The sequence below is a fragment of the Saccharothrix sp. ST-888 genome (assembly GCF_000955975.1).
Lineage (GTDB): Bacteria > Actinomycetota > Actinomycetes > Streptomycetales > Streptomycetaceae > Kitasatospora.
The window spans coordinates 1-57,671 of sequence record NZ_JYJF01000029.1; the positions used below are offsets into that span (position 1 = coordinate 1).

The 57,671-nt window shown below is 72.4% G+C and carries 32 protein-coding genes and 2 pseudogenes (1 of these 34 running past the window's edge); 21 read left to right on the forward strand and 13 right to left on the reverse strand.

Translation table 11 applies throughout. The features are described 5' to 3' along the window. From UK12_RS12515 to UK12_RS12525, 3 genes are all read left to right on the forward strand, one after another. On the forward strand, positions 1-919 hold a 919-nt coding region (locus UK12_RS12515), incomplete at its 5' end, for a thioesterase domain-containing protein (protein ID WP_045302971.1). Continuing rightward, positions 916-2,604, forward strand: coding sequence for an FAD-dependent monooxygenase (locus UK12_RS12520; protein WP_045302972.1), 1,689 nt, complete (start codon positions 916-918; stop codon positions 2,602-2,604). The genes UK12_RS12515 and UK12_RS12520, both read left to right, overlap by 4 nt. A 24-nt stretch (positions 2,605-2,628) precedes the next feature. Next, a complete protein-coding gene (locus UK12_RS12525) occupies positions 2,629-2,835 on the forward strand; it encodes an MbtH family protein (protein ID WP_045302973.1) in 207 nt (68 codons plus the stop codon). Positions 2,836-3,023: 188 nt separating this feature from the next. Here UK12_RS12525 and UK12_RS12530 read toward each other — a convergent pair whose 3' ends face one another. From UK12_RS12530 to UK12_RS12550, 5 genes are all read right to left on the reverse strand, one after another. Continuing rightward, positions 3,024-6,242: a non-ribosomal peptide synthetase gene (locus UK12_RS12530; protein WP_045302974.1), complete on the reverse strand. Its 3,219-nt coding sequence runs from the start codon at positions 6,240-6,242 to the stop codon at positions 3,024-3,026. 70 nt (positions 6,243-6,312) lie between these two features. After that, entirely contained in the window at positions 6,313-15,060 is an 8,748-nt protein-coding gene (locus UK12_RS12535; RefSeq protein WP_197084798.1) for a non-ribosomal peptide synthetase, read from the reverse strand. 26 nt (positions 15,061-15,086) lie between these two features. Further along, a complete protein-coding gene (locus tag UK12_RS36545) occupies positions 15,087-23,057 on the reverse strand; it encodes a type I polyketide synthase (protein WP_052681832.1) in 7,971 nt (2,656 codons plus the stop codon). Further along, positions 23,054-27,508: a MupA/Atu3671 family FMN-dependent luciferase-like monooxygenase gene (locus tag UK12_RS12545; protein ID WP_045302975.1), complete on the reverse strand. Its 4,455-nt coding sequence runs from the start codon at positions 27,506-27,508 to the stop codon at positions 23,054-23,056. The genes UK12_RS36545 and UK12_RS12545 overlap by 4 nt, the downstream gene beginning before the upstream one ends. Before the next feature lie 29 nt (positions 27,509-27,537). Next, positions 27,538-29,592, reverse strand: a complete 2,055-nt coding sequence (locus UK12_RS12550) for an AMP-binding protein (RefSeq protein WP_045302976.1) — start codon at positions 29,590-29,592, stop codon at positions 27,538-27,540. A gap of 279 nt (positions 29,593-29,871) precedes the next feature. On the opposite strand from UK12_RS12550, the pseudogene UK12_RS43205 reads away from it, so the two are divergent. Continuing rightward, positions 29,872-30,045: pseudogene (locus UK12_RS43205) on the forward strand (LLM class F420-dependent oxidoreductase); the annotation flags it as partial. Positions 30,046-30,111: 66 nt separating this feature from the next. On the opposite strand, the pseudogene UK12_RS43210 reads toward UK12_RS43205, so the two are convergent. Both UK12_RS43210 and fabG read right to left on the reverse strand, forming a co-directional pair. Beyond that, positions 30,112-30,645, reverse strand: a pseudogene (locus tag UK12_RS43210) (transposase); the annotation flags it as partial. Between the two features lie 378 nt (positions 30,646-31,023). After that, the gene (gene fabG / locus UK12_RS12555) at positions 31,024-31,806 is read right to left on the reverse strand and encodes a 3-oxoacyl-ACP reductase FabG (protein ID WP_045302977.1); all 783 of its coding nucleotides are present in this window, start codon (positions 31,804-31,806) and stop codon (positions 31,024-31,026) included. Positions 31,807-32,607: 801 nt separating this feature from the next. Between fabG and UK12_RS12560 the strand changes: the two genes are divergently transcribed. Then, complete coding sequence (locus tag UK12_RS12560; protein ID WP_045302997.1) at positions 32,608-32,901, forward strand: hypothetical protein; 294 nt, start codon at positions 32,608-32,610, stop codon at positions 32,899-32,901. Positions 32,902-33,240: 339 nt separating this feature from the next. Here UK12_RS12560 and UK12_RS12565 read toward each other — a convergent pair whose 3' ends face one another. Continuing rightward, positions 33,241-34,176 (reverse strand): NADP-dependent oxidoreductase, encoded by a 936-nt coding sequence (locus UK12_RS12565; protein WP_045302978.1) that lies wholly within the window; start codon positions 34,174-34,176, stop codon positions 33,241-33,243. Positions 34,177-34,278: 102 nt separating this feature from the next. After that, positions 34,279-34,812 (reverse strand): MDR family NADP-dependent oxidoreductase, encoded by a 534-nt coding sequence (locus tag UK12_RS12570; RefSeq protein WP_052681834.1) that lies wholly within the window; start codon positions 34,810-34,812, stop codon positions 34,279-34,281. Positions 34,813-34,959: 147 nt separating this feature from the next. Between UK12_RS12570 and UK12_RS12575 the strand changes: the two genes are divergently transcribed. The 7 genes from UK12_RS12575 (at position 34,960) to UK12_RS12600 (ending at position 41,401) form a co-directional block, all read left to right on the forward strand. After that, positions 34,960-35,628 (forward strand): TetR/AcrR family transcriptional regulator, encoded by a 669-nt coding sequence (locus UK12_RS12575; RefSeq protein WP_082119551.1) that lies wholly within the window; start codon positions 34,960-34,962, stop codon positions 35,626-35,628. A 152-nt stretch (positions 35,629-35,780) separates the two neighbouring features. Then, complete coding sequence (gene moaA / locus UK12_RS12580) at positions 35,781-36,806, forward strand: GTP 3',8-cyclase MoaA (RefSeq protein WP_197084800.1); 1,026 nt, start codon at positions 35,781-35,783, stop codon at positions 36,804-36,806. Positions 36,807-36,890: 84 nt separating this feature from the next. Then, a complete protein-coding gene (locus UK12_RS39625) occupies positions 36,891-37,031 on the forward strand; it encodes a hypothetical protein (RefSeq protein ID WP_156178686.1) in 141 nt (46 codons plus the stop codon). Between the two features lie 70 nt (positions 37,032-37,101). Then, on the forward strand, positions 37,102-39,468 hold the full coding sequence (locus UK12_RS12585; protein ID WP_082119552.1) for an FdhF/YdeP family oxidoreductase: 2,367 nt from the start codon (positions 37,102-37,104) through the stop codon (positions 39,466-39,468). Between the two features lie 141 nt (positions 39,469-39,609). Next, the gene (locus UK12_RS12590) at positions 39,610-40,272 is read left to right on the forward strand and encodes a TetR/AcrR family transcriptional regulator (protein WP_045302979.1); all 663 of its coding nucleotides are present in this window, start codon (positions 39,610-39,612) and stop codon (positions 40,270-40,272) included. Positions 40,273-40,425: 153 nt separating this feature from the next. Beyond that, on the forward strand, positions 40,426-40,620 hold the full coding sequence (locus tag UK12_RS12595; RefSeq protein ID WP_045302980.1) for a DUF1918 domain-containing protein: 195 nt from the start codon (positions 40,426-40,428) through the stop codon (positions 40,618-40,620). A gap of 34 nt (positions 40,621-40,654) precedes the next feature. Continuing rightward, positions 40,655-41,401, forward strand: a complete 747-nt coding sequence (locus UK12_RS12600; RefSeq protein WP_063838248.1) for a DedA family protein — start codon at positions 40,655-40,657, stop codon at positions 41,399-41,401. On the opposite strand, the gene UK12_RS12605 is transcribed toward UK12_RS12600, so the two are convergent. The 4 genes from UK12_RS12605 to UK12_RS12620 all read right to left on the reverse strand — a co-directional run bounded on the left by UK12_RS12605 (position 41,362) and on the right by UK12_RS12620 (position 45,061). Then, positions 41,362-42,105: a PIG-L deacetylase family protein gene (locus UK12_RS12605; RefSeq protein ID WP_045302981.1), complete on the reverse strand. Its 744-nt coding sequence runs from the start codon at positions 42,103-42,105 to the stop codon at positions 41,362-41,364. The two genes, UK12_RS12600 and UK12_RS12605, sit on opposite strands and share 40 nt — an antisense overlap. Before the next feature lie 13 nt (positions 42,106-42,118). Further along, a complete protein-coding gene (locus tag UK12_RS12610; protein ID WP_045302982.1) occupies positions 42,119-42,775 on the reverse strand; it encodes an NADPH-dependent F420 reductase in 657 nt (218 codons plus the stop codon). A gap of 129 nt (positions 42,776-42,904) precedes the next feature. Further along, the gene (gene glmS / locus UK12_RS12615) at positions 42,905-44,749 is read right to left on the reverse strand and encodes a glutamine--fructose-6-phosphate transaminase (isomerizing) (RefSeq protein ID WP_045302983.1); all 1,845 of its coding nucleotides are present in this window, start codon (positions 44,747-44,749) and stop codon (positions 42,905-42,907) included. A 36-nt stretch (positions 44,750-44,785) separates the two neighbouring features. Further along, entirely contained in the window at positions 44,786-45,061 is a 276-nt protein-coding gene (locus tag UK12_RS12620; protein WP_231591170.1) for a hypothetical protein, read from the reverse strand. 157 nt (positions 45,062-45,218) lie between these two features. On the opposite strand from UK12_RS12620, the gene asnB reads away from it, so the two are divergent. The 9 genes from asnB to UK12_RS12665 form a co-directional block, all read left to right on the forward strand. Next, positions 45,219-47,069, forward strand: a complete 1,851-nt coding sequence (asnB, locus tag UK12_RS12625) for an asparagine synthase (glutamine-hydrolyzing) (protein ID WP_045302985.1) — start codon at positions 45,219-45,221, stop codon at positions 47,067-47,069. Positions 47,070-47,259: 190 nt separating this feature from the next. Further along, positions 47,260-48,339 carry a hypothetical protein gene (locus tag UK12_RS12630; RefSeq protein WP_045302986.1) on the forward strand — a complete coding sequence of 360 codons (1,080 nt, stop codon included), beginning with the start codon at positions 47,260-47,262 and terminating at the stop codon, positions 48,337-48,339. Positions 48,340-48,430: 91 nt separating this feature from the next. Continuing rightward, positions 48,431-49,915, forward strand: coding sequence for a pyridoxal phosphate-dependent decarboxylase family protein (locus UK12_RS12635; protein ID WP_045302987.1), 1,485 nt, complete (start codon positions 48,431-48,433; stop codon positions 49,913-49,915). 106 nt (positions 49,916-50,021) lie between these two features. Further along, positions 50,022-51,413, forward strand: coding sequence for a GNAT family N-acetyltransferase (locus UK12_RS12640; RefSeq protein ID WP_045302988.1), 1,392 nt, complete (start codon positions 50,022-50,024; stop codon positions 51,411-51,413). 449 nt (positions 51,414-51,862) lie between these two features. Next, positions 51,863-53,125, forward strand: a complete 1,263-nt coding sequence (locus UK12_RS12645; RefSeq protein ID WP_045302989.1) for a MurT ligase domain-containing protein — start codon at positions 51,863-51,865, stop codon at positions 53,123-53,125. After that, complete coding sequence (locus tag UK12_RS12650) at positions 53,125-54,081, forward strand: type 1 glutamine amidotransferase (RefSeq protein ID WP_231591171.1); 957 nt, start codon at positions 53,125-53,127, stop codon at positions 54,079-54,081. Before UK12_RS12645 ends, UK12_RS12650 begins: the two co-directional genes overlap by 1 nt. Before the next feature lie 347 nt (positions 54,082-54,428). Then, the gene (locus UK12_RS12655) at positions 54,429-55,454 is read left to right on the forward strand and encodes a 6-phosphofructokinase (protein WP_045302990.1); all 1,026 of its coding nucleotides are present in this window, start codon (positions 54,429-54,431) and stop codon (positions 55,452-55,454) included. A gap of 477 nt (positions 55,455-55,931) precedes the next feature. Next, the gene (locus UK12_RS12660) at positions 55,932-56,684 is read left to right on the forward strand and encodes an ABC transporter ATP-binding protein (RefSeq protein ID WP_045302991.1); all 753 of its coding nucleotides are present in this window, start codon (positions 55,932-55,934) and stop codon (positions 56,682-56,684) included. Next, positions 56,681-57,671: the 5' portion of a hypothetical protein gene (locus UK12_RS12665; protein WP_045302992.1), read on the forward strand. It continues 773 nt past the right edge of the window; the window shows 991 of its 1,764 coding nt (coding positions 1-991); the start codon lies at positions 56,681-56,683; its stop codon lies off the right edge, out of view. Before UK12_RS12660 ends, UK12_RS12665 begins: the two co-directional genes overlap by 4 nt.

Here is a 57,671-nt window from a genome sequence, read left to right on the forward strand (position 1 = left end):
CGGACCCGACGACGACTTCTTCGACCTCGGCGGCGACTCCCTCATGGCCCTCCACCTCATCGCCAAGGCCAACACCACCTTCGACATCGAACTCCCCCATCACACACTCCTCGAAGCACCCACCGCCGCCCGAATGGCCACGTACATCGACGACGTGTTGCGGTCGCAGGAGGCGTCGGCGTCGCTGATCACGCTGCGGGAGGGGGCGCCGGGCCGCAGGCCGCTGTTCCTGTTCCACCCTGTGGGCGGCAGCGTGTACGTCTACCGCGAGTTCGCCCGCCGGCTCCCGGCCGGGCAGCCGGTGCACGCCTTCCAGGCGGCAGGACTGCACGACGGGGCGGTGCCGCGGCGAAGTGTCGAGGAGCTCGCGGACCGCTACCTCGCGGAACTGCGAACCGCCCAACCGGTCGGCCCCTACGCGCTCGGCGGAGCCGCCTTCGGCGGCCTGGTCGCTCTGGAGGTCGCCCAGCGTCTGCGCGCCGCCGGCGAGACCGTGGAGTTGCTGGCCCTGTTCGACACCCCCGGCCCCGGCCAGATGCCGCTGAACCGCCATGCGGAGCTGTCCCCGGCGGAGACGGACCAACTGCTGGCCGAGCGCCTGGCAGCCAGGGGCGTGGAACCGGGCCAGGCGGTCGATGCGTCCGCCCGGCAGGTCCTCGCGGTGTACCGGGCCAATCTGGAGGCGTTGTACGCCTACCGGCCGGCTCCCTACCCCGGCCGCGCCCTGTACTTCCTCGCCGAGCGGCGCAGGGAGGGGCTCGACCCGGCCCGCCCGGACAGCGCCTGGAGGCGGCTGGCCCTTGGCGGACTGACCACGCACATCCTGCCCGGTGACTACCACGCCATGTTCGCGTCTGCGAACGCCGAGACGAGCGCGCGGATCGTCGCCACGGAACTTCGAACGGACGGTGGACGATGAGCGACGAGGCGGACATCCGGTGTGACGTCCTGATCATCGGCGCCGGGCTGGCCGGCGGCTCGCTGGCGCGCCAGCTGAGCCTGGAACAGCCCGACCTGGACGTCGTCGTGGTGGATCGGGTCACCGAGTTCCCGCCCGGCCTGGACGAGGCATCGGGCGAGGAGTTCTCGAACTACGCCAACCGCGTCCTGCGGATCGGCCCCTACCTGCGCAAACACCACCACGTAAGCTCGGGGACGCGCTTCTTCTTCGACTCACGGGAGCGGGATCTCCCGATCGACCGGATGTCCGAGATCGGCGGCCTCAGCCCGCACCCCATCCCCACCTACCTCATCGACCGACCGGCGGTCGAGCAGGCGCTGTGCGAGATGAACCGCAGGAACGGAGTCCGGGTCCTGCTCGGCACGACGGTGCTGGACTGCGGCCCGGACGAGTCCCCGGCCGAGGCGATCTCCCTCGACGCCGAGAACGGCCACCGGGTGCGCACGTCCGCCGGCGTCATCACCTGCCGATGGCTGGTCGACGCCGCGGGCGAGGAGTCTCCGCTCACCCGGATGCTCGATCTGGTCGCCGAGGACGACCGCAATCCCATCGCCGCCGCCTGGGGCCGCTTCGAGGGCTGCGTGTCCCTTGACGACCTGGGCGGCAAGGCATGGCGGCAGCGGGTCCCGCACTGGGGACGCGCGTCGTCGATGGCGTACTTCATGTATCGCGGGTACTGGATCTGGCTGTTCCCGATCTCCGAGACGACCTACAGCATCGGGGTCGTCTTCGACCGCCGCCATGTGCAGCCGGAGTTCGGATCGAACGAGGAGCTGCTCGCCTTCCTGCGCGAGCACCGGGCACTCGGAGACATCCTCGGCCCCTCGCCGCGACCGCTCTCCTACGGATCCCGGGCACGGTTCGCCCGCTTCGCCCGGCAGCAGGTCTCGGAACAGCGCTGGTTCCTGACCGGGAACGCCGGGACCGTGCTGGACCCCATGTTCGCCACCTCGTCATGGCTCTTCACCGAGAACAACAAGCTCATCGCCGAGTTCATCAAGTCCGATCGCACCGGCCGCGGGCACCAGCTGCCCGGCATGGTCCACCACTACGGCATCCGGATGCGCAGCCGCTACGAAAAGCTGCTCAACAGCCCCGGGCACTACCTCGCGAAGGGGTCCTTCGACACGTGGAGCGCGTGGTTGGCCCTGCGCAACCGGGTCTACTACAACCGCATCGTGCCGGACGCGTTCGAGGACCACCGGATCCTGCTGCACTTCGCCCGGACGCACGGCACCGACTGCCAGTGCGACGATCAGGTGATGGGCGGCAAGCTGTCCCGCCTGCTCAAGTCCGCCGACCGGCTGACCGAGGAGTTCGCCCGCCTGCTCGACAGCCGGGGGATGTTCTACAGCTGCAACGACGGGATGTTCCTGGACTCGCGCTCGTTCGACCAGGACGAGGTCCTCATGGCCAAGGTCCACCGGAGGCGCGACTGGGCGCTGGAACTCCCGGCGGACGAGCGGACCTACGAGATCTTCTGCCGCACCCTGGTCCGCCGACTGGTCGAGATCTCCGGGGCCGCCTGGGACGAGGCCCGGTTCAAGGCCGTGTTCGACCCGGACTGGGACGGCCATCAGCCGCTGGAAGAGCTGTACCGAGGCACCGTCGGGCAGCAGCGCCTGACGCAACACCAGTCCTGACGACAACGAGGAGGGAAAGAACCGATGACGGATGACGACGAGTTCGGCACGCGGTACAAGGTCGTGGTGAACGACGAGGAACAGTACTCGATCTGGTTCGCCGACCGGCAGAGCCCGGCCGGTTGGAGGGACACCGGAGTCGCCGGTTCCCGCACGGACTGCCTGAGTTGGGTCGAGGCGAACTGGACGGACATGAGGCCGTTGTCCCTGCGCTCCGCCGCAGGACACTGAGCCGACACTGAGCCCCGCAGCCGCACGGCTGCGGGGCACGCACCCGGGGCCGAGCGCCCCGGGTGCTTTCGTCTGCCTGCGGATCGCGATGCGCGACCGGAACGCCAACGACGCGGGGGCGAGACCGACATGGCGTCCGGTCTCGCCCCCGCGTCGTGCGATTCCTCAGTGCGGGCCAGCGGCGCCGCTCAGCTCACCGTGGAGCCTGCCCGAGCGTCTGTGTCAGCGCTCCGGGCGGCCTGGCGGCGCTCCAGCCGGCCCCGCACGCCGGCGAAGGCGGGCCGCTCCTCGACGCCCTCGAGGTGTCGGGCGAGCTCGGCGATGGTCGGATGACGGAACAGGTCGGTCATCTGCACCCCACCCGGGTAGCGGGACTTCAGCTCGCCGAACACGCGGGCCAGCAGCAGTGAATCGCCGCCGAGCTCGAAGAAGCCGTCGTCGATCCCCGGCCCCGGCACCCCCAGCACCGATGTCCAGACGGCGGCGACGGTCCGCTCCGTCTCGCTCTCGGGCGCCCGGTACGTCCGCCGCGACCGCACCGGCTCGGGAGCCGGCAGCGCCTCGCGATCGACCTTCCCGTTCGGGGTGAGCGGGACCTCGGCCAGTTCGACGAAGGCCGACGGCACCAGGTGTTCGGGGAGCGTGGCGCGCAGCGCCCGCACCGTCTCCGGCCGGTCGAAGGCGTGCCCCCGCTCGGTGACCACGTAGGCCACCAGCCTCCCCCCGCCTCCGGGCGGGTCGGTGCGCACCGCGGCCACCGCCTCCCGCACGCCCGACAGGGCCCGCAGGGCCGCCTCGATCTCGCCGAGCTCGATCCGGAAGCCACGCAGCTTGACCTGGTGGTCGGTCCTGCCGAGGTAGTCGAGCCCGCCGTCGGGCAGACGGCGCACCACGTCCCCGGTGCGGTAGAGCCGGGCGCCGGGGCGCTCGCCGAACGGGTCCGGCAGGTAGCGGCTCGCGGTGAGCGCGGGGCGGTCGTGGTAGCCGCGCGAGACGCCCTCGCCGCCGAGGAACAGCTCGCCGGGGACGCCGACCGGCACCGGCCGCAGCCGGGAGTCGAGGACGTACGCCTGCGCGTTGGCGATGGGCCGTCCGATCAGCGGTTTGCCGCCGTCCGCCGGGATCAGGGCGAACGTCGAGTAGACGGTGTCCTCCGAAGGCCCGTACAGGTTGTACACCTTGCGGATCCCCGCCTGGCGGTACAGCCGGTCCACCAGGTCCCGCGGGAGCGGCTCCCCGGCGAGGTTGACCACGGCGACGCGGGGCGGCAGTGCGCCCAGCCGCAGGAGCGTGTCGAGCGCCGACGGGACGGTGTTGACCAGCGTCACCTCGTGGCGCGCCGGCAACGAGGGCAGCAGCAGTGCGTTCTCCGCGAGGATGACGGTGGCCCCGGTGGTGAGCGGCACGAAGAGTTCGAAGACGGAGAGGTCGAAACAGATCGACGTCGAGGCGAGCGTTCCCGAGAGCTCCTCGGCCGAGTAGACCCCGGCCGCCCAGGCGAGCAGCGCGCGGATGTTGCGATGGGTGATCAGCACCCCCTTCGGCGTGCCGGTCGAGCCTGAGGTGTAGATCGTCACGGCCACCGCGTCGTCGCCCGCGTCCACGGGGACGAACGGGGCGACGGGGCCGTCGTCGGGGCCGTCGAGCAACAGGACCGGACAGGCGGCACCGGCCGGCAGCGCGCGGGTCGACGCCTGGGCCAGGACCACGGCAGGTGCCGCGTCGTCCAGGATGTGCCGGACGCGCGCTGCGGGGTACGCCGGGTCCAGCGGCACGTACGCCGCCCCGACCTTCCAGGCCGCCAGCAGCGCGGCGGGCAGGTCGGCCGTACGCTCCAGGCACACGCCCACGAAGTCGCCCGCGACCACACCGGCCGCGTGCAGCCGTCCCGCGATCCGGTCGGCGCGCGCGTCCAGCTCCGCGTACGAGCGACGCACCTCCCCCGCGACGAGCGCCGTCGCGTCGGGGGTTGCCGCCGCCCGCGCCTCGAACAACCGGTGCACGCCGCCCGAACCGGCCGTCGGCAGAGCCCGGCGAGGGCCTGCGGCCTGCGCCGCCAGCGCCGCCCGCTCGGCCGGGCCGACCGCGGTCAGGTCCCCGACCCGGGCCGGCGGGGACGCCAGCGCGGTGAGCAGCGTCACGTAGTGCCCGAGCATGCGCTCGACCACGTCCGCGTCGAACCGGCTCTCGTCGTAACCGAGTTGCAGCGACAAGCGGTCGCCCGGGGCGACCGTGAGGGTGAGCGGGAAGCTGGTCCGCTCCGACATGCGGATCGACTCGACGCGGATCGGCCCGTCCTGCGCCGCCAACGCCGGCCCCAGGGGGAAGTTCTCGAAGACCACCAGGGTGTCCGCCAACGGGAGATCACCCGGCAGACCCGCCCAGCGCCGGATCTGCGCGAGGGAGGCGTGGCCGTGCTCCTCGCGCTCCACCTGGGCGGCCTGCAACCCGCGCAGCCAGTCGGCGACCGGGGCCTCGTCGTCGACCTCGACGCGCACGGGCAGCGTGTTCAGGAAGCACCCGACCGCGGACTCCATGCCGGGAAGGGACGGCGGGCGTCCCGACGCGATCGCTGCGAGCAGGACGTCGCGCTCACCGCTGTAGCAGCGGAGCAGCAAGGCCCACGCGCCCTGGACGTAGGTGTTGAGCGTGATCCGCTCCCGGCGGGCGGCGGCGAGCAGCGCGGCCGTGGTCCGCGGGCTCAGCAGCACCCGCTGCTGCCCGCCCGGTCCCTGGTCGGACGTGCCGTGGGCGCGCGGCCGGTCGATGCCGAGCTGCGTGGGTCCGGTCACCCCGGCGAGCGAACCTCGCCAGTACTCCTCCGTCGCGGCCGCGTCCCGCGCCCGGAGCCAGGCGATGTAGTCGCGGTACTGGGTCACCGGACCGAGCCTCGGTGCCTCGCCCTCCCGGTCGGCCTGGTAGCACCGCACGACCTCGGAGAGCACGGTGGGCATGGACCACCCGTCGGAGACGGCATGGTGACGGGTCCACAGGAAGCGGTGCCGGTCGCCGGCCAGACGCACCAGCAGGCAGCGCATCAGCGGGGCCCGCTCGGGAGCGAAGCCCTCCGCGCGGTCCCGCTCCAGCAGCGCGGCGAACCGGTCCTCCTGCTCGTCGCCCGGGAGCGCGGTCCAGTCCTCCTCCTGCCAGGGCAGGTCCACCGTCCGGCGCACGATCTGCAGGGGTTGTTCCTGGTCCAGTCGCAGGAAGCAGGTCCGGTGCACGGCGTGCCGGGCGGTGACCTGCTCCCAGGCCCGTCGGAACGCTCCCGCGTCGAACGCCCCGCGGATGTCGAAGGACAGTTGCAGGACGTACACCCCGCTCTCGGGCGCCAGCCGGGACCGGAGCAGCATCGCGTGCTGGAGCGGCGAGAGCGGGTAGATCGCCTCTACGTCGTCGTGGCTCATGCGCCCGCCTCGCAGAGCTCGGCGAAGGCATTCGCCCACGCGCACCTTTCAATGAGTTCGCTTCGCTCCCTCATGCCAGTTCTCCTTCGTGGTCGCGCAGTTCGCCGAGCAGCTCGTCCAACGACTCCTGCGTCAGATCGATGTCGGGGAAGTCGGAGGGGGTGAGCCGCACGCGTCCGGTGCGGCAGTCCTCGACCCGTCGGCGCAGCGAGGCGCCGAACCGGTCGGCGAGGGCCTGGACCGTCTCCGGACGGTGCACAGCCTCGCTGAAGGTGAAGTCGACGCGGAGCCGGCCGTTCGCCACCAGCCCGTTGACGTTGAGCAGGTGCCGGCGCTGCTGCGCGCCTCCGTGCGGCGTGCCCACGGTTCCGGGGGCGAGGGTCAGCAGGGCGTCCTCGCTCCTGGAGGTGTCCGCCTGGCCGAGGTAGTTGAAGATGATCTCGGGCTGCCGTCCGGTGCCCAGGCGGGCCCGGACCGATGCGTCGTGGTGCAGGTGGCGCAGCAGGCCGTACCCGATCCCGCGGCGCGGGATGCGGTGCACCTGTTCGCGGACGGCCGCCGGCCGGTCGTCGGGGGCCTCCGGGAGTTCGATGCGCAGCGGGTAGAGCGCCGTGAACCACCCGACGGTCCGTGAGACGTCCACGTCCTCGAAGAGGTCCTCGCGTCCGTGCCCTTCCACGTCGAGCAGCAACGACCGGGAGCCGGTCCACGGCTCGCACGCCTCCGCCACGGCGCAGAGCAGCACCGCGTGCAGGTCGGCCCCGTGGGCCGCGGGCACCTCGTGCAGCAGGGCGTCGGTCTCCTCGGCTGACAGCTCCGCGGTGACGGTCCGGGCACTCGCCTCGGTGTTGCGGCCGTTGCGGTCGCGCGGCAGCGCCGGCGCCGGGCCCTCGATCTGGTCGGCCCAGTAGTCGAGTTCGGCGAGCGTCCGCTCGGAGTCGGCCTCCTGCGCCAGCCTGCCGGTCCACTCCCGGTACGACGTGGTCTTGGCGGGAAGCTCCACCGGCCGGCCGGCCTTCAGCAGGCGGTAGGCGCGCTGCAGGTCCTCCAGCAGGACGCGCCAGGAGACGCCGTCGACCACCGTGTGGTGGATCACCGTGAAGACCTGATCGGCCCGCCGGCCGCCGTAGCCGAGGGAGACCATCCGCAGCAGCGGACCGTGCTCCAGGTCGAGCGCGCGGTGGACGCGGTCCTGGACGGCCGCGACCTCCTGCGGCCAGGCCTGCTCGGGCAGCCCGCTCAGGTCGACGTGCTCGATCGGCGCCGTGCCCTCCTGGGGTGCGCCCGTCCACTGGTCCCACCCGGCCTCGCCCTCGCGGAACCGGTTGCGCAGCGCGTCGTGGTGGCGCAGCAGGGCGTCACGGGCGAGGGCCAGCACCCCGAGATCGAGCGGATCGCCGACGACGTCGGCCAGGACGGCCTGGTTGTAGTGGTGGGCGTCGGCCAACTGCTGCTCGAAGAACCAGTGCTGGATGGGGGCGAGTGGTGACTCGCCCAGGACCGGGCCCTGTTCGGCCGAGGTGCGCACGCCCTGGCGTGCCACCGCGGCGAGTTCACCGAGCGTCTGGTGCTGGAACAGGTCCCGGGCCGCGAGGGTGAGCCCGGCCTGGCGGGCGCGCGAGACCATCTGGATGGCGACGATCGAGTCCCCGCCGAGTTCGAAGAAGTTGTCCTCGGCCCCGACCTCCTCGCGGTGCAGCAGGTCGCTCCAGACCCCGGCGAGGATGCGTTCGGCCGCCGTCGCCGGCGCGGTGGACAGCCGCGCGGAGGGCTGCTCCGCTAGCGGCTTCGGCAGCGCCCGGCGGTCGGTCTTGCCACTCGGCAGCAGCGGCATCGCCCCCAGCCCGACGAACCCGGCCGGGATCATGTACCGCGGCAGCCGCGTCTCCAGGTGCCCGCGCAGCGCCTCGACGTCCAGGGGTCCCGACGTGACGACATAGGCGATCAACCGCCGTCCGCCTCGTTCGTCGTCGGCCGCGACGACCGCGGCGGCCCTGACCTCCGGCGCCGCAGCCAGCGCCGCCTCGACCTCCCCCGGTTCCACCCGGAAGCCGTGGATCTTGACCTGGTCGTCCCGGCGGCCGATGAACTCCAGCTCGCCGCCGGCCCGGTAGCGCACGACGTCCCCGGTGCGGTACATCCGCGCCGCCGGGTCGGGGGCGAAGGGGTCCGCGACGAAGCGCTCCGCGGTGAGCTCGGGTTGGTGCAGATAGCCGAGCGCGACGCCGTCGCCGGCGAGGTGGAGCTCGCCGGGCACGCCGATCGGCACGGGGGCCCGGCGGTCGTCCAGCACGTACGCCCGGGTGTTGGAGAGCGGCCGGCCGATCAGACCGCTCGCGTCGCGTACCAGGTGGCTGGTGGACCAGATGGTCGCCTCGGTCGGGCCGTAGACGTTGAGCAGTTGCCCGCCGACCGTCTGCGCCAGGTCCGCCGCGAGGGCCGGGGTCAGCGCCTCGCCGCCGACCAGCATCCACTCCAGGGACCCGAGCGCGGCCCTGACCCGCTCGTCGGTGACCAGCAGGGACGCCAGTGAGGGGGTGCACTGGAGGTGGGTGACGCCGTGTCGCTCGATCAGTCCCGCGATGTCCTCGGGGGCGTCCTCGTCGGAGCCGGGCGACATCAGCCGGCGCAGCTCGTCCAGGTGGTCGAGGCTCGCGAGCACGTCGTCGGCGGGGACGCCGAAGTCCACCAGGCAGGCGATCTCGTCGACGCCGACCGCGCTCAGGCGGTCGACCATCGCCACGCACCGTTCCGGGGTGCCGAAGAGCCCGCTGGTGTCGTAGTAGCGGTCGAAGGCGTGGTCGAGGAGCGCATCGAGGTCGGCCTCGTCGAAGTCCTCCACGTCCAGCCCGCGCGACTTGGCGATCGGCCGGACCAGGTCCACGGACTCACGCAGGTAGTCCTTGAAGGGCTCGCGGACGGTCCGGCGGACGAAGTCCTCGTCCTCGGACACGAAGGTGTGCAGCATCAGGGTGACGTGGCCCGGCCCGGAATGACCGGCCTCGCTCCGGGCGTCCCGGTACACCCGCAGAGCCTCGGCCAGTTCCTCGACCGACTGTCCGAGCAGGTGGGTCAGCACGTTGGCCCCGATCGCGCCGGCCCGCCGGAAGGTCTCCGGGTTTCCGGCGGCGGTGACCCAGACCGGCAGCTCCGGCTGGATCGGACGGGGCAGCGTGCGCACCTCGATCTCCTCACCGGTGCCCGAGGCCGTGCGCACCGACTCGCCCCGCCACAGTCCGCGGACCACTTCGAGGTCCCGGAACATGGTCTCCTTGCGGTCCGCGAAGTTGTGCGGCGCCAGCGCGAAGTCGTGCGGCTGCCAGCCCGAGGCCACGGAGAGCCCGACCCGGCCGCCGGAGAGGTTGTCGATCATGGACCAGTCCTCCGCCACCCGGATCGGGTTGTGCAGCGGGAGGACCAGGCTTCCGGTGCGGATGCCGATGCGGCTGGTCGCGGTGGCCAGCGCGGCCGCGGTGACGACGGGGTTCGGGTACAGGCCGCCGAAGGTGCCGAAGTGGCGCTCCGGTGTCCACACTGCGGCGAAGCCGTGCCGGTCGGCCCAGCGTGCGCCCTCCAGCAGCAGGCGGTACTTGTCCGTGCCGCGCTCGCCGGCGTCGCTGGCGAAGTAGAACAGGCTGAAGTCCGTCGCCCGGCGCCGCGGCCGGACTCCGTCGCTGAGCACGAGCTCGTCACCGACGAGGACGACCTTGAAGCCGCGGGTCAGGGTCCACAGCAGCTCCAGCACCGAGATGTCGAAGGTGTACCGGGTGACGGCGAGCCAGGTGCCCGGCCGGTCCGTGCCGAGCCGCTGGTCCATGGCGTCGAAGAAGCCGGCGAGGTTCTGCTGCCCGATCATCACGCCCTTGGGGCGGCCCGTCGATCCCGAGGTGTGGATGACGTACGCGAGATCCTCGGGACCGGTCCGGCGGGACGGCGCCGAGTCGTCGGTGCCGGGCTCCTGCCCGGGGTCGATCAGCACGACCCCGGGGGGCAGGTCCGCGCCCCGGGCCCCGGTCGTGATCACGAAACCGAGTCGCGCGTCCGCGATCAGGTCCGCGTTGCGCGCCGCCGGGGCGGCCGGGTCGAGCGGGAGGTAGGCGGCACCGGCCTTGAGCACGCCGAGCATGGCGACGACCATCTCCACCGAGCGGTCCAGCCACAGACCCACCAGGTCGTTCTCGGCCACTCCCCTGGCCCGGAGGACGTGCGCCAGCCGGTTCGCCGCGCGGTCGAGCTCGTCGTAGCTCAGGGAGCGGCCACCGTGGACGAGCGCGGTGGCCTGCGGCCGGCTCCGGGCCTGGTCCTCGAAGGCGTCGGCGGCGAGTCGGGCGGCCGGACGGCCGCGGTACGCGGCGTTCCACTGCCGCAGCACCACCTCGCGCTCCTGCTCCGGCAGCAGCCGCAGGTCACCGACCCTCGCCTGCGGGGCCTGGACGATCGAGCCGAGCAGCTCCTGGAAGTGTCCGGCCAGCCGCTGGACGGTGTCGGCGTCGAACAGGTCGGTCCGGTACTCGATCCGGCCACTCACGCCGTGCGCGTGTTCCACCAGATCGAGCGTGAGGTCGTACTTGGCGACCTCACCGCCCAGCGGTACCGGCTCCAGCCGCAGTCCGTCCATGGCCAGTCCCTCGTCCGGGGCCGGCTGGTAGACGAACAGCGTCTGGAACAGCGGCGAGTGCCCGGCGTCACGCGGCGGGTTGAGCGCCTCCACCAGCCGCTCGAACGGCAGGTCCTGGTGGGCCTGGGCGGCCAGGACGACCTCGCGGACCCGGCGGAGCAGTTCGGTGAACTCCGGGTCGCCGGTGAGGTCGGTGCGGATCACGAGCGTGTTGAAGAAGCAGCCGATCAGCTGCTCCACCTCGGCCCGGGTGCGGTTGGCCACCGGCGTGCCGACGGCGATGTCCTGCTGTCCGCTGTGGCGGGCCAGCAGCACGTTGAAGGCGGCCAGCAGCACCATGAACATGGTCGACTGCTGCCGGTGCGCGAGTGCGCGCAGCCCGGCGACGGTCGCCGGGTCGAGCTCGATCGCCACGGTCGCGCCGGCGTGGCCCTGGACCGCGGGCCGCGGTCGGTCGGTGGGCAGCTCCAGCAGCGCCGGCAGATCGCGCAACTGCTCCTTCCAGTAGTCCAGTTGCGGCGCCACCCCGGATCCCTCCAGCCACGCGTTCTGCCAGCGGGCGTAGTCGGCGTACTGGATCGGCAGCGGTGCGAGCGACGCGGAGAGGCCGGCGCGGCAGGCGTTGTAGAGGGTCACCGTCTCCTGCCACAGCAGTGCGGTCGACCAGCCGTCGGAGACGATGTGGTGCAGGCAGAGCAGCAGCACGTGCTCCTGCGGCGCCACCCGCAGCACCGCGGCGCGGAACAGCTCGTCGCGCGCGAGGTCGAACGGCCGCGCCGCGAAGGTGAGCGCCTGCCGGACCACGTCCGCCTCGGCGGCCTCGGTCAGCGGCACCTCGAACGGCGCGGGCTCGCGGACCACCTGCCGAGGCGTCTCCCCGACGAGCACGATGTTGGTGCGCAGCGCCTCGTGCCGACGGACCACCTCGTGCAGGGCGCGGACCAGGGCCTCGACGTCCAACTCGCCGCGGATGCGGACGGCCGCCGGGATGTTGTAGGCCGCGTCGGCGCCGTCCACCTCGGAGAGGACCCAGAGCCGGCGCTGGGCGTAGGACAGCGGCATGGGACCGGTGCGCTCGGCCGCAGGGATCGCCGCGGCGTCCGCGTCGGACTGGGCGCCGTCGACCAGCTCGGCCAGCCGCGCCACCGTGGGGGCTTCGAACAGGGCGCTGACGTGCAGGCCGACGCCGGTGGTGGCCCGGATCCGGGCCACCACCCGGGTCGCGTCGAGGGAATTGCCGCCGAGTGTCTGGAAGAAGGAGTCGTCCCGGCCGACCCGCTCGCATCCGAGGATGTCCGCCCACAGGTCGGCCAGCAGGGCCTCGGTGTCCGTCTCGGGCGCGACGTACGAGGAGCGGGAGGCGGTCGGGTCCGGTACGGGGAGGGCTCGCCGGTCCACCTTCCCGTTCGGCATCAGCGGCAGGGCGGGCAGCGAGACGATCGCGGCCGGGACCATGTGGTCCGGTAGCCGCAGCCGCAGCCGCCGGTCGAGTTCGTCGGCGTCGATCCGGCCGCCGCGACGCGGCACGACGTACGCCGCCAGCCGCGCCTCGGCCCCCTCGCCGGCGGCGACCACCACCGCGTCGGCGACTCGTTCGTCGCGGCGGAGCTCGGCTTCGATCTCCCCCGGCTCGACCCGGTGGCCGCGGATCTTCACCTGCTGGTCGGTGCGGCCGAGGAAGACCACGGCGCCGTCCGGCCGCTGCCGGACCAGGTCCCCGGTCCGGTACATCCGCGCGCCGGGCTCGGCGGTGAACGGGTCGGGAAGGAAGTGCTCCGCCGTGGTCCCCGGCCGGTCCCAGTAGCCCAGGGCAAGCCCGGGACCGCCGATGTACAGCTCCCCGGGCGCCCCTTGGAGTACCGGGCGGAGCTTCGCGTCGAGCAGGTAGGCGCGGTAGCCGGCGAGCGGCCGGCCGATCGGCACCGGGCCCGGTCCGTCCTCGGCGACCTGGTGGACCAGCGCGCCCACGGCGGTCTCGGTCGGACCGTAGTGGTTCACGACCCGCAGCCCCGGGCGCAGTGCGCGGATCCGCTCCAGCAGCGCTCCGGAAGCCTGCTCGCCGCCCAGCACGAGGCAGCGGGTGGGCAGCAGGGCGGCGGCGTCGGGCGCGTCGAGCAGCGCGGCCAGGTGCGAGGGCACGATCTTCAGCAGGCCGAGCGGACGCACCCGGAAACGTGCGGCGAGCGCGTCGGCCGCGAGGACCTCGTCGGCCACTGCCAGGAACAGCGGGCGTCCCGTGCACAGGGCGCCGAAGACCGCGGTGTGCCCGAGGTCTGCGGCGGGCGTCGCCAGGGTTCCCAGCATCTCGTCCTGCGGCGGGGTCAGGGCCGCCAGCACGCCGTCCAGATAGGCACAGATGGCGCGGTGCGGGACGGCCACGGCCTTGGCCTGTCCGGTCGAGCCGGACGTGAAGATCAGGTAGGCGGGGTGCTCCGGCCGGACCGGCACGTCCACCGGGGTCTCGGGCAGGCCGGCCAGTTCTGCGGCGTCGCGGTCCAGGTCGAGCACCGGCGTCGTCCCGGCCGCCTCGACGTCGAGCCGGCCGCGGTGGGTGATCAGCACCGCCGGACGGACCTCTTCCAGCATCCACCGCACCCGCGCGGCCGGCAGCGCCTGGTCGACGGGCACGAAGGCCCCACCCGCCTTGAGGACCGCGAGCAGACCGACGGCGTAGTCGACGGAGCGGTCCAGCACCAGGGCAACCGGAACACCCGGACCGACCCCGCGCAGCCGCAGCGCGTGCGCCAGCCGGTTGGCCCGGCACTCCACCTGACGGTAGGTCAGCTCCTCGTCGCCGCAGACCACCGCGAGGGCCTCGGGCCGCTCGGCGGCCGCACCCGCGAACCGCACGTGGGCGAGCGCGGAGCCGGACACCGACTCGGGCGCGGCGTCGCCGTGCCCGGGAACGCCCGCGTGCGGCCCGTCGGCCAGACCGAGATCCTCCAGCGGTGCCTGCGGGCGCGTGCTGACCTCGCGCAGGACCGAGACCAACTGCTCGGCGATCCGCACCGCGTGCCGGTACGACACGCGTCGCTCGTCGCGGACGAGCGACGCCGTGAGACCGCCGTCGGCGGCCCGGACCACGTCGAGGTGCAGCGCCGCACCGTCGGGGCCGCCGCCCACGCCGGTCACGGTCAGCCGCGCGCTCCCCGCGCGCACCGGAGCGGGCAGCTCGGTGAAGGCGAAGCCGAACGGGAGCGGCTCGGCGGCGCGCGTGCTGTCGAAGGCGAACTGTTCGGCGGGAGCGGCGGCCAGGACCCGGTCGAGGTCGCGGACCAGGGAGGCGAACGGCAGCGCGCCGACCAGGGCGGCCGGCACCGGCACCGGGCTCTCGAACAGCCCGACCACGTCCTCCAGTTCGTCCAGGCCGCGGGAGCCGGGCAGCACCGCGGTGAGGATCTCCTCCTGGCCGGTCAGCCGGAGCAGCAGGATCTGCCAGGCCCCGAGCAGCACCGCGGCGGCGCTGCCGCCGGTCTCGGCACTCGTCCGGTCCAGCGCCGCCGACAGCGCGGTGTCCAGCTCGACACCCACCCGGGTCGGCTCACCGGACGGGCCGGTCTCCGAGGGCAGGGTGGATTCCCGTGCGACGGCGAGCTCCCGGGCGAGCCAGCGGTCCATCCGGGCCCTCGCCTCGTCCGTCCCGACCTGCTCGTGCAACCACTCCGCCGCGTCCAGGTACTGGAACGGCTCCTCCTGCGGCGTCGTGCCGCCGAGCAGCTGGGCGAGCTCCTCCAGGACCACGAGCAGTGACCGGCGGTCCGCGAACAACCCGCAGGCCGTCAGCACCAGGACCGCGCGGTCGACGCCGACCAGCAGGCGCGCCCGCAGCGTTCCGGTCCACGGCTGGACGAGGTCCGCCGCAGCCGCGGCCTCGACCGCGGCCTGCTCGGCGTCGGCCGGCAGGCGATCCTCGTACCATTCGGGCCCGGCCGGCGACTGCACCGACTGCAACGGCGCCGCCAGTCCCGGGACCTCGATCAGGCTTGCGCGAAGCAGCTCGTGACGCTCGGTCACCAGATCCAGCGCCTGCCGGAACCTGTCGCTCAGGACCGGTCCCTCCACCAGGGCGCGGACCTGCACGCGCTGCCCGGCGGCGTGCGACCAGGTCCGAAGCTGCGGCGGTGACAGGCGGAATCCGGCCTGCGCCATGCTGTCGAGCTCGGCGTCGTTCATGGTGTGCGACTCTCCATATTCAGCCATCGGGCCGTGCGTGCTCGGGATCCGGATCAACGGTCGGCAGGGGCGGGCAGGTCGGCGCGCATCATGTCGCCGAGCGCCACGACGATCTTCCGCGGCCCGACGAAGGGACGGCGGGCGTGCGCCACCAGCATGTTGTCGGTGACGAGGACGTCGCCCTCCTGCCAGGTGAAGACCAGCGCCTCCCGGTCCATCACCTCGCGGACCTCGGCGACCACCTCGTCGGGGATGACCGAGCCGTCACCCCAGTAGACGTTCCTGGGCAGACCGGCTTCCCCGTACAGCGCCTCCAGCGACTGCCTGGTGTCCGCGTCGAGGCACGAGGGGTGGTGCAGGGCGAGCTGGTTGAAGAAGACCGCCTCGCCGGTGCGGGGGTGCGGCAGCACCGCGTCGGCCCGCCGCCAGGTGCGCAGGGTGCCGTCGGGCAGCCAGCTGAAGCCCTCACCGGCCTCGGCGCACTTGCGCTCCACCTCGGCCCGGTCCTCGGTGCCGTAGAACCTGGACCAGCTCACGTCCACGGCGTCGATGAAGTTGCGGACGTAGCGCAGCCCGCGACGGGTGAACTCCTCGGCCAGCTCGGGGCGCAGGCTCGCGAGCACGCGCCGGCAGTCCACGATCGGCGTCTCGCCGCCCTCGCGGGCCGCCACGACGCAGGAGAAGAACTGCCGCATCGGCCAGGTGTGCAGGTGCGAGCTCTCGTTGTGGAAGAGGATCGACCGGTCGTCCGGATAGGGCGTGGACTTGTAGACGCGGGTCGACTCGCCCTCGCGCGGCAGGTCCCCGTACTCGGGGAAGAGCGTCGGGCAGATCGCCGAGGCCGCCTCCTCGAACCGGTCGACCGAGCCCTTGTGGAAGCCCCGCAGCAACACCGCCCCGTGCTTGTGCAGATGGGCGTCGACGGCATCCCGGTTGCCCCGCAGCCACCCCGCGAGGTCGACGCCGGCCTCGGCGGGCTCCAGCACGAGCGGAGCCTGCGGCAGACCGGGGAGGAAGCCGGTGCGTACCGGACTGATCCGGCCGACGTCCACTGAGCGGCGCTTGGCGCTGCGCAGCGACTGGAGCCTGGTGCTGTGGGAGTCCCGCTCGGTCATGTCTCGCGTCCCGTTCTCGTCGTTGTTCTCCATGCGCAGCTCGCCGATCCGGGTGTCCGGCGCCTCGGCGGCGTCGTGCAGCACGCGCACGAGACGCGTCGCCATCCGGTCGATCGTGGCGGCGTCGAAGAGTTCCGCGTTGTAGATGAAGGTGCCGACGATCCCCTGGGCCTGCTCCTCCATGAACAGGGTCAGGTCGAACTTCGTGTGCAGCGCGTCGACTTCGACGGTGCGCGCGGTGATCCCGGGAAGTTCGAGGGTGATGTTCAGCTTCTGCAGCAGGAACAGCACCTGGAACAGCGGCGTGTGCGCCGCGCTGCGCTCCTGACGGAGCTCGTCGACGAGCGTCAGGAACGGCAGGTCCTGGTGCGCATAGGCGTCGACCGACGTCGCGCGGACGCGGGCGAGCAGCTCCCGGAACGTGGGGTCGCCGCCGAGGTCCGTGCGCAGCACCAGGTTGTTGACGAACATCCCGATCATCTGCTCGAACACCGCCCGGGTCCGGTTGGCGTTCGTCGTGCCGACCGAGACGTCCGTGGTTCGGGCCAGGCGCGACAGCAGCACCTTGAAGCCGGCGAGCAGCACCATGAAGAGGGTGGCGCCCTCGTCCCGGCCGAGTCCGCCGAGCCGGTCGGCGAGCTCCGGCGGGACCACGAACCGGTGCACCGCGTTGCGGATCCGCTGCGTCTGTGGCCGCGGCCGGTCCGTCGGCAGTCCGAGCAGCTTCGGCGCTCCGGCCAGCTGGCGCCGCCAGTAGGCGAGTTGCTGGTCGAACAGCTCGCCGTCGAGCCAACGCCGCTGCCAGTCGGCGAAGTCCGCGTACTGGTGGTCGAGCGGAGCCAGCGGTGATCCCTCGCCGCGCACGAACGCGGAGTACAGCCTCACCAGTTCCTCGACCAGGACGCCGAGCGACCAGCCGTCGGAGACGATGTGGTGGATGTTGACCAGCAGGACGTGGTCCGCTTCCGCGACCCGCAGCAGGGCCACCCGGATCAGCGGACCCCGCTCCAGGTCGAAGACGGTGCGCGCGTGCTCCTGGGCGAGCTCCTCGATCTCCTCCTCGGCCACCTCGCGGACCGGCAGGTCGACCGTGACGTCCTCGTGGATCCGCTGCACCGGCGAGCCGTCCACGGCATGGACGGTGGTGCGGAGCACCTCGTGCCGTCCGACGACCTCCCGCAGTGCGCGCCGCAGCGGCTCGATCTCCAGCCGGCCCAGCAGACGCACCGCTCCGGGGATGTTGTAGGTCGCGCTCGGGCCGTGGAACTGCTCCGCCAGCCACAGGGACTGCTGACCGAAGGAGAGCGGCACGGCGTCGGTCCTGGGCACCCGCAGGAGCGGGATGTCCGCGTGGGCGTCCTCCGATTGCGCCGCCCGCACCTTCTCGGCCAGGCCGGCGACCGTCGGGGCGTCGAACAGGGCCTTGACCGCCAGATCGACGCGGAAGCGACGTCGGATCCGGGCGATCACCTGCGTGGCCAGCAGCGAGTCGCCGCCCAGCCGGTAGAAGTCGTCGTGTGCGCCGAGATCCTCGGTGCCGAACAGCTGCCGGAAGATGACGAGGATCTCCTCCTCGACGTCCGCCGCGGCGGCCTCCGTCGCCCCCGAAGCCCCGCGCGGAGACCTGCTGCGCCGGTCGGCGACCGGGCCGAGGTCCGGAGCCTCCCCGGCCAGGACCACCGCGCCGGGCCGGCCGATGGCCTGCTCCAGCAGGGCCGGGTCCCCGTCCGCGTCCCAGCGGACCGCGGTGACCCGGTCGTCGTCGGCGAAGACGTCGAAGACGCTGCCGGCGATCGCGGGGCGCAGGGCGCCCGTGCCGCCGGTGACGGCCCGCGCGGGCGAGACGAACGCGAGCGTCGGGACCCCTGCCTCGGCCGCGGCGCGCACCAGGGTCCGCGCGGCGGCGACGTGCGGAGCCGCCAGGGCCGGCAGGTCGGCCGCCGACCACGGCGGCGGTGTGTCGTCGAGCGGCAGCTCCGGTGCGTGGACGATCCCGTCCACGCACCCGAACCGCGCGGCGGCGTGGGAGAGGACCCGCGCGATCTGCTCCTGCGAGGTCGGATCGGCGCCGACGACCATGACCTCGGCTCCCAGGGCCTCGAGCTCCCGCACGGCCCCGATGCGCTCCCGGGTGGTGCGCAGGACGGCCTCGGCGCGACGGGCGAGGTGCGCCCGGTAGCCGGGCGAGTCGAGTGTCGCCGGCTGCTGGGCGAGCACCAGGCCGTAGTCCGTGGCGCTTCGAACGGCTTCGTCGCGCGGGAAGGAGACGACGTCCGCGAACGGCCGCTCCCGCAACACCCGGTCCCAGGTGTCCAGCGGAACCAGCGGCGAGCCGGTCCGGACCTCCTCGTCCTCGAACAGCCACCACCCCTCGGCGAGCCCCCAGAGCAGCTCGACCCAGCGCAGCGACACCACCGCCTCGACCAGGCCGAGCAGCCCGCCCGGAGAGATCAGGCCGCGCAGGTTCTCGACCGTCTGCGCGATCCTCGGCGTCGCATGGACCACGTCGAACCCGATGACGGCATCGAAGGAGTGCGCCTGGAGTCCTTGCTCGACCGGGTCGCGGGTGATGTCGAAGACCTGGCAGTCCAGGGCCGTGAAGCCACACCCGGCGGCCCACCGCCGGGCCCGGCGGACGAAGGAGCCGCCGAGGTCCGTGAAGCAGTACTCGACCTCCCGCCCGCGCAGCGCCGCAGCGACGATCCTGGTCAACTGGCCGTTGCCGCCGCCGACTTCGAGCACCCGCAGCGGCCTTCCCGGGGCCGAGTCGGCCAGGTCGGCCAGCAGGCGCCCGAGCAGGTCCGCGTAGACGCGGTAGTTGCTGGCATCCAGCAGGGTGCGGAACGCCTGCTCCAGCCGTGTGGGATCGCCGTTCGGGAAGAGCACGCCGACGGCGTCGATGTCGCCGCTCAGCGCCGCCGGGAAGTTGCGTACGCAGTGGTCGAGGAAGGAGATCGTCGGCTCGAAGCCGGGCAGCAGGGCGTTGGCGGCGGCGGAGTCGAACAGTTCCACCTGCTCCGGTCCGAGCAGGACCTCGACCCGGTCCCCCTCGCAGCGGACGACGCCGTCCTCGTGCAGCACCTGGAGGAAGAAGTCGAGGAACTTGACGAACGCCGGCCGGATCCGCATCCGCTCGGCGATCGCGGCGCGCCGGTGCACCACGCCGGCCCGCAGGTCGACTCCGCCGTCCCGCAGGGTCCGGTACACGTGGCTGCCGCAGAGCCGGTTCAGGACCGCGCCCACCGTGTCCCGGTCCCAGGCGGCCCCGGCCGCCTCGGCGAGTCCACGCTCGGCGGCGGACAGCTCGGCCTCTCGCTGCCCCAGCTCGGGCAGGGTCCCGGCGCCGGACACCGCCGCGAGCGCGAGTCCCGGCCCGGTCCCCTCGTCGAGCCAGCCGGACCACTGCGGCTCGGGCGGCAGGGGACGCCGTTCCACCAGGGTGAGCCTGGCCCGGCGCTGCCGCGCCAACCGGCGCGCGAGGAGCATGGGCACCTCGGCGGGCCCGCCGGTGAGGACGAAGCTCCGGCCCGACGGGGCCGTGTCCGTCGAGCGGGCCTCGTAGCACTCGACGTGGCGCGTGCCCGCGCGGAACGCGACGACGGTCTCGGCGACGCCGCCGGCGAGTTCGCCCACGATGCCGTCGGCGGCCTCGGCGAGCCGGTCGTCCACGTCCACGCAGACCACCGCCAGCTCCGGATGGTCGGCCGCGATCGCGCGGCAGAAACCGGTCAGGGCCGCGCTGCTCGGTGACGGGTCGTCATCGGCCGTGATCCGGTGCAGCCCGTGTGCCACCAGGGCGAGCTGGAGCTCGTCGTCCTCGGCCCCGGCGAGCAGCGCCTCCACCCATGTCCCCGCCAGGCGCAGTTCGTCCCCCGGGGCGGGCGCCGAGGCTCCCGCCGTGCCGTGGCCGCACTCCAGCACGATGTGGCGGGGCAGGCGTCCGCGCTGCCGCAGCGCGCCCAGCAGCGCGGCCACGTCCTCGGGGTGTGCCGGGTCGAGGGCGAAGCCCTCGTCCTGCGCGGCGAACGCCGCGCCGCGCCGCACCCGGACGACGCTCTCCCCCTCCTTCTCCAGGCGGTCCGTCAGGGCCTGGCCCAGCTCGTCATCGGCCACGATCAGCCATTCACCCGGCTGCCACGCGGCGCCGTCGGGACCCGGACGCGGCGCGGGAGTCCAGCGACGGACCTGGCCGACCCGCTTCTCGCTCGCGACCGGCTCCTCGCTCCCGACCGGCGTCGCAGCTGCGGGAACCGGCTCGATCCAGTGGCGCTCCCGCTCGAACGGGTGACCGGGCAGCGGCACGCGGTGCCGTTGCTGGCCAGCCCAGAACTCCTCCCAGTCCACCGGCACGCCGGCGCAGTGCAGGGCTCCGAGGGCCTCCAGCAGCGCCTCGGCATCCGTCCGGGCGTCCTCGGCGCCCCGCGCCGAGGCGATCACCCGGTGCGCCGGGACGCCGCTGCGGCGCACCATCGAGGTGAGCGTCCGCCCGGGGCCCACCTCGAGGAACACGTCCGCGCCCTGCTCGGCGGCCGTGCGGACGGCGTCGGCGAAGCGGACCGTCCCGCGCAGCTGTCGGGCCCAGTACCCCGGGTCGCCGAGCTCATCGGCCGCCGGCACCCGGCCGGTGAGGCAGGACACCACGGGGATCCGCGGCGCACGCAGGTCGAAGCGGGCCACCTGCTCCTCGAAGGGAGCCACGACCGGGTCCAGCATCGAGGAGTGGAAGGCGTGCGAGGTGCGCAGCCGACGGTGCTCCACGCCCTGGGCGGACAGCCGCCTCTCCAGCTCCTCGATCGACGGGTGGGGGCCGGCGGCGACGCACTGCTGCGGGCCGTTCACGGCCGCCAGGGAGCAGTCCCCCAGCAGGGGCAGCAGCGCCTGCTCGTCCAGCGACACCGCCAGCATCGCGCCGCCGGGCATCTCGTTCATCAGCCTCGCGCGTTCGATGACGAGGTCGAGCGCGTCCTCGAACCGGAGGACCTCGGCCAGCGTCGCCGCCACGTACTCGCCCAGGCTGTGCCCGATCAGCACGCACGGCCGCACGCCCCACGCCATCCAGAGCCGGGCGAGCGCCAGCGTCACGGTGAACAGGGCGGGCTGGGTCAGCCAGGTCTGGTCCAGCCGCTCTCTCGCCCGCTCCTCGTCCGCGAGGTCCGGCCAGATCACCCGGCGCAGGTCCACGCCGAGCCGGTCGGCGGCGTGCTCCGCGCAGCGGTCCACCACCTCGCGGAAGACCGGCTGGTCGGCGAAGAGACCGGCCAGCATCCGCACCTGCTGGGCGCCCTGACCAGGGAACACGAAGGCGACGCCCGGGGCGTCCGCCCCGGCCACGTGGGAGAGCGCTGCCGACGGACGGTCTCCCTCCAGGGCCTCGATCGCCTCGGCGTGATCCCGGCACACGATCGCGCGCCGATGCGGGTGCGCCCGGCGGCCGGTGCTCAGGGTGAACGCGAGGTCCGCCAGCGGCGTGTCGCCGGCCGCTCGGAAGGCGTCCGCCAGTTCGGCGCCCAACCGGTCCAGCGCCTGCGGCGAGCGCGCGGAGAGGACGACGAGCTGCTCGTCGCGGGAGGGCCCCGACGCCGGACGGACCGGCGCCTCCTCCAGCACCACGTGGGCGTTGGTCCCGCCGATGCCGAAGGAGCTCACCCCCGCGCGCCGGGGCGCCCCGTCCGGCGCCGACCAGGGACGCAGCTCGGTGTTGACGTAGAACGGGCTGCGGGCGAAGTCGATGGCCGGGTTCGGCTGCTCGAAGTGCAGACTCGGCGGGAGCCCGCGGTGCCGCAGGGCCTGGACGGTCTTGATCAGGCCGGCGATCCCGGCCGCCACGTCGAGATGGCCGACGTTGGTCTTGAGCGAACCGATCGCGCAGTACTGGCGGCGGTCGGTCTGTTCCCGGAACGCCCGTGTCAGACCGGCGAGTTCGATCGGGTCCCCGATCACGGTGCCGGTCCCGTGCGCCTCCACGTACCCGACCGTGTCCGGTTCGACGTCGGCGAAGGCGAGCGCGTCGGCGATGACAGCGGCCTGCCCGGTGGCGCTCGGGGCGGTGAAACCGGCCTTCGCGGCGCCGTCGTTGTTCACCGCCGAACCCCGGATCACCGCGAGGACGTGGTCGCCGTCGGCGACGGCCTCGGAGAGCCGTTTCAGCAGCACCAGACCCACGCCGCTGCCGAACCGCGTCCCACCGGCGGCGGCGTCGAAGGCCCGGCAGTGCCCGTCCGGCGAGTGGATGCCGCCCTCGTGGTACTGGTAGCCCACCCCGCTGGGCAGGATCGCGCTCGCACCGCCGGCGACGGCGAGGTCGCACTCGTATCCGAGCAGCGCCCGGCATGCCTGGTGCACCGCGACGAGGGAGGTCGAACAGGCCGTGTCGACCCCGACGCTCGGGCCGGTGAGGTCGAACTTGTGCGAGATCCGGGTCGGCGCGAAACCCTTGTCGGTGGCGAAGAAGATCCGCTGCATGCCGACCTGCTCGATGAGCTCCGGACGGCCGAGCAGGTTGTTCACCAGGTAGGAGGGGAAGCCGACGCCGACGTAGACCCCGGTGGTGGCGGTCAGCGTCTCCGGGTTGTAGCCGGCGTGGTCGAACAGCGCCTGAGTGCTCTCCAGCAGCATCCGGTGCTGCGGATCGAGGATGGCCGCCTCCATCGGCGTCAGTCCGAACAGACCGGCGTCGAACTGCTCCATCCCGTCCAGCACGGTGGCTGCCCGGACGTACCCCGGCTCGCGGAACTGCCGCTCCGGGACGCCCGCGGCGAGCAGGTCCTGGTCCGACAGCCAGGTGACGGACTCGATACCGTCCGCGATGTTGCGCCAGAACTCCTCCGGATCCCGGGCCCCGGGGAACCGGCCGGCCATGCCGATGACCGCGATGTGCTGGATGTCGTCGTCGGTGTCACGCTCGCTCACGAGCTCTGCCTCCTGCGCTGCTGCCGCCGGACGGCGGCCCTCTGCTTGTTCGCCCGGTCGTCGACGCGCCCGCGCTCGGCGTCGGCCGCGCCGCCGGAGCCCAGACGGGCGGCCAGGGCGGCGATCGTCGGATAGGTGAAGATGTCAACGAGCTCGATCGGGCCGAGGCCCGCGCCGTGGATACGGCTGTGCAGCCTGGCCGCGAGCACGGAGTGGCCGCCGACTTCGAAGAAGTTCTCGTGCACGCCCACCGAGTCGCGCCCCAGGAGTTCGGCCCAGATCCGCTGCAACGCACCCTCGGCCTCGTTGCGCGGGCCCACGTACCCGACCAGAACTCTCGCGGAGACCTCGGCGGCCGATCGGACCAGCGCGCTGCGGTCGGTCTTGCCGTTCGGCGTCAGTGGCAGTGCGCCGCGTTCCACGAACCTGGAGGGCACCATGTACTCGGGCAACAGGCCGCGCGCGTGCGCGCGCAGGGCCTGCTCGTCGCAACCGGCGTCCCCGCGGGGGACGACGAAGGCGACCAGGCTGCTGTCGCCCTCCCCGTCCCGTCGGGCGATCACCGCGCACTCCGCCACGTCCGGGTGGGCGCCGAGGACGGCTTCGATCTCGCCGGCCTCGATGCGGAAACCGCGCACCTTGATCTGATGGTCCACCCGGCCGAGGAACTCCAGTCGGCCGCCTCCCAGCGACCGGGCCAGGTCACCGGTGCGGTACATGCGCGCACCGGCGGCACCGGCGAAGGGATCGGGCAGGAACCGCTCGGCGGTCAGCCCCGGCCGGTCCCAGTACCCACGGACCACGCCGGTCCCGCCGACGAAGAGCTCGCCGACGACCCCGGGCGGCACCGGACGCAGGTGACGGTCCAGCACGTACAGCGTGGTGTTGGCCAGCGGTCCGCCGACGGTGACCCGGCCCGACGCGTCGACCTCCAGCGGCTGCACGGCCGACCAGACGGTCGTCTCGGTCGGGCCGTACATGTTGAGCACCTGCTCGACGCCGGATGTGCCGAGCCGCTCCACCAGCTCCGGCGGCGCCGCGTCGCCGCCGACCAGCAGCCGCCGCAGCGGGCCGAACCCGGCTCCGGTCCGGTCCGCCTCCAGCAGCATCCGGGCGTAGGCGGGAGTGCACTGAAGGTGCGTCACCCCGTGCCGGGACAGGGAATCCGTCGGCAGCCGCCCGGACGCCTCGGTGAGCAGCCGGCGGACCGTCACGACATGGTCCAGCGCGGAGAGCGCCAGTTCGTCGTCGACCCCGAAGTCGACGAGACAGGCGATCTCGTCGACTCCCGCGTCCGCCAACTCCCGTACCAGGGAAGCGCAGTGCTCGGGCGTGCCGAAGAGCGCACTGCTGCCCGCGAAGCGCTGGTAGGCGTGCTCGACGATCAGCTCCCGGTGCTGCACCGGATCGAGGCCGAGCCCCTTGGCCAGCCCCTGCATCAGATCGATCGAGCTGCGCAGGTAGTTCTTGAACGGCTCGCGGACGGCCTCCCGGGCCACGTCCGGGTCGGGGTGGACGAAGGTGTGGAGCATGAGGGTCACCACGCCCTCGTCGTGTCCCGCCTCGGCCCGCGCGGCGCGGTACACACCGATCTTGCGGGCCAGCTCCTGGACGTTCTGCCCCAGCAGGTGGGTCAGCAGGTGGGCACCGGCCGCGCCCGCCTGGCGGAACGTCTCCTCGCTGCCCGCCGCGGTGGCCCAGACGGGCAGTTCGGGCTGAACGGGCCGGGGCAGGGTGGCGACCTCCACCTCGGCACCGAGTCCGTTCACCCGCCGCACGGCCTCGCCGCGCCACAGGGCTCGCACCGTCTCGATGTCCCGCCACATCCGTTCCTTGCGGTCGGCGAACCGCTCCGGTGCCAGCACGAAGTCGTTCGGCTGCCACCCGGACGCGAAGGAGAGGCCGACCCGTCCGCCGGAGAGGTTGTCGACGGCGGCCCACTCCTCCGCGACACGCAGCGGATCCTGCAGCGGAAGGACGACGCTGCCCGCCCGGAGGGCGACCCGCTCGGTCACCGCGGCCACCGCGGCGGCCAGGACCGACGGGTTCGGGAACGCGCCGCCGAAAGCGTGGAAGTGCCGTTCCGGGAGCCAGACCGCACGCAACCCGTTGGCGTCGGCGAAACGCGCTCCGTCCAGCAGCATCCGGTAGACATCGGGCCCCCGGCGCTCGCCGGAGTCGGAGGCGAAGTAGAACAGGCTGAAGTCCACCGGGCGGGACGGTGCGGAGCCGCTCGCCCCGGTTCGCCGCGCGGGCGACGCCCACCGTTCGGTCTCGATCACCACGCGGTAGCCGCGGCACAGGGTCCACAGCAGCTCGACGACCGAGATGTCGAAGCAGACGCTGGTGACCGCGAGCCAGACCGGCTGCTCGCCCGCCGGCGGCTCGCCCACGGCGCGGTCGAGGCCCGCGAACAGGTTGGCGACGTTGCGCCGCGTGACCATGACCCCCTTGGGTCGACCGGTCGACCCCGAGGTGTAGATGACGTAGGCGAGCGCGGCCTCCGGGGTCGTGCCGAGCGGCGTCGGCGCGAGCCGATCGGCCTCCCGTGCGAGCGTGTCCAGGGCGACGAGCTCGCCGGGACACCCCTGGACCGCACGCTCACCCGCCCGGTCCACCAGGCACAGCGCGATCCCACCGTCGTCGGCCATGTAGCCGAGGCGCTCCGACGGGTACTCCGGATCCAGCGGCAGATAGGCGCCACCGGCCCGGACGACGGCCAGCATGGCCACCACCAGCTCGATCGAGCGCTCGGCGCACAGACCGACCCGCACCTCCTCGCGCACCCCCCGCGCGCGCAGTGCGGCGGCCATGCCCTCGACCCGCTCCCCGAGCTCCCGGTAGGTCACCGACCGCTCGCCGCAGACCAGGGCCACCTCCTCCGGGGTCCGGCGCACCTGGGAGTCGAACTGGTCGAGCCAGGGCAGCTCGCCCAGTTCCACCGTCGGGCCGCCGGCCTCGGCGCGCAGCTCCTGTTCGGCCGCGCGGGACAGGGCCGGCAACTGCGAGACCGGCTGCTCCGGGCGCGCGGTGACGGCGTCGAGGAGCGCCAGGAAGCCGTCCGCGATCCGCTCGACGGTCGCCTGCTCGAAGAGGTCGACGTTGTAGGTCCAGGAACAGACGAAACGCCCGTGCGTCTCCTGTACGGCCAGGACCAGGTCGTAGGGGGCGCCGCGCTGGCCGGAGGCGGCCAGCGGCACGAGGGACACCGGCCGCCGGCCCGAGTCCGCCTGCTGCCAGACGTACATCACCTGGAAGAACGGGGAACGGCGCGGGTCACGCACCGGGTTGAGGCGCTCGACCAGCAGCGGGAACGGGAACGGGTGGTCCAGCGCCCGTAGCAGGGTGCCGCGGGTCCGCCCGAGCGCCGCGAGGAACGTGGGATCGTCCGCGAGCCGCGTGCGCACGACGACCGGGTCGGCGAAGAAACCCACCGTGTCCTGCACGTCGGCGGTGCGCCGGTTGGCGGCCGGCGTACCCACCACGACGTCGTCCGATCCCAGGTGCTTCTGCAGGAGCACCTGGAACGCCGACAGGAACAGCATGTTCGGCGTCGCGTCGGCCTCGCGTGCGACCCTGCCGATCGCGGCCGACAGCCGGTGGTCCAGCTCCACCGTGCGGCGACCGCCGCGGAAGGTCTGCACCGGCGGGCGCGGCCGGTCGAACGGCAGCCTCACCTCCGCCAGGTCGGCGAGCTCGTCGCGCCAGAACGACAGGGCGTCCGCCGCGCCCGGACCGGACAGCCAGTGCTGCTCACGTCGCACCTGCTCGGCGAAGTCGACGCCGTGCGGCACCACCGCCACGGCGTCGTCGGCCCGGTAGGCGGCCAGCCACTCCTCGACGATCACGTCGACGGAGCGCAGGTCCGCGGCGATGTGATGCACCGCCAGCGCCAGCACCGGACGCCGGTCGTCCGGACCGCTGCGCACCAGGGCCGCCCGGATCGGCACCTCCCGCTCGAGGTCGAAGGGCCGGTCCACGAACGTCTCGGCGAGGGACTCGACCAGATCCTCCGCGGTGGTCTCCTCGACGAGGACCGACGGAGGAACCTCCGCCACGCACCGCAGCGGCTCGCCGTCGTTCCAGCGGTAGGTCGTCCGCAGGATCGCATGACGGGTCATGACCGAACGCAGCGCGCGGTCGAGCCGCCCGGCGTCGAGGGCCTCGTCGGTACGGGCCACCAGCGCGAGGTTGTAGGCGACGCTGTCCGGGGTCAACCGCTGGTGCAGGAGCAGACTGCGCTGACCCGCGGTGAGGGGAGCGGCCGGAGCGGACCCGGCCGCCACGCGCAGGTGCTCCACGATCGCGTCCCGGCGGTCCCGCACCTGCTCCAGCAGCGCGGGCGTCAACTGCTCCTGCGCCCCACGGCACTGGAGCCGGCCCTCCTCCAGGAACAGCCTGATGCCCAGGGTCCCGACCCTGGCCACGAACTCGCGGACGTCCTCGGTCATCGCCGGCCTTCCCTCCCCACCCTCGCCCATCAACCCAGGTCCAGCTGAATGTCCGCAGCCGCCGGCCGCGTTCCCGGCCGCGTTTCCTGCGCGCGCAGCCGTAGCAGCGCGGCGAACTCCCCGACCGTGTGCACGGCGGCCACGTCGGACAGCGTCAGCCGGTGTCCGCGGCGGGTGTCCAGATCACCCAGCAGTCGCACCGCCTTCAACGAGTCGCCGCCGAGTTCGAAGAACCGGTCCTGGACGCCCACCCGCTCGACCCCGAGGACCCTGCTCCACGCGTCGGCCACCACCTGCTCGATCTCGTCGCGCGGCGCCGTGTACTCGGCGCGGGCCCGCTCCTCGCGCGGGTACTCCCCGGCCAGATAGGCGGCGCGCACGGCGGACCGCCGCAGCTTCCCGCTGGAGGTGCGCCGGATCCCGCCGCGCGGAACGAGGACGACCTCCCGGACGGCCACCGCGTGGCAGGCGCCGACCCGTTCACGGACGGCCGCGACGATGGCCCGGCGTTCCTCCGCGGCGGTCCGGCCCGCGGTCTCGATGGCCAGCACCAGTTCCTCCCCGGGCTCGCCGCCGACCGCGAAGGCCACGCACCGGCCGCTGCGGATCTGCGGATGTGCCTCCTCCACGGTCCGTTCGAGGTCGTGCGGGTAGTGGTTCCGGCCGTGCAGGACGATGAGGTCCTTGACCCGACCGGTGACGAACAGGCCGTCCGGTCCTGCGAACCCGAGATCACCGGTGCGCAGGAACGGGCCTTCGCCGGTGGCGAGCGTGGCCCGGAAGACCGACTCGCTCTCCTCCGCCCTGCCCCAGTACCCCTGCGCCACGCTGGGGCCGCTGACCCAGATCTCCCCCACTGCTCCCTCGGGCGTGCGCGCACGCGTCGCCGGATCGACGATCTCGATGCGCTGGCCCGGGTCCGCGCTCGGGCCGCAGCCCACGACCACCCGTGCCTCCGCCCCCGGTGCCGCCTCGCGCACCCGGTGGCGTTCGAGCTCCGCCGCGTCCAGTCGGGCCGTGCGGTCGCCCCCGGGCTGCGCCGTCACCACGAGGGTGTTCTCCGCCAGTCCGAAGGAGGGGTGGAAGGCATCGCGACGAAAACCCGCGCCGGCAAAGGCCCGTGCGAATCGGTCCAGCGTCGCGTGATGAACCGGTTCGGCACCGGATATCGCCACCCGCCAGTTGCTCAGATCCAGGCCGAGCACCGCTTCAGGATCGGCCTCGGCGGCCTGGGCTGCCATTTCGTAGGCGAAATTCGGAGCAGCGCTGACATACCCCCTGTAATGCGACATCGCGCTCACCCATCGCAACGGGTCGCGGAGAAACGCGAACGGCGCCATCAGCTGTGCCCGGCCGCCGCAGAAGAGCGCCATCAGTATTCCGCCGATAAGCCCCATGTCGTGGTAGGGCGGGAGCCAGAAGACGCCGTTCATCCGCCCCTCGACGCCGTAGGCGTCCCGGCCGGCGCGCAGGTTGTCCAGCAGATTCCGGTGCGAGAGCATGACGCCCTTCGGCTGCCCGGTGGAGCCGGAGGTGTACTGCAGCACGGCCAGGTCCTCGGGCCGGGTGTCCGGCGCCACCCAGGCGTCCGCCGACTCCGCGGAGACCGAGGAGGAGACGATCCACTCCACTCCGGAGAACTCCTCGTGCAGGGAACTCCCCGACAACCCTGCCATGTCGTCGACCAGCACACAGCGCGGGGCGGCGTCGGCCACGATCGCGCGGACCCGCTCTAGTCCGCGGTTCAACCGCGTCGCCTCCGGCGGATAGGCGGGCACCGCGATCGCGCCGGCCAGCATGGCGGCGTAGATCCCGACCACGTAGTCCGCCCCCGGCTGATTCAGCACCATGACGCGGTCACCGGGGGCCGCATGGCACTGGATCCGGGCGGCCAGGGCTTTGGCACGCTGCAGCAGCTCGCGGTTGGTCAGCTGTTGTTCGTGCCAGTTCCTCTGGTCGGTAAAGCGGTCGACAAAGGTGTAGGTGATAGCGTCCGGCATGTCTTCCGCGTGCCACCGAAGCAAGCCGTTGAGATCTCGGACAATGGGATCGGAGCTCTGCTTCGACACGGCCTGACCCTTCATAAGGAGCACCTTTCTGCTGGTCAGGCTACCGGCGCCTGCTGAATCCTCCGTGAAATCCCGCTGCGGGCCAGTGAAGCGGTACTGCGCCGCCTCGGGCGGACATCCTCGCGACGCGGAATTCCGGCCGGCGCGGCAACCGCATATCCGCTCAGGCTCGCGCGAAGGGTCCCACGATGCGTCTCGGGCTGACGGTTCCGGCTTTCCGGTGGCCCGCAGATCGCGGCGCGCCTGGCCCGGATCGCCCGCTCCGCGGACGAGCACGGCGTGGCGGGCCTGTGGGTGACGGACCGCTGCCTCCAGGTGGCCGTCAACGGCCGGGCCACAGACCCGATGCTCGACGGGGACCCCGCGTTCGCCTTCGCCGCCGCGCACACCTCGCGCATCCGCCCGGGAACGCTGTGCACCGGGGTGACCCACCGTCATCCGGGTCTGCTGGAAAGGCCGGTCGCCAGCCTCGACGTCCTCTCCGGCGGGCGCGCGCACCTGGGTATCGTGCCGAACACTTCGAGCGCCTCGCGGAGGTCCGTGGTCGACGACGGCCATGAGCGGGTGGTGGCCGTAGGTCTTCCTCCAGGTCCGCGTGGCATCCTCCTTGTCGGAACGGGCCAGCACGCCGTCGACGTCCGCCATCACCTGACCGTCGGCCTGCGGAGCGCCGGGCTCGGCCAACTGCCGGATGCGGTCGCTGACTTCGGTCCGGGCGGAGCGGATCGCGGCCGGTGCCCGAGAGCCCACCTCGGCGAGAGTGTCGACCAGGCGGGAGACGGTCGGGCCGGAGGCCACCGGCGCGAGGACGGCCGGTTCGGCCCGCAGCATCGCGACATCGGCCGGGCAGTCCTGCCCAAGGCGGTCGAGAGCGCGAGGTCCGGCAGGATCTTGCCCGGGTCGTGCACCGCCCGCAGCTTGCGCCACGGCGCGAGCGCCGCCGACGACGCGGCATCCGTACACTCTTGCGAGCCGTCTCCAGCAACAGGACCGCCCCGGCCTGCGAGACCACCGCACGACCGTTGCCCCGACTCGGACCGGCGGGTACGACCCGCTACGCCTCCTCACCGGGGGGCTTCCCTCCCAGTGCCGAACGGGACCTTCGACAAGCCCTGTCGTCCCGGCTCAGAGGCGTTCCTCGCTCATTTGATCACCTTCGGACGACCCTCTTCGTGGAAGTCCGAGGCGAGCCCTTGGTGCCGGGACGCCGGATCTCGGCGATCGCGTCCCGGGCCCGCCGCTTCGGCCGGAATCCGTCGGCGAGGGCCCCGCACCCACGGAAGTGATCACTGGAGAGCCGGATGCCTCGAAAACGGTCCCGTCGGCTTCGGAAGGGGCCGTCAGAACAGGGCGCCAGCACGAGGCGCCTCGTCGGCGGCCTACTTCGCTTGCAGCGGCGGGGACTGGAAACGGAGTCGTAGCTAGCGGGCCAGTCCCCGGCCTTGCTCAGATCGCGAGTCCACCGTCGATGCCGAGGACCTGCCCGGTGATGTATCCCGACCGGGCCGAGACGAGGAATGAGACGAGGTCGGCCACGTCCTCGGGGGCACCGAACCGGGCCAGCGGGATCTGGTTCAGGTGCTTCTCCCTCGTCGCAGGCGACATCGCCGACATCATGTCGGTGTCGACAAATCCCGGTGCCACCGAGTTCGCGCGGACGCCGAGCTTGCCGTACTCCTTGGCGAGGGCGCGCGTGAAGCCGATAATCCCGGCCTTGGAGGCGGAGTAGTTCGTCTGCCCCACCGCGCCGTACACACCGGCGATGGACGACAGCGTCACGATGACGCCCCTCCGGCGCTTGATCAGAGAGTGAAGCGCAGCTCGGCAGACGTGATATGTGCCGTCCAGGTTGGTGCGGACCACATCCTGCCACTGGACGTCGTCCATCAGTGCCAGCGGTCGGTTGCGGGTAATGCCCGCAGCGGTCACCACCGCGTCGAGGGCGCCCAGTTCGGCCTCGGCCGCCGCGACGAAGTCGCGGGTCTGCGCGGCTTCGGCGACGTCGACTCGCCGAACGAAGGTCCGGGCGCCGTGCCGGGCCGCTGCCTCGGCGGTCTCGTCGGCGGCGTCCGACCGCGAGCGGTAGCAGAACGCGACGTCGTAGCCGTCCGCTGCGAGGCGGGTCACGATCGCGCGGCCGATGCCCCGGGAGCCGCCCGAGACGAGGGCTACAGGCCGGGCGGCCGACGCGGTGTCCCGGGTCGGTACGGCTGTCTGTGTGTCGCTCATGCGGACTGCCCGTTGAATGCGGTGGTGATCACGCTGTGTCCTTTGGGATGGGGTGGAGGTACGCCGCCGTCGGGTCACGGCGCTGCAGAATTGGAGTGCGGGGCCCGCTGTTGCGTTCAGAGGACGGCCAGTCAGCAGGATCGAAGTGGCCGTGTCGTGGCCCGGTCCGCCCGCTGTGGCGAGCACTGCTCCCTCGCCGTCGCTACGGATTCAGTGGCTGGCGTCAGTGCGCGTCGTCGTCGAGGCGGGCGATCGACTCACCCCCGCAGTCAGGCTACGCAGAAATTCCTCAACATCGAGGGCCTCGGGTGCGCGAAGGGCCAATCCGACGACCGCAATCGGTCCCACGCTCAAAATCGACATCCTCTTGTGCGTCAGATCATTGTTCGTGCCCGGGTGACGCTATCGAAAGCTGCTGAACCAGGTGTGAACTGCGGCTGAGGGCCGATGAATCCGGACTGCGGACGAGTCACCCTCGGAGGGGCACGTGGCCTCCGCCCCAACCGGTGCCCTCGCGCGGCACATCGGAGGACGCGTACGGCGCTCGAACCACTGAAACGCCTGGTCGGCCGTGGCGTCCTCACCGAGCCCGAGCCCGGCGTGTTCCCCCTCACCAACCCGGAACCAGTCACCCCAGAAGCCAGCTCAAGCCGAACTCCGGCGGAAACCCGCAGAACACCCTCTGAGGAAGATCCGGCGACGTAGGCTTGCACTTTGGGTACTTGATCATGTTGAACCACTCCGGGGTGGGCCGGCCGTGCTGCCGTGCCCGTCCCCGGTGTTCGGGTGGGGGTAGCCGCTGTGTCGATCGAGTTCGTTCGCCGTCTGGATGGCCTGGTCTATCGCTTCCGCCGAGACGGCACGTTCAGCGGCAGACCGTCGTTCAAGCGGCTGGACCTGGAGCTGTGGTGCCTGTGGCTGCCGGAGCGGGGCTGGTGCACCCTCGGCGCTGACGGGGTGGCCAACTCCTGGCCGCTGTTGGGTCGGACAGGCCAGGAGATGTTCCCGCCCCTTGGCCCCTGGCGCAGTTGGAAGGCCGGCAAGTCGTACCTCTACGATCTGCGTCGCATCGACGAGCCAAGCCGAGAAAGCTGACGCGCCGTCGTCCGGGCGCGATCGCGCAGCCGCTGTACTCCGAGCAGGCCGAGCGAACCGGTCTCCCTTTTCCACAGCTCCGCCCCCGCTCGCGCGGGGCGGACCGGGTACCGGCGCGATGCGGACCGCCTGGCCGCGTTCGTCGTCAGGGGAGGAGTAAGCCGACGACCGGGCAATTCCGCTGCGAGTGATCCGCTTTGGCTGCGGCGACGAGGCACGTCCCTATGTCTGGATGGACCAGGACCGCCGAGCAGATCCTCGAATCCTCGCCGCCTCCCGCCCTGCCTCACACCCCGGTCTCCCGCCCTGCCTCGCGGCCCGGCCGGTCCGGCACGGGCCTCAGGGGCGGACGCTGAGCACGGTCTTCCCGCGGGCCCGGCCGCCCTCGACCGCGAGCAGGGCCGCCGCGGCCTGGTCGAGCGGGAAGACCTGCTGCACCACGGGCTTGAGCTCTCCCGACTCCACCAGGCCCGCGAGCTCGGCCAGTTGCGCCCCGTCCGGGTGCATGAAGAACGCGCTCACGGAGACTCCCCAACGCTCCCGCTGAGCCTCGATGTCGGGGACGAGGACGATCGACACCAGCGCGCCGCCCGGCTTCAGCACAGCGAAGGAGCGCGCCTGGGTGTCCCCGCCGACGGTGTCGAGGACCACGTCCACCGCGCCGACGACCTCGTCGAACTTCTCCTTGCGGTACTCGACGATCTGGTCGGCCCCGAGCCCGCGGGCCTGTTCCACACCGTCCGTGCCCACGGTGGTGACCACCTCGGCGCCCAGGTGCTTGGCGATCTGGATGGCGGCGGACCCCACACCGCCGGTGCCGCCGTGGATCAGTACCCGCTGGCCCGCCCGCAGCTGCGTCTGCTCCGTCAGAGCCTGCCAGGCGGTCAGCGCGACGAGCGGCAGCGAGGCCGCCTCCTCGAAGGAGAGCTGCGCCGGCTTCGCGGCGACCAGGTTCTCGTGCACCGCGACGAACTCGGCGAACCCGCCGCCCACCCGGGGGTCGACCCGGCTGAAGACCTCGTCGCCCACCGCGAACGCCGTGACACCGTCGCCGACCGCCGCGACAACGCCCGCGACCTCGTTGCCCAGGATCCGGGTCTGCGAGAGCTCGCCGGGCTGCATGAACCCCTTCACGGTCAGGTGGTCGATCGGGTTGACGCCCGCCGCCCTGACCTCGATCAGGACGTCCTGGCTCCCGACCTCGGGGGCGGGCACCTCGGCGACCGTCACCACGTCGCCCACCCGGCCGTACTTGTTGATCACTGCTGCCTTCACGGTCTGCTCCTCTGTCGTTCTGCCTGTACGGCTGTACGGCTGTGTGCCTGCGTGCCTGTGCGTGCGTGCCTGTAGGTGTCTGTGCGCGGTCGGTCGGGACGGTCAGTGCGCCGGCCGGCCGACGGTTCCGGCGGCGCCGGAGACGAAGACGACATCGCCCTCGGCCACCGGTGCCACCTCGGCCAGGCCGGCGTAGGCCGTCAGGCCGGGCATCCCCAGCACACCGAGGTAGGCGGAGGCCGGGGCCAGCGAGACGTCGATCTGCATGACCGCCGCGGCGTCGACGACGGCGTACTCGCGCCAGCCCAGCTGGTGCAGCACGGCGGTGCCGACCGGGACGGCGGCCGCCCGCGAGGCCACCACGATGCCCGTCGCTCCACCGCTCAGCGGCGCGCCCAGGTCGAACGGGGCGATGTAGGAACCGGTGCCCGCGTTCATCCGCCCCCGCATGTAGGGGTCGACGGACATCCACGTGTTGCGCACCAGCAGCTGGCCCTCACCAGGTTCCGGGATCGCGCTCTCCACGAGAGCGAAGTTCTCGGCGGTGGCCTCGCCGGCGGGGCGGGACGCCAGGTGGATCTCGCGCTGGGTCCCGGGCCGGGTCTCGTGCCGGGCGGCGGTCGGGGTGTCGGTCATGGCCCTGCTCCTGGGATCGGGGGTGGACGGTGCCGGGCAAACTGCTCCGTGAGGAGTATTTGACCTTTCGTTCCAGAAGTTACAGATTATGGAACGAAAGGTCAAATATGTGCGGCATCCGCCCCCGGGCTTGGGTACGGTAGGGCCATGGGAAGACCGCGGACGTTCGACGAAGAGGCGATCCTGGACCGGGCAATGCTCCTGTTCTGGCGCAAGGGCTACGAGGCCACGAGCATGAACGACCTGGTGGAGGAACTGCGGCTGGGGCGCGGCTCGATCTACGCGGCGTTCGGCGACAAGCACCAGCTGTTCGTCCAGGCGCTCGGCCGCTACCTCGGACGGCAGGCCGACCTGCTCGCCTCCGCTCTCGACGACCGGCAGCCCGCACTCCCCCAGCTGCGGCGCCTCTTCGAAACGCTGCTGCAGTCCGACTCCGCCTGCAGCGGTGCGGGCTGCTTCAGCGTCAACAGCATCGCCGAGCTGCTGCCGGGCGACGCCGCCGTCGCGGAGCTCGCCCGGGCCGGCCTGCGCAGCGCGGAGGACGCGTTCACCGCACAGCTCGAACGGGCCCGGGCGACCGGGGAGCTGACCGCCGCCGTGAGTCCGCGCGACGCCGCCCGCCTGCTGCTGGCCCAGGTCCAGGGGCTGCAGATCCTGCGCAAGGCCGACCAGGATCCCGAGCGCCTCGCAGCCTCGCTGAACTCGGTGTTCGAGCTGCTCCGAAGCCCGTCGGCGCCCGCAGTCACCGCGCCCGCCGCCGACATCGCGCCCGCCGCCGACCCGGACCGCGCCGGCGAGCCCGCACCGGCGGCCTGACCGGGCCGTCCGCCGACGTCGGCGCAGCGTGCCGGCCCCGGCCGCTCCGCGAGGCGCGGCGGAGATCGCGCACGGAGGTCCCGTCGCACCGAAGCCACTCCAGGTGACCCACGTCGGGCGGGGCGGCGGACACTGGTATTGGCGGGCTGGCGATGGGAGCCCGCCTGGAGGTGAGCGCCGTGCTGCTGGACACGTTCGGGCGCCGCGCCGTCGATCTGCGGGTCTCACTGACCGACCGCTGCAATCTGCGGTGCACCTACTGCATGCCCGAGCAGGGGCTCAGCTGGCTGGCCAAACCCACGCTGCTGACCGACGAGGAGATCGTCAGGCTGGTCCGGATCGCCGTCACCCGGCTGGGCGTCAGGGAGGTGCGGTTCACCGGCGGTGAGCCGCTGCTGCGGCCGGGGCTGGTGGGAATCGTCGGGGCGTGCGCCGCGCTAGATCCCCGGCCCGAGCTCTCGCTCACCACCAACGGCATCGGCCTCGCCCGTACCGCGTCGGCCCTGCGCGAGGCCGGCCTCGACCGGATCAACGTCTCGCTGGACACCCTCGATCCGGAGACGTTCCAGCAGCTCTCCCGCCGCAACCGTCACCACGAGGTGCTCGCCGGTCTCGACGCGGCCCGCACGACGGGACTGGCGCCGATCAAGGTGAACACCGTGCTGATGCGCGGCATCAACGACCACGAGGCGCCCGAACTGCTCGCCTGGTGCCTCGATCGCGGCTACGAGCAGCGGTTCATCGAGCAGATGCCGCTGGATCCGCAGCACGGCTGGGACCGCGCCACCATGGTCACCGCCCAGGAGATCCTGGACCGCCTCCGGACCCGCTTCACGCTCACCCCGGAGCCGGCCGAGCGGCGCGGCTCCGCGCCGGCCGAACGCTGGCTGGTGGACGGCGGACCGGCCCGGGTCGGCGTGATCGCCAGCGTGACCCGGCCGTTCTGCCGCGCCTGCGACCGTACCCGCCTCACCGCGGACGGGCAGGTCCGCACCTGCCTGTTCGCCACTGAGGAGACCGACCTGCGCGCGGCACTGCGCGAGGGCGACGACGAGACGACGGACGCGCGGATCGCCGAGCTGTGGCGCACGGCCATGTGGGGCAAGAAGGCCGGAGGGGGCATCGGCGATCCGACCTTCCGGCAACCGGACCGGCCGATGTCCGCGATCGGTGGATAGGCCGCTCGGTGACGGCCGGCGGCGCCCGAAAACAGCCCTGATATGCGAGGTGGGTCACGCCGGACGGGCTGGCGGGGGCGGAAGATGGGAACGGTAACGCAGCTCCTGCTGTTCCTCGGACTGTTCGCGATCGACTTCAGCGACTTCTTCTCCGCCACCGGGACCAGGCTGGGTGAGCGCGCTCTCGGGCTCACCCACCTCGCCACCGGCGGCCGGCTGATGTAGCTGGCACACGCGGTGGCGGTCGACCTCTCGCTCGGCTACCACTGGCCCGTCCGGCAACGAAGAGGCGGTCATGGCCAGGAAACCCACCAGAGCGCCCGACCCGCACGAGCCGGCGGGCGCACCGCCCGCTTCGGGCCCGGCCACACCAGGCCCACCCGCCGCGGGCCCTGCCGCAGCGGGCCCGAGGAAGTCGAGCGTCGGAGTTCACAGCATCGCCGAGTCGGCCCGGTACTCCATGACGGAGATGGGGCCGAAGCGGAGCCTGCAGAGCCTGCTCGCGCTCAACCAGGTCCACGGCTTCGACTGCCCGAGCTGCGCCTGGGCCGATCCCGATCCGGACCACCGCAAGACCGCGGAGTTCTGCGAGAACGGTGCCAAGGCCGTGGCCTGGGAGGCCACCCGCAAGCGCGTCGATGCGGAGTTCTTCGCCGCACACTCGATCGCCGACCTGAGGGAGCGGGACGGACACTGGCTGGAGGCACAGGGCCGGCTGACCGAACCGATGCACCTGGCACCCGGGGCGACCCACTACACGCCCATCAGCTGGCAGGAGGCACTCGCTCTCACCGCCGACCGGCTGCGCGGCCTGGCCGACCCGAACCGCGCCGTCTTCTACACGAGCGGCCGGACCAGCAACGAGGCGGCGTTCCTGTACCAGTTGCTGGCCCGCAGCCTCGGCACCAACAACCTGCCGGACTGCTCGAACATGTGCCACGAGTCGAGTGGCGCGGCGCTGGCGGAGACCATCGGCATCGGGAAGGGCGTGGTGACCCTCGACGACATCACCGACTACGCCGATCTGATCATCATCGTGGGCCAGAACCCCGGCACCTGCCACCCCCGCATGCTCACCGCGCTGGAGCAGGCCAAGCGCCGCGGCGCGCGCATCATCGCCGCCAACCCGCTGCCGGAGGCCGGCTTCGGCCGCTTCCACAACCCGCAGACCGCCCGCGGCCTGGTCGGCCCGGGCACCCAACTCGCCGACCGCTACCTCCCGGTACGCATCAACGGCGACCTCGCCCTGTTCGCCGGCCTGAACCGCGCCCTCATCGACCGGGAGGACGCCTGGCCCGGCAGCGTCCTCGACCACGAGTTCATCGACCGCTACTGTGACGGCTTCGAAGCGGCCGCAGCCGCCTGGCGCGCACTGGACTGGACGCGGATCGAGGCCATGAGCGGCCTGTCCCGACGCCGGATCGAGGACTGCGCGGCCGAGGCGTACCGGGCGGACAGCACCGTCGTCTGCTGGGCGATGGGACTGACCCAGCACCGCAACGCGGTCGCCACCATCCGCGAGATCGTCGACTTCCTGCTGCTGCGCGGCAACATCGGCCGCCCCGGAGCGGGCCCGGCACCGATCCGCGGGCACAGCAACGTCCAGGGCGACCGCACCATGGGCATCTGGGAGAAGATGCCGGACGCCTTCCTGGACCGGCTGCGCGACGAGTTCGGCTTCGATCCTCCCCGCGCCCACGGCCTGGACACCGTCGACTCGATCCGGGCGATGCGCGACGGCCGCGTCGACGTCTTCTTCGCCCTCGGCGGCAACTTCGTCGCGGCCACACCCGACACCGAGGTCACCGAGGCCGCGATGGCGAACTGCGCCCTGACCGTCCACGTGGCCACCAAGCTGAACCGCTCCCACCTGTGCCACGGCGGGCAGGCACTGCTGCTGCCGTGTCTCGGCCGTACCGAGCGGGACCGGCAGGCCGGCGGCGAGCAGTTCGTCACGGTCGAGGACACCATGGCCATGGTGCACGCCTCCCGCGGACGGCTGCTGCCCGGATCGCCGCACCTGCGCAGCGAGGTCGCGATCATCGCCGACCTCGGCTACCAGCTCTTCGGCGACGGCCTCGGCTGGCGGGCGATGCGCGACGACTACGCGGTGATCCGCCGCCATATCGAGCACGTCGTCCCCGGCTTCCACGCCTTCGAGCAACGCGCCCGGCAGCCCGGCGGCTTCATGCTGCCCCGGGGCCCGCACGACTCGCGCACCTTCAACACGCCGACCGGCAGGGCCCGTTTCACGGTCAACCCGCCCACCTCGGTCGAAGTCCCGCCAGGGCACCTGCTGTTGACCACGGTCCGCTCGCACGACCAGTTCAACACCACGGTCTACGGCCTGGACGACCGCTACCGCGGTATCAAGGGCGGACGGCGGGTGGTCTTCCTCAACGAGGACGACCTCCTGGCCCTCCACCTGCGGGACGGCGACCTGGTGGACCTGGTCAGCGTGTACCCCGACGGCGAGCGCCGCGCGAGCGGCTTCCGTGCCGTCCGCTACCCGATCCCACGCGGTTGCGCCGCCGCGTACTACCCCGAGACCAACGTGCTGGTCCCGCTGGACTCGACGGCCGAGGGCAGCAACACCCCGGCCTCGAAGTCCATCGTGATCCGCATCGAGGCCACCGACCGCACACCGGCCGGCACGTCCTGAGCGGGTGGCCGGTGCACCGGCGGGTGGCGCGAGGCGGCTGCCCTGCGTCATTCGACCGCTCCCCGGCAGCGAATCACCAACATGAGCCCACCTCATGTCAGTGATTCGCGCGCGGAATGCCGGATACGGCACAGTAGGTCCATGAAGGCGCAGACGAACGGTCAGCAACGGACCGGAGCAGGCGTGGCGGCGCGGCGCCGGCCGGTGCAGCAGCGCAGCCTCGAACGGTACGAGCGACTCCTCGACAACTGCGCGAACCTGCTGGACGAGGTCGGCTCCGGAGCACTCACCACCAAGGAGGTGGCGCAGCGCGCCCAGGTGCCGATCGGCACCCTCTACCAGTTCTTCTCCGGCAAGGAGAGCCTGCTCGCCGCGCTCGCCGAACGGAACCTGGACCGCTTCCTCGACCGCCTCGCCCGCCGCCTGGACGCCGAGTCGCCCCAGGGCGTGGCCGGTTTCGTCGACCTGGCCGTCGAGGAGTTCGTCGCGATGAAACGCGCCGTCCCGGGCTTCTGCCACGTCGACTTCGGCCTGGTCGAGCAGCTCCCCGAGGGGGTCGAGGACGACCTCCACCTGCTGGACGCCGACCTCGACAACAACGCCGCCGTGGCGCTGCGCCTGCAGACCCTGGCCGGCGGGCTCTTCGACACCCCGGGCTTCCCCGTCGCCCTGCGGGTGGCCATGGAGTGCGCCGACGCCGTGCTCAAGCTGGCCTTCCGCAACGACCCGGACGGCGATCCGGCCCTGATCGCCGAGACCAAGCGGCTGCTCCGCTGCTACCTGGCCGACCACCTGCCCGGCTGACCGGACCGGGTGCGGCCGCGGACTCGGCACGGCACGGCACGGCATTGCGGCTGTCCGGATCACGCCGCACAGTGGAAGACGGGACGGCTTCCTGTCCAGCTGCGGCAGCGCGGTCGCCCGCCCGTACAGCCCGCACTCCGTGAGGAGCAGATCATGCAAGCCGAGATAGGTGACCAGCTCCACATCCACAGCAGGTCCGTCGGAATGACGGATCAGAAGGGCGAGATCATCGAGGTGCGCGGAACCGACGGCGAACCCCCGTACGTGGTTCGCTTCGAGGACGGTCACACGGGCCTGATCTACCCGGGCCCCGACTGCAACATCGAGCACCGGGAAGCACTCCGGTAACCACGACCGAGCCCGCGGCCGGGAGCATCGGACCATGCCGGAGCCGCCCCTTCCGGGCCCCCTGGCCCACCTGGCTCCGCTGCTGGACAGCTACGGCTATCCGGCTGTCGGAGCCCTGGTCTTCCTGGACAACTGCGCGGTCCCGGTACCGGGCCAGACCATCCTGGTGCTGGCCGCCGTCTATGCGGGCACCGGGCGGCTGAGCATCGTGGGGGTGGCCGTGGTCGCCGCCTGCGCCGCCGTCGCCGGGAACTGCCTGGGCTATCTGATCGGCCGCACCGGCGGCCTGGCCCTGCTCCACCGCTGGGGCCGCTACGTGATGCTCACCGAGGAGCGGCTGGCCAAGGCCGACCGCTTCTTCGGCGTGCACGGGCCCAAGGTGGTCGTGGTGGCCCGTTTCATCGACGGACTGCGGCAGACCAGCGGCATCATCTCGGGCGCCGCCGAACTGCCCTTCCGCCGCTTCATCGTCGCCGACGTGATCGGCACCCTGCTCTGGGTCGGCCTCTGGTCCTCGATCGGCTACGCCGCGGGGTCCGACATCGGCGCGCTCTACGCCCAGACGCTGCGCTACCAGGTCGTCGTCCTGATCGCCCTCGCGGTCGCGGTCCTCGCACTGGTGGCCCTGAAGCTGCTGCGCCGCCGCCGTCGGCCCGGTGACCGGGACGGACGGGACGACGGCGACAGCGACAGCGACAGCGACAGCGACGATGATGGCGACGGCGACGACCCGCGGCCTGCTCAGGGGCGCAGCGAGATCACCTCGAACGGCGACGCGTAGGTCACGCCCAGCCGGCTGCCGGCGGCCCGGCTGGCCTCCTCCAGGAAGGTGTCGGGGTCGGCCATACCGCCGCCGAGCCCGTCCAGGTACGCCTTGTGGGCCTTGAGCGAGGCGATGCCCCGGTCGAGGAAGCCGGTGGTGTCCACCGCGTGCCGGGCCTCCGGCGAGGCGGCGGCCCAGACCTCGCGGACCCCGTTCCACGGCGCCAGGCCCTCGTCGCCCAGTTCGGTGAAGATCCAGCGGTTGCCCGCGTCCCGGACACCGTCCAGGGTGGCCCGGCCGACGGCGATGTGGTCGGCCTGGTTGGGGACGTTGCCGCCGTAGCTGTCCCGGAAGTTGGTGGTTATCACGATGTCCGGGCGGTACTTGCGGACCACACGGGCGATGTCGCGGCGCAGCGCGATCCCGTACTCGACCACGCCGTCGGGGTGGCCGAGGAAGTCCACGTCGTCCACGCCGACCAGGGCGGCGGAGGCGATCTGCTCGGCCTCGCGCAGCGGGCGGCACTCCTCGGGCGTGAGCGAGTCGATGCCCGCCTCACCGCTGGTGACCATGACATAGCCGATCCGCTTGCCCTGGGAGGTCCAGCGGGCGATGGCCGCCGCGGCGCCGTACTCCATGTCGTCGGGGTGCGCCACCACGGCCAGGGCGCTCTGCCAGTCCTCGCGGAGGGGCTGGTAGGGGGGAAGCGACTGCTCACTCATGCTGCGGCTGGCCTCATTCGGCGATCTTGAAGGAGTAGTTGAAGTCGGTGTGGCCGACGTGGCGCATCATGTTCAGCCAGAACGGCATCAGCATCTCGGTGGACCTGGCGGCCGAGATCCCACCGAGGTCGACGATGACCTCGGCGGGCCAGCCGAACTCGCCCAGCAGCTCCCTGACCCGGGCCTTGGCCTCGGGGTCCTCCCCGGCGATGAAGAGGTTGTGCGCGCCGGGCACCCGGCCGGGGTCGACCATCAGCGGTGCGCTGAGGGTGTTGAGCGCCTTCACCACCGCGGTGTCCGGGAACTCCCGCTGGATCTGCTCGCCGAGGCTGTCGCTGTTGACGGGGTCGAGGGTGACCTCTCCGTCGGGCGCGAAGACCAGCGGGTTGGAGACGTCGATGAGGACCTTGCCGGCCAGCCGGTCGGCCCCGGCCAGGCGCAGTGCCTGGAGCGAGACCGTACCGGCCGTGGCGTTGATGACCAGCTCACCGAAGTCGGCGGCGTCCGCGAAGGTCCCGGCGTGCCCGTAGGGGCCGGCCTGGTGGGCCCACTCGGTGGCCGCCGCGTTGTCCCTGCTGCGCGAGCCGAGGGTGACCCGGTGTCCCAGCGAGACCAGTTTGGCCGCGAGGGTACGGGCGACGGCGCCTGTGCCGATGATCCCGATCCGCATGGTCCGTCTCCCGTTCCGGTCGCCCCGGGCACGATGCGCCCGCCGCTCACGGTCGAACCATAGCGGCGATCGACCTGACGCGGCATCATCCGGCTGATATGTCGTCAACTCTCCCGCTCCGGCGCGGGGCTACTCCACCGTGACGCTCTTGGCGAGGTTGCGCGGCTTGTCCACGTCGCGCTCCAGGGCGACGGCCGCGTAGTAGGCGAGCAGCTGGAGCGGGATGTTGAGCAGCAGCGGGTCCAACTCGGGCTCGCTCTTGGGGACCACGATGCAGTGGTCGGCGAGCTTGGCCTCGGGGGCGCGGTGGGCGATGGCGAGGATGCGTCCGGAGCGGGCCTTGATCTCACCGAGGGTGGTGAGGTTCTTGTCGAGCAGCTCGTCGTCGGGAACCAGTGCCACGGTGGGCAGTTCGGGGCTGATCAGCGCGAGCGGCCCGTGCTTGAGCTCGCTGGCCGGGTACGCCTCGGCGTGGACGTAGGAGATCTCCTTGAGCTTCTGCGCACCCTCGCGGGCGACCGGGTAGCCGCGCACCCGGCCGATGAACATCATGCCCGCGTTGTCGGCGTACTCGGCGGCCAGCTTGGCCACCAGGTCCTCCTGGCCGAGGATTTCGCGGATCTGGTCCGGCAGGGCCTTGAGGGCGCCCACGATCCGCCGGCCGTCGGCCGGGGAGAGGTCGTGGATCCGGCCGAAGTGGAGGGCGAGCAGCGCGAAGGCGATCACGGTGGAGGTGAAGGCCTTGGTGGAGGCGACCGAGATCTCGGGCCCCGCGTGCAGGTAGATCCCGCCGTCGCACTCGCGGGCGATGGCGCTGCCGACGGTGTTCACCACACCCAGCACCCGGCCGCCCTTGCGCTTGATCTCCTGGACGGCGGCCAGCGTGTCGTAGGTCTCGCCGGACTGGCTGACCGCGACGTAGAGGGTGTCGGCCTCGATGACGGGGTTGCGGTAGCGGAACTCGGAGGCGGGCTCGCTGTGGGCGGGGATCCGGGCCAGCTCCTCGATCAGCTGGGCGCCCATCTCGCCCGCGTAGTAGGCGGATCCGCAGCCGAGGATCTTCACCCGGCGGATCTCGCGCAGCTCGCGGGCGTCCAGGTTGAGGCCGCCGAGGTGGGCGGTGGCGAAGCGCTCGTCCAGGCGGCCGGAGAGGGTGCGCTCGACGGCGGCGGGCTGCTCGTGGATCTCCTTGAGCAGGAAGTGCTCGTAGCCCGCGGTGTCGTAGGAGGCCACCTCCCAGTCGACCGTGGAGGGCTGGTGGGTGGTCGGGCGGGCGTCCTCGGTGAAGGTGCGGAAGCCGTCGGCGCGGACGGTCGCCAGCTCGCCGTCCTCCAGGTGCACGACCTGGCGGGTGTAGCGGACCAGCGCGGCGACGTCGGAGGCGACGAACATCTCCTTCTCCCCTATCCCGAGCACGATCGGGCTGCCGTTGCGGGCGACCACGATCCGGTCGGGCTGGGCGGAGTCGAGGACGGCGATGCCGTAGGTGCCGACCACGTGGCCGAGCGCGGCGCGGACGGCGTCCTCCAGCTCGGTGCCGTCGGCGGCGTGCGCGGCGACCAGGTGGGCCAGCACCTCGGTGTCGGTCTCGGAGCTGAAGGTGACGCCCTCGGCGCCGAGGCGGGCGCGCAGCTCGTCGGCGTTCTCGATGATGCCGTTGTGGACGACGGCGATCCGGCCGCCGTTGTCGACGTGCGGGTGGGCGTTGGCGTCGCTGGGCACGCCGTGGGTGGCCCAGCGGGTGTGGCCGATGCCCGCCGTCCCCTTGCCCCGCTGGTTGGAGAAGAAGTGCGCGGGGACGGCGGCGGCGAGGTCGGCGACCCGGCCCTTGACCTTGCAGACCTTCACGCCGCCGGCCTTGCCGGTGACGGCCACTCCGGCCGAGTCGTAGCCCCGGTACTCCAGTCGCTGCAGGCCCTCCAGCAGGAAGGTGGTCGCATCCTTGGGGCCGATGTAGGCCACGATTCCGCACATGGGTGGTACTCCTCTGTTCGGTGCTGTCGGTACGGCTCAGCCATAGACGATCCGGCGCAGCTGACGGGCCGACAGCTCTGGTGCCGTCACCCGGCGGACGGCCAGCTCGGCGCCGATCCGGGCGAAGATCTTCTCGTTGGTCAAGCCCCGTGCCTGCAGCTCACCGTGGCGGCGGCGGACGTACTCCTCGGTGGACTCGGAGAAGTACGCGAGCACCTCCGCTATCACTCGCGCGGCCTCGCCCGGACCGAGTGGAGTGGTGCGGGTGAGGTGGGCGAGCAGGTCTTCGTGAGGGTGCGGTGAGGCGGACACGAGTGGGGAGCCTATGCGGCCGCCGCCCATGATCCAAGAATCCTGCCCGAAATCGGGCAGATCTGAAGGCATTCGGCGCTCGTCCAAACACTTGAACAGCTCAATATTCGAGCGTAGCGTCAAAATGCGTACACGTAGGGACACCTTGGGAGTTCGCATGTGCGGGATCACAGGCTGGGTCGCGTTCGATCAGGACCTCACCACAGCACGGACCACACTGGACGCGATGACCGCCACCCTGGCCCGCCGAGGACCGGACGCCGGCGGCGTGCACCTGGAGCGGCACGCCGCACTCGGCCACCGCAGGCTCGCAGTGATCGACATCGAGGGCGGCGCGCAGCCGATGACCGTCGAGCAGGACGGCCGGCTGCTCGCCGCCCTCACCTACAGCGGCGAGGTCTACAACTACCTGGAGTTACGGGCCGAGCTGGAGGCCGCCGGCCACCGGTTCCAGACCCGCAGTGACACCGAGGTGGTGCTGCACGCCTACCTCCGGTGGGGCCACGAGTTCGCCGCACGGCTGAACGGCATGTTCGCCTTCGCCCTGTGGGACGCCCGGACCGAGGAGCTGCTGCTGGTCCGCGACCGGATGGGCGTCAAGCCGCTCTACTACCACCGCACCGCCGACGGCGTGCTCTTCGGCTCCGAACTCAAGGCCGTCTTCGCGCACCCCTCGGTGCGGCCCACGGTGGACCTCGACGGGCTGCGGGAACTGCTCGGCATGACCAAGACCCCGGGGCACGCCGTCTACCGGGGCATGGCCGAGGTGGAGCCCGGCCAGGTGATCCGGATCCGCCGCCAGGGCCTGACGGTCCATCGGTACTGGTCGCTGGAGGCCAGGGAGCACACCGACGACCTCGACACCACCGTCTCCACCGTCCGCGCACTGCTGGACGACATCGTGCAGCGGCAGCTGATCTCCGACGTCCCGCTCTGCACCCTGCTCTCCGGCGGTCTGGACTCCAGCGCCGTCACGGCGCTCGCCTCGCTGGCCCTGTCCGCCGCCGGACACGGTCCGGTGCACTCCTTCGCCGTCGACTTCGTCGGGCAGAGCGAGAACTTCCACGCCGACGCCTTCCGCGCCACGCCCGACAGCCCGTACGCGAGAATGGTCGCCGAGTACGTCGGCGCCGACCACCGCACCATCGAGCTGGACAGCGCCTCCCTCACCGACCTGGTGCACCGCGACGCGGTGCTGCGCGCCCGCGACCTGCCGGTCGGCTTCGGCGACATGGACACCTCACTGCTGCTGCTCTTCCGGGCGGTCCGGCAGCACTCCACCGTGGCACTCTCCGGCGAGTCGGCGGACGAGCTCTTCGGCGGCTACCCCTGGTTCCACGACCCGGCGGCCGTCGCGGCCGACGAGTATCCCTGGGTGGCCACGATGGCCGAGATCACCGGCCCCTCGGCCCGGCGCGGCGACGGGCTGCTCGCCCCCGACCTGCGCGCCCGGCTGGACCTGGACTCCTACCGGGCCCAGCGCTACCGCGAGGCCCTGGCCGAGGTACCGCACCTGGAGGCCGCCGACCCGTTCGAGCGGCGGATGCGGGAGATCAGCTACCTCAACCTGACCCGCTTCGTGCGCATCCTGCTGGACCGCAAGGACCGGATGAGCATGGCCAACGGCCTGGAGGTCCGGGTTCCGTTCTGCGACCACCGGCTGGTGCAGTACGTCTTCAACACCCCCTGGGCGATGAAGAGCTTCGACGGACGGGAGAAGAGCCTGCTGCGCGCCGCCGTCCGGAACACCCTGCCCGCCGCGGTGGCCGACCGGGTCAAGAGCCCGTACCCGAGCACCCAGGACCCGGACTACCCGCTCGGCCTGCGGACCGAGCTCGCCGAGGCCACGGCCGACCCGAAGGCGCCCGTCCACGCGCTGCTCGACCCCGCCGCCCTGGCCGACGCGCTCCGTCCGGACAGCGACCCGCAGGCCAACCGGGCCGCCACCGAGCTCGCCCTGGACCTGAACGCCTGGCTGCGCGGCTACGAGGTGTCACTGGAGCTCTGAACCCCGGGTGACCGAGCCCGGGCCCGCTCGTTGACCGGAGCGGCCGCGCAGTACGGCGGGGTCGGCACCCGGCCCCTGGCGGCGGTGCGGTCGCTCCACCCGAACAGCTCTCACACCCGGCTGTCCTCCGGCCGATACCTCCAGGATGGGAACAGATCCTGGCCGAAGCGATCCGCCGGAGGACAAGCGCATGCAACCGCGAATCTTCGCGATCATCACGGCCGCCCTGCTGGGGACACTCGGCCTGGGAGCGGCCGCCGTCACCCAGTGGGCTCCCACCGTCGCACCGGCCGCCGCCCCCGGACCGCCCGCCGCCGCGTCGCCCACGCCCACCGGCGACCCCGCGGTGTGGACCCGCAGCACCCTGCGCAACAAGCTGATGGCCGAGATGGACGCCACCGATCCCGGCGTGGCGCTGGCCGACCTGGACAAGATCACCAAGAACTCCCCGTACACCGTGCGGTTCTGCCACCCGATCGCGCACGAGCTCGGCCACGCCGCCGTCAAGCGCTACCACGAGGACTTCCAGAAGGTCATCTCCTTCCCCCACGAGACCTGCGCCGCCGGGTACCTGCACGGCGCCGTGGAGGAGATGCTCGCCAACTCCAAGAGCCCGGAGGAGGACATCCTCACCCTCTGCGCCCCCGCCAACAAGGGCCCCTGCATCCACGGCGTCGGCCACGGGATCATGTTCGTCACCAAGCAGGACATCCCCTCCGCCCGGGCGCTGTGCAGCAAGTTCCCCACCGACTCCAAGCGGATCACCTGCTCGGAGGGCCTGTTCATGCAGCTCTTCGCGCCGGACGAGGAGGACGAGAACGCCAAGGCCAACCTCCCCGCCGACAAGATCGCCAAGGAGCCGCTCTACCCCTGCCCGGAGCAGCCCGCCCTCTTCCAGTCCGCCTGCTACTTCTACGCGCCGACCCTCTACCTCAGCTCGCACGACTGGCAGAACCACCCCGAGGTCTTCGCCGCGGCCCTCAAGTGGTGCCTGAACGGCCAGGCCACCGGCGGCGCGAACGACTGCAGCCGGGGCGTCGGCTCACGCACCATGAAGTACAACCTGGACCGCGAGGACTGGGCCGCCCAGCAGTGCGCCACCGCCGCCGACGCCTGGCAGCGCAAAGCCTGCGCCGAGGGCCTGATGAGTTACTACACCGTCAACTACACCGACGGCGGTGCGGCCGGGCGGCTCTGCAAGAAGATCACCAACCCGGAGATCGCCGGCTACTGCCGCAGCGCGGGCGGCCTGTCCAGCACCCTGGACTGACCCCTCGACCACGGCCGTACGAGTCGTATGATCTGCGCAGCCAGGTGCGCCAAGGACGCCGCGCCCCAGTCCCACCTGCTGGAGCAGCACCATGAGCGACGCCTCTCCCGGCTCCCCCGACTCGGTCTCCGCGCCCGGCTCGCCCGACGACTTCCGAAGCGCTGCCCGCGCCACCGCCGACCTGGTCGCCGACTACCTCGACGCACTGCCCGAGCGACCGGTCTGGCAGCCGATGGACCCGGCCGAGCGGGCAGCGCTGCTCGACGCGCCGCTGCCCACCGAAGGCCGCCCGCTCACCGAGCTGCTGGAGCTGATCGGCACCAAGGTGATGCCCGCCCCGATGGGCAACGGCCACCCCCGCTTCTTCGGCTGGGTCAACTCCGCCCCCGCGCCCGCCGGGGTGCTCGCCACCCTGGCCGCCGCCGCGATGAACCCCAGCTCCGCCGGGGGCGACCACGCCGACGTCCACCTGGAGCGCGCCGTGGTCCGCTGGATCGCCGAGCTGGTCGGCTTCCCCCACCCTCCCGGCGGCGGCATCCTCACCTCCGGCACCTCGATGGCCACCATCCTGTGCCTCGCCGCCGCACGGAACCGCGCCGCCCGGCTGGCGGGGTGCGATCTGCGCGAAGCGGGCCTGGCCGGTCTGCCCCCGCTGGTCGGCTACGCCACCGCGGAGACCCACTCCTGTGTCCGGAAGGCCGTCGAACTGCTCGGCCTCGGCAGCCGCAACCTGCGCACCGTCGCCACCGGTCCGGACGGCCGGCTCGACCTGGCCGCGCTGCGCACCGCCGTCGCCGAGGACCGCGCCGCCGGGCGGCTGCCCTTCCTGGTGGTCGCCTCCGCCGGAACCGTCGGCACCGGCACCGTCGACCCCTTCGAGCCGATCGCCGACCTCTGCGCCGAGGAACGGCTCTGGCTGCACGTGGACGGCGCGTACGGCGCCTTCGGCGCGCTCGACCCCGCCATCGCCCACCGCTACGCCGGGATGGCGCGGGCCGACTCGCTCGCGCTCGACCCGCACAAGTGGCTCGGCGTGCCGGTGGACTGCGGCTGCGCCCTGGTCCGGCACACCGAGGAACTGCGCGGCACCTTCAGCCTGGTGCCCTCCTACCTGCGCGACGAGGCGGCGGGCGAGCTCGGCTGGTTCTCCGAGTACGGGATGGAGCAGACCCGGCCGTTCCGCTCGCTCAAGGTCTGGGCCACCATCGCCCACCGGGGGCGGGCCGGGATCACCGCCGACATCGCCCGCTGCACCGCGCTCGCCCGGCGGCTCGGCGAGCTGGTCGAGGCCGACCCGCAACTGGAGCTGCTCGCGCCCGTGGAGACCTCCATCGTCGCCTTCCGGTACCGCCCGGCCGGTGCCGACGAGCAGCTGGTGGACGCGGTCAACCGGGAGCTGCCGACGGCCGTCCAGCTGCGCGGCCGGGCCTTCGTCACCGGCGCGGTGTACCAGGGCCGCGAGATGCTGCGGGCCTGTCTGCTGAACGCCGCCACCACCGAGCACGACCTGGCCGTCCTGCTGGACGAAGTACGCTCTGCGGCAGCAGAACTGACGGAACGTCGGATGATCCGCTGAGCGGACTCCGACGGTTCGCAAAACCGCCCGCCGGCGGGCGGAGACATTTACCGGCAGGTCACGGGGGGTTCGTGATCGTGAAACACCGGCGGGACAGCATGACCGCATGGACACCTCGGCAGTTCCGGCCCACCGGCCCACCGCGCCCTCCCGCGCCCAGCGCCGCACCGCCCGCACGCACCGCTGGCGCCGGGACACCACGGAACTCGCGGCGGTCTTCACCGCCTGTGCCGTAGCCGACCTGGTCGCCAACGTGGTGGTGCACGGGCACGACGGACCGGTGCTGCTGCTCGGCTCGGCCGCTGCGCTGCTCGTCACCACGGCGTGCCACGCCTGGTGGGCGCACCGGCACCCGCACGCGCCGACCGCGCCCGATCCCGGCGCACCGCCTGGGGAGGCGGAGGTGACCGGACCGCTGAAGGACTTCGAGCAGACGGCGCTCTGGCGGGTCCGTACCACCGTCCCCGACTCCCCCGGCAGCCTGGCCCGGGTGAGCACGGCGCTGGCCGGCCTCGGGGTGAACATCGTCTCGATGCAGGCCCACCCGCTGCCCGACGCCACGGTGGACGAGTTCCTGGTCCGCGCACCGCGCACGCTGGCCCGTACCGAGCTGGCCGCCGCGCTCGCCGCCGCCGGGGGCCGGGACATCTGGACCGATCCGGCCGACGCGCACGACCTGGTGGACGTGCCCGCCCACGTACTGGCGCTCGCCACCCGGACCGCGCTGGACGCCGCCGAGCTGCCCGTCGCGCTGCGGCAGCTGTTCGGCCGCTGCACGATCCGGCAGTACCCGGGCGGCGGACGGCAGGCCGCGGCCGGGGTGGACGGCCATGTGATGCGGCTGCCCGCGCCCTCCGGCGATCTGACCGAACTGACCAGGCCGCAGCTGCCGTTCACCCCGACCGAGTTCGCCCGCGCCCAGGCCCTGGTCGAGCTGGACAGCCTGCTCGGCCCGCGGATCCCCAAGGTCGAGGCCCGCCTCAGCCTCCCGGCCGGCACCGACCTGACGGTCCGCCGGGCGGACGCCGACGACAAGGCCGCCGCGCTGGCCATGCACCACCGCTGCTCGAAGGAGGCGCTGCGGCGGCGCTACCACGGCCCGGTGAACGACGCCGACCGGTACCTGGACCACCTGCTCGACCCCCGGCACGGCCAGACCCTGGCGGTGGAGGCCACGGACCGGCGGATCGTCGCACTGGCCCATCTGATGTGGGACGACGACAGCGCCGAGGTGGCCCTGCTGGTCGAGGACGACTGGCAGCGGCGCGGGCTCGGCGTGGACCTGCTGCGGCGGATGGCGGCGCTGGCCCTGGAGGGCAGGGTGCGGACGGTGTACGCCGTCACGCACGCCTCCAACACCGGTCTGATCTCCACCATGCGGAGGCTCGGCGCCCCGCTCGACTACCAGGTCGAGGAGGGCACCCTGGTGATCACCGCTCACCTCACCGAGACCGCCGAGCGACTCCCCACCCCCTGGCCCACCGGCCCGGGCCGCTGAACCCCGGCGCAGACCGGAACCCTTGGCGGCAAACCGGAACTCTCCGGGGCATACCGGAACTCTCAGGGCAAAGGGGCAACTCTCCAGGGGCGCGGGGACCTGCGCGAGACGGAATATCCCTCTGCCGCACCGAACCTTGTACAGCACGTTGCACCGCCCCACCGGAGATCACGAGGTGCGACGTGCTGTCCGAGTACACAGTGCAGATCGGTGCCTTCCGTCTCGCGCAGTTCCCCGCGCCCCCGATGAGCAACCCCTTGCCCCTGAGAGGCCGCCTGGGAGGCTTCTGCCGAGGGCTCGTCAGGGCCCCGGCAAGGCAACCGAGGCAGGCCAGACCGGGTCCGGGACTCGGACCCGGCGCGCGGAGTGGGTAGGCTGGGCCCGTCCCCGCCGCCCGACGGTCCCCGCACGACCAAGGGCGGTGCCGCAGCAAGGAGGAACCACTGAGCATGCCAGGCACCGATTCGGAGGCCACGGCCGCACGCGAAGCCTCACTGCCCACCCGTGCCAAGCTCGCCGTGACGGCTGGCCGGGTTGCCGCCGCCCTCTCCCAGAAGGCCGGCCGGGGCAGTGGCTCGGTGATCGGCGGCAAGGTCGCCCTCAAGCTCGACCCCGATCTGCTCGCCACCCTGGCCGAGCACCTCGACGTCGTCCTGGTCAGCGCGACCAACGGCAAGACCACCACTACCCGGCTGATCGCCGAGGCCCTGCGGGCCGCGGGCCCGGTGGTCTCCAACGCCCTGGGCGCCAACATGCCCGCCGGTATCACCGCTGCGCTGGCAGGTGGTTCGGACGCCAAGTTCGGCGTGATCGAGGTCGACGAGAAGTACCTGGCCGGGGTCGCCCGCGACACCCGCCCGAAGGCCATAGCGCTGCTGAACCTCTCGCGCGACCAGCTGGACCGCGCCGCCGAGACCCGCATGATGGCCGAGAAGTGGCGCGAGGGCCTCAAGGACACCGACGCGGTGATCATCGCCAACGCGGACGACCCGCTGGTGACCTGGGCCGCGTCCTCCTGCCGCAAGGTGGTCTGGGTGGCCGCCGGTCAGGCGTGGAAGGAGGACGCCTGGTCCTGCCCGTCCTGTGGTGGCGTGATGCAGCGCCCCGGCGACGACTGGTTCTGCCAGGACTGCGGTTTCCGCCGTCCGCAGCCGCACTGGGCGCTCCAGGGCACCCACGTCATCGACCCGCAGCGCGGCGCCTGGCCGATCCAGCTCCAGCTGCCCGGCCGGGCCAACCTGGCGAACGCCACCAGCTCGGCCGCCGTGGCCGCGGTCTTCGGGGTGGCCCCGCAGGTCGCCCTCCAGCGGATGCAGTCGGTGACGGCGGTCGCGGGCCGCTACGACGTGGTCTCCTACCAGGGCCGCGACGTGCGCCTGCTGCTCGCGAAGAACCCGGCCGGCTGGCTGGAGACCTTCTCGCTGATCGACGGCCCCCCGGCCCCGGTGATCCTCTCGGTGAACGCGATGGACGCCGACGGCACCGACACCTCCTGGCTCTGGGACGTGGACTACGAGCGCCTGTCCGGCCACCCGATCTTCGTGATGGGCCAGCGCAAGCTGGACCTGGCCGTCCGCCTCGAGGTCGCGGGCCTGCAGTTCCAGGTGGTCGACTCGCTCGACCAGGCGGTCCAGATGGCACCGCCGGGACGCATCGAGGCGATCGCCAACTACACCGCGTTCCAGCAGCTGCGCAAGGCGGTGGCGAACTGATGTCGTACCCCTCCGGGCACCCGCAGCAGTACAACCCGCAGCAGCCCGCGCCGCAGCAGTACAACCCGCAGCAGGCCGCGCCGCAGCAGTACAACCCGCAGCAGGCCGCGCCGCAGCAGTACAACCCGCAGCCTGCACCTCAGCAGTACAGCCAGCAGCAGCCCGCGCCGCAGCAGTACGAGCCGCAGCAGCCCGCGCCGCAGCAGCAGCACGGAAGGTCTTCCCGGATGAGTGACAGCAACCTGCGCCTGGTCTGGGTCTACCCCGACCTGCTCAGCACCTACGGCGACCGCGGCAACGCGCTGGTCGTGGAGCGCCGGGCCCGCCAGCGCGGCCTCGGGGTGCAGCGCATCGACGTCCGCTCCGACCAGGCCGTGCCGACCAGCGGCGACATCTACCTGATCGGCGGCGGTGAGGACCGTCCGCAGCGGCTCGCGGCCGAGCGGCTGCGCAACGACTCCGGGCTGGTCCGGGCCGCCGAGAACGGCGCGATCATCTTCGCGGTCTGCGCCGGCTACCAGATCCTCGGCCGCGAGTTCATCAACGACCTCGGCGAGCGCGAGGCGGGCCTGGGCCTGCTCGACGTCTGGACCACCCGCGGCGAGGGCGCCCGCTGCGTCGGCGACGTGCTCGCCGAGGTGGACCCGCGGCTGGGCCTGCCGCAGCTGACCGGTTTCGAGAACCACCAGGGTGTCACCCACCTCGGCCAGGGCGTCTCGCCGTTCGCGAACGTCCAGGTCGGCCGGGGCAACGGCACCGGGGACGGCACCGAGGGCGCCTGGCGGGACACCGTCTTCGGCACCTACCTGCACGGCCCGGTGATGGCCCGCAACCCCGCCGTCGCCGACATGCTGATCAAGCTGGCGCTGGACGTGAACGCCCTGCCGCCGGCCGACACCACCTGGTACGACGCGCTGCGTGCCGAGCGGATCGCCGCGACCCGCCAGCCTGCCTGAGCGCCTCCTGCCACGGAGCGCTGCGACCGGTGCTTGGGCATCGATCTGACCGGATAGCGGTCAGTCGGTGCCCAAGCGCCGCCATATGTACGACAATGCAGCCGTACGACATTCAGCTCTACAGAGTCTTCTGGGCGCACACCCTCCTCGGCGCCCGGTGCAGTTTCTCGCGGGTGCGCCGACGGCGCCGCTCCCGCGTCGGCGCCTGCCCGGCCGGACGCAGGAGCCGTAAGCTGCCCTCTGACCCGATTCGATCACGTGTGTCCGAATTCGGGTGGTAGTCCGGCCGTCCGGTTCTTCCCCCCAGCCTGGCGGCTGGGAGGTGCCCCCAGGGGAGTTGCAAAGCAATGCGTATTGGTGTGCTGACCAGCGGCGGTGACTGCCCCGGCCTGAACGCCGTGATCCGTTCCGTGGTCCACCGGGGGGTGGTCGACCACGGTGACGAGATCATCGGGTTCCAGGACGGCTGGCGCGGACTCCTGGAGGGTGTCCACCGCCCCCTGACCCTCGACTCGGTGGGCGGCATCCTGGCCCAGGGCGGCACCATCCTGGGTTCCTCCCGGGTCCAGCCGAGCCACCTGCGGGACGGCGTCGAACGCGCCAAGAAGTACTGCCAGGACCTCGGCATCGACGCGATCATCCCGATCGGCGGCGAGGGCACCCTGAAGGCCGCCAAGCTGATGAGCGACGCGGGCCTGCCCGTGGTCGGTGTGCCGAAGACCATCGACAACGACATCGCCTGCACCGACGTCACCTTCGGTTTCGACACCGCCGTCTCGGTCGCCACCGACGCCCTGGACCGCCTCAAGACCACCGCCGAGTCGCACCAGCGGGTCATGGTGGTCGAGGTGATGGGCCGGCACACCGGCTGGATCGCGCTCAACGCGGGCATGGCCGCCGGCGCCCACGCGATCGTGGTCCCCGAGCGCCCGTTCCACATCGACAAGTTGACCGAGGTGGTCCGCGAACGCTTCGACCGGCAGAAGAAGTTCGCCATCGTGGTCTGCGCCGAGGGCGCCAAGCCCGAGCCCGGCACCATGCACTGGGAAGAAGGCAGCAAGGACATCTACGGTCACGAGCGCTTCACCGGCATCGCCACCCAGCTCTCGCGCGAGCTGGAGCACCGCCTGGGCAAGGAGGCCCGCCCGGTGATCCTCGGCCACACCCAGCGCGGCGGCACCCCGACCGCCTACGACCGGGTGCTCGCCACCCGCTTCGGCTGGCACGCCGTCGAGGCCGCCCACAAGGGCGCCTTCGGCCACATCACCGCACTCCAGGGCACCGAGATCAAGCTGGTCTCGCTGGCGGACGCGGTCGCCGAGCTGAAGACCGTCCCGGCCGAGCGCTACATCGAGGCCGAGACCGTCATCTAACCCGCACCGGACGCGCGACGGCCGGTCACCCTCCTGCCGGGAGGGCGACCGGCCGTCGGTCTTCCCGGGAGCAGCACCCGGTGGCGACAGGCCGGATCCGGGCCAGGCTGAGTGGGCATCCACTGACGCTCCGTCAGCGGACCGTCCCTGGCGGTCAACCGGCGCCTGGGCAGGGGCGCGTTCCACGTCCGCTCGGCCGGGGCATCCACGGCAGGACGGTTCGGCGAGCTCGGCACCGAGCCGCTCGGCTCGGGCCTCGCGCCGAACCCTGCCTGCCTGCCTGCCTGCCCGCCTGCCTCGACCTCGGCATGACCTCACCGGACCGGGACGGACTGCTCGCCCACAGCGATCCAGTGAACCTGCACGTTCCACTGCTGCCGGCCGGCCACGGGCCCGGGCCCCGTGCTCAGCCACCGGCCGGGGCCTTCCGGTCAGCCGATAGTGTGAGCGGACGTTTCGTCGAGAGGCTCCGTCCACATGGCCAAGATCCCCGCCGCACCGCCTGCTCGGGCGCGTAAGGCACTGCTCCAGCTGACCGGGGTGAGCCGCTCCTACGGCGAGCGCGAGGTCCTGCACCCCGTGGACCTGGCGCTGGCCGCCGGGGAGTGCGTCGCGCTGCTCGGCCACAACGGGTCGGGCAAGTCGACCCTGCTGCGGATCGCGGCCGGGCGCGATCTGCCGACCAAGGGGACGGTCCGCTTCGACGGGCTCCCGATGGACGAGAACGATCCGCGGATCCGGGCCAGGGTCGCCGTGGTCGGCGACATGGTCGCCTGCTACCCCGACCTCACGGTGCGCGAGCACCTGCTGCTGGTCGCCGCCGCCCACGGGGTGGCCGACGCCCAGGAGTGGGTCGAGCACGTGCTGGCCGACCGGATGCTCACCGAACGGGCCGACGCCCTGCCCTCGGCGCTCTCCTCAGGACAGATGCAGTCCCTCCTGCTGGCCTGCGCCCTGGTCCGGCCGCGCGATCTGCTGCTGCTGGACGAGCCCGAGCAGCGACTGGACCCCGATGCGCGCCGACGGCTCGCGGACCTGCTCCGGGCCGAGCTCGCGGACGGCGTGGCGGTGCTGCTGGTCACCCACCACACCGACCTCGCACGTGAGCTGGCCGACCGGGTGCTGGTCCTGGAGGACGGCCGGATCGTCACCCAGGGCCCGCCCCGGAAGGTCCTCGGGGACGGGGAGCGCGCCACGAACCGCAGCGCCGACCCGGCGGGTGCCCGGTGACCGCCGAGACCCGCGCCGACGATCCGGCCGCCCCGGACCTGGTCGACACCTCCGAGGACGCGGCCGAGGAGCCCGAGGACGCCGGCGAGGCTGCGGAGGCGCCCGCCGAGTGGTCCGCCGATGACGACTGGACCGACGAGACCCTGGCACTGCTGCGGGCACTGCGCGCGCCGCACCGTCGCCAGCGGGCCAAGCAGATCGGCTTCGCGGTCTACTGCACGCTGCTCGTACTGGTCGTCTGGGGAGCCGTACCGAGCCTCGGGCTGTTCCTCCAGGCCTCGACGGGCACCGACTACACCGGCCACGGCAGCACCCTGCTCGCCGCGATGCCCAGCGGCATCGCGGCCATCGGGCTCGCCGCTGTGCTGCTCGTCGTCCGCGACGGGCTCTGGCGCGGACCGGTCGTACCGCCCCGGGCGACGGCCGACTGGCTGCTCGCCCACCCGGTCCGTCCCCGCCCGGTGCTCCGGCCGTGGTTCTGGCTCTCCTGCGGACTGGCCCTGTTCCCCGGACTGGTGACGGCCTGCGGCGGCATGGTCGCGCTGGGGCTGACCCTGCGGGTCGGGCTGCCCGCCGCACTCGGCTGGTGCCTGGTCGGCGGGGCCTGTCTGCCGCTGCTGGCCACCTGCGCCGGGCTGCTGGTGGAACGCAGCGACCGGGCCGCCCAGTGGGTGCGGCGGCTCACCCCCTACGCGACGCTGCTGGTGGTGGCACTCGGGACGCAGAGCGTCCTCGCCGCCACCGGGCACCCGGTGCACTGGCTGGAGCGGGTGGAACTGTGGTCGGGCCCGTGGGGCTGGGCCGGGATCGCCGCGCTGGCGCCGACCCGGGCGGCCGTACCCGGTGCCTGGGTGGCAGCCGGGCTGCTGATCGTGCCCACCCTGGTCTGCCTGGTGCTCGCCGACCGGGCCGCCGCGACCGTGCCGCTGATCCGGCTGCGGGAGCGGGCCCGGGCCGCGGCCGGGGTGCTGGCCGCGCTGCGGACTA

Bases quoted from the DNA above. Each gene is read 5' to 3' on its own strand.
- UK12_RS12520 (WP_045302972.1), top strand. From the start codon at position 916: ATGAGCGACGAGGCGGACATCCGGTGTGACGTCCTGATCATCGGCGCC.
- UK12_RS12525 (WP_045302973.1), top strand. From the start codon at position 2,629: ATGACGGATGACGACGAGTTCGGCACGCGGTACAAGGTCGTGGTGAAC.
- UK12_RS12530 (WP_045302974.1), bottom strand. From the start codon at position 6,242: ATGAGCCACGACGACGTAGAGGCGATCTACCCGCTCTCGCCGCTCCAG.
- UK12_RS12535 (WP_197084798.1), bottom strand. From the start codon at position 15,060: ATGGCTGAATATGGAGAGTCGCACACCATGAACGACGCCGAGCTCGAC.
- UK12_RS12545 (WP_045302975.1), bottom strand. From the start codon at position 27,508: ATGACCGAGGACGTCCGCGAGTTCGTGGCCAGGGTCGGGACCCTGGGC.
- UK12_RS12550 (WP_045302976.1), bottom strand. From the start codon at position 29,592: ATGAAGGGTCAGGCCGTGTCGAAGCAGAGCTCCGATCCCATTGTCCGA.
- fabG (WP_045302977.1), bottom strand. From the start codon at position 31,806: ATGAGCGACACACAGACAGCCGTACCGACCCGGGACACCGCGTCGGCC.
- UK12_RS12570 (WP_052681834.1), bottom strand. From the start codon at position 34,812: ATGACCGACACCCCGACCGCCGCCCGGCACGAGACCCGGCCCGGGACC.
- UK12_RS12575 (WP_082119551.1), top strand. From the start codon at position 34,960: ATGGGAAGACCGCGGACGTTCGACGAAGAGGCGATCCTGGACCGGGCA.
- moaA (WP_197084800.1), top strand. From the start codon at position 35,781: ATGGGAGCCCGCCTGGAGGTGAGCGCCGTGCTGCTGGACACGTTCGGG.
- UK12_RS39625 (WP_156178686.1), top strand. From the start codon at position 36,891: ATGGGAACGGTAACGCAGCTCCTGCTGTTCCTCGGACTGTTCGCGATC.
- UK12_RS12585 (WP_082119552.1), top strand. From the start codon at position 37,102: ATGGCCAGGAAACCCACCAGAGCGCCCGACCCGCACGAGCCGGCGGGC.
- UK12_RS12590 (WP_045302979.1), top strand. From the start codon at position 39,610: ATGAAGGCGCAGACGAACGGTCAGCAACGGACCGGAGCAGGCGTGGCG.
- UK12_RS12595 (WP_045302980.1), top strand. From the start codon at position 40,426: ATGCAAGCCGAGATAGGTGACCAGCTCCACATCCACAGCAGGTCCGTC.
- UK12_RS12600 (WP_063838248.1), top strand. From the start codon at position 40,655: ATGCCGGAGCCGCCCCTTCCGGGCCCCCTGGCCCACCTGGCTCCGCTG.
- UK12_RS12605 (WP_045302981.1), bottom strand. From the start codon at position 42,105: ATGAGTGAGCAGTCGCTTCCCCCCTACCAGCCCCTCCGCGAGGACTGG.
- UK12_RS12610 (WP_045302982.1), bottom strand. From the start codon at position 42,775: ATGCGGATCGGGATCATCGGCACAGGCGCCGTCGCCCGTACCCTCGCG.
- glmS (WP_045302983.1), bottom strand. From the start codon at position 44,749: ATGTGCGGAATCGTGGCCTACATCGGCCCCAAGGATGCGACCACCTTC.
- asnB (WP_045302985.1), top strand. From the start codon at position 45,219: ATGTGCGGGATCACAGGCTGGGTCGCGTTCGATCAGGACCTCACCACA.
- UK12_RS12630 (WP_045302986.1), top strand. From the start codon at position 47,260: ATGCAACCGCGAATCTTCGCGATCATCACGGCCGCCCTGCTGGGGACA.
- UK12_RS12635 (WP_045302987.1), top strand. From the start codon at position 48,431: ATGAGCGACGCCTCTCCCGGCTCCCCCGACTCGGTCTCCGCGCCCGGC.
- UK12_RS12640 (WP_045302988.1), top strand. From the start codon at position 50,022: ATGGACACCTCGGCAGTTCCGGCCCACCGGCCCACCGCGCCCTCCCGC.
- UK12_RS12645 (WP_045302989.1), top strand. From the start codon at position 51,863: ATGCCAGGCACCGATTCGGAGGCCACGGCCGCACGCGAAGCCTCACTG.
- UK12_RS12650 (WP_231591171.1), top strand. From the start codon at position 53,125: ATGTCGTACCCCTCCGGGCACCCGCAGCAGTACAACCCGCAGCAGCCC.
- UK12_RS12655 (WP_045302990.1), top strand. From the start codon at position 54,429: ATGCGTATTGGTGTGCTGACCAGCGGCGGTGACTGCCCCGGCCTGAAC.
- UK12_RS12660 (WP_045302991.1), top strand. From the start codon at position 55,932: ATGGCCAAGATCCCCGCCGCACCGCCTGCTCGGGCGCGTAAGGCACTG.